Here is a 54951-nt window from a genome sequence, read left to right on the forward strand (position 1 = left end):
GCTGCCCGGAAGGAAATGGATGACGGCGAGGATGCCATCCCATGGGACCAGGTCAAATCTGATCTTGGCCTTTCATGACCTACCGGATTGAACTAGCACCGGCAGCGTTGCGCCAGATCAGGAAACTCGACAAGCCCGCACGGTTACGAATTCAGGCCGCAATTGAACTTTTGGCCGATAATCCCCGACCTCACGGCGCTAAAAAGCTCGTGGGCGGCAAAGGAGAGTGGCGGGTACGCACGGGCAATTACCGCGTTATCTACGAGATCGATGACGGAGTCTTGATGGTCCTGGTCTTGGCCGCGGGACACAGGCGAGAGATCTATCGCTAGCCTCCTACAAGATGCGCGCCCAAAAAGCCGGTCCCGCCAAGTACCAAAACGTTGGTCATGACGGGACCGTAGCAGGGCCTGCCGTTGTCAGTTCTCCGTGGCCGGGTCTTCGTCCTTGTTGTCGGTCATGGCACCAACACCCTCATCGGCGGGTTCGGCGTCGGCTTCGGTGCGGCTGCTCAGTTCTTCGCGCTCTTCTTCGGCGCTCATCTTGATCGAGTCTTCGCCGGGTTTACCGTTGTTCTGCGACTGCATGGGGTACTCCTTCGCGTGTCCTCAAACCTCTGCGGCAACGACCGACAGATGGGGTGCCGGCCCGCAAAAGCCCTTGTCCCCCGAGCTTCCCCCGGCACTAAGTGGCCTGTCAATCACCCGCATGGTTGATTTGAGCTAGGAGCAGCACCCCCATTGAGACAGCCGTTCAGCAGCCGTTTGCCGCCTCATTCTCAGCAACTCGCTTGATCGCGGCCAGTGTTTCCGGGATGTCCCGACGAGCGGCTTCGCGACGCTTATCGGGCGCATCCTCGCCCCTGTTCTTTCGCAACCATTCACGCCCCGTAGGGAGTACGTGCCAGGTCTCGCTCAGACGGGAGCCGTTATCGGTGGGTTCAATGATGTAGCTCCACCGAGCCACACCACCGAGGTCAGGCGCCACAAGCCAAGCGAATTCACGCGGGTGATCGGCCACGAGAACTTCGGAGATCGTGGTCCATTCGACGTCACCGACCACGTTGCGACCGGTGAACACATCTCCCACTTTGCCGGTACCGCTGTTTTTCCACTCCCCGCCGCGACAAATGGGTGACCACTCCCCAATTCGCTTGGGGTTGGTCACCATGTCATAGAGCACCTCTGGTTCCACGACAATGTCGATGGAATCGCTGTGTTGCCACTGCTTCTCTGGATCCTCGGCCATGAGCCGATGCTATCCGAGCCCGTCGATCTGCTCACCTCAGACTTAGCCGCTTGTCGGAGACTCCCTGGGCACGGGCCGCAGTGATCACGCTCCACAACGTGACGGCCCAGATCACGACCACCAACGCGGGGTCCGCCCACGAGGAACGTGACCAGGCGGCGTCGTCGAGAATGACTGGATCCACAATGTCCATGGTGAGGACAGCGGCGGTGAGGAACGCGGCGAAGGCGAAGGTTGCTACTAGTGTCACGACTCGCAGGGCCGTGGTGGATTTCCGCGCTCGAAGTTTCCACACCTCAGCCGCGGCGAAGACCACGAGGAAGCCGTAGTACACCGGTAGCCAGACGTTCCAGAGATCAGGGTTGAGGAAGCTCCCGCCGTCATTGAGCTGACCCGCGTAAACGAATGATGTGGGGATCACCGGGATGAGCGCGAGAAACACGATGAAAACCAATGACCCGACAATCTCGGTGAGTCCGGGATGCGTGGTGTGTAGAAATACACCATGACCGTGGTCGCCTCGAACCTTGGACGACTCAGCTGGCACGATCCGGGCCAGCTGCTCCGGTAATAGCACTCGCTCAAGAATCGCGAACAGTGCTGCCAAGATCGCCACGGTGAGTAGGGCCGCCATGATGGCCTTCGCCGCCGCGACCGCGATCAATTCGCCGATCACGGGTGTGGGCTCAACGGCCAGGTACACCGCGGCGTTCACCACCGCCGCAACAACCAGCACCATGGGAAGCATCCACAGCAGGAGTCTGATGAAGGCTGGGTACAGCTGCGGGCCAATGAGGTATTGCGGTGAATCGGAGAGTGAACTCATCACGGATCATCCCTAACGGATGCGCGAGGTCGGCCCCTTCTGAACGGAACTGACCGCTTGGTCAAATTTTAGACCTGTCGGTCTAATTCGACAATGGGTGGCTCTACTGAGCGACCGAAACAGCGCCGCGAGCACCTTCATCACCCAGTGTCGAAGTAACTCGCTAAATCCCGTAAACCAGTGCAACGGTTCCAAGATCGGTTTGGGCCACGGACTTCAGTTCAAGGTTTGTGGGTATTGGGGGCTCGCCGAACAGGCGCTTGCCGGTTCCCAGCAGGAGGGGATGGATGAAGAGTCGCAGCTCGTCGACCAGGTTCTCGGCCAACAACTGACGAGACAGATTCCCGCTCCCCAATACTGCGATGTCTCCGGTTTCCGTCCCCTTGAGGCCTTGCACGGCAGCGCTGAGATCGGCGGACAGAATGGTCGTCCCAGCCCACGAAACGTCACGAAGGGTGCGGGAGGCCACGTACTTGGGCGTAGCGTTCAGGTGAGCGGCCATCGGATGGTCATCGGGTTGGAACGGCCAGAAGGCCGCCATTTTCTCGTAGGTCTTGCGACCGAACAGGTAGCTGGACGTGTTGCTCAAACCCGTAGGCGCCACCACCTGGTGGATACTCCCGGCAAACGGGGCACCCCATCCCCCGTGGGTGAAGCCACCTTCCGTGTCGTCCTGTGGAGAACCAAGGCCTTGCATGACCCCGTCGACGGTCAGAAATTCGATCAGCACCAGCTTGCTCATCGAGGTGTCCTTTCACGGTTACTGTTGGGCGTCTTTACGAGTGAATGTGACATGGATAGTTCCACTCTCGGCCACTTGCGACGTCACGTTGTGGGTGAGTTCCAGTCCTTGCAGTCCGTCATACAGTCGGGTTCCCCTGCCCAGGAGAATCGGCGCGACCATGAGATGCAGCTGGTCGACCAGGCCCGCGCGCAGAAACTCCCGTCCAGTACGGATTCCCCCGCCGATGCGTACATCCTGGCCGTTAGCGGCCTCTGTCGCTTCAGCGAGTACTTCCTCGATGGAGGCATTCCGGAAGTGGAACGTTGTGCCTCCTGCCATGGTGATGGGAGGACGAGGCACGGAATGGGTGAGTACATACACTGGCGTGCCGAAGGGTGGCTCATCTCCCCACCACCCAGTCCAGTCGGGGTCGTCGGGAAATGAATGCAGGCCGAACATCGCGGCACCCATGATCTCGGAACCGATGCCCTTGAAGCTTTCAGCTGCGTAATAGTCATCAAGGCCGCTTGTCCCCGCGCCGCTGGTATCGCCAAAAACTAACTTTCGGAACGTGCGGGTTTCGGAATAAGCGGCTGTCAGGCCGCCCCAGTCCTCACCCATTGGGTTCTCCGGTGAGCCACCGGTGGTCGAGGCGTATCCATCCAGTGAAATGAACAAACTCAAACGAACGCTAGTCATAACGGCTCTCCATCGATATCTCACGGATCGACCGACTGGTCCGTTGACTGCTCTCTCTTGAAATTGTTGGGCTTGTCGAGACATGAGTTGACGAGTTCATTCCGGCATCCTTCATTCACGCGACCCGAACTCATAGGTGAGCAGGACGATCTCCGAATCCGGCAAACGTCGAGCATCCGTCAGGTGCGCGTTGGTTTCGGGAACCCCTGCAAACACCCGGTGCTCTCCGGCCACGATCTTGGGACCAACCATCAAATACAGGATGTCCACGAACCCTGGGCCATGAGTTCCGTCCAGACCGTTCGACTGCCGAAGACGAGCGCCTCGCCCTCCTGCTGCTTCAGCTCAGCAACCCGCTGAGCGAGACCCGACCGAGAAACAATGGTCGTCTGCTCGCGAAAAGGCTCGGTCTCTTCCGGAGTCAGCGAATCGGAAACAACCGTGATCGGAATGCCCTCCGCATAGCGCCGAGCAATGAACCGGTCATCTTCACCGGCGTCGGGATTGTCGACCTGATGGGGCCAATAGCTGACCATGCCGCGGAAAGTGGTGGCCCCGAACAGGAGCGAGCTGGCCGCCGCCATACGCTGGGCATTCTGCTTGCCGAACGCCATGTCCATGGGCATGACCATTACGTCTCCCCCGGGTCCTTCGGTATACCCGTCCAAGCTGACGAGGCTGCTGACGACGATTTTTCCCATGACGATTCCTTGTGATTGATGCGGGCAGCCCGGGCAATCCGGACTTGGCGAATACGTTCCGCAGTGGCCAGCCGCTCACGGTGATCCATGATCGCTAGGTCAGTGGTAACGGGTGACATCATGATGATTTCCTCAGAACATTGGATGCCCGCTCACACGAGCATCAGAAGGATTCCGGCCCCGAGGGTCAGATCCAGAGCGGCGCACCATTCGGCGAGCGATCGCGAGACGACCGCGTGGTGCCGCCAGTGCACGGCATCCCACATGGCGTGGCCGGTCAGTCCTACGGCGATCAAGACACGACCCCCGAGGGGATCGAGCAACAGCGCGATCAAACACACGGCCACAAATCCGACGGCGGCAAACGGCTGCCAGCGATAGGCTCCCGGCCGTTTCCACAGGCCTCGGATCAATCCGACCGTGATGGAGCCGATCACCACGGCGGCGAATACCCCCAGTTCGATGGCCACGTTGTCGGACAGCAATCGAAGAGCGACGATGACGACCACGAGAACTCCCAGGACCGACCAGGACCAGCTGGGCTTGTCGAGGGCCGCGATGACCACGTAGGCCGTGGTCGCGACCAGCAGCACCATGAGTGCGCCGAGCGCGTTGGGGTTGTCATCGGTCACCAAGTTGAAGACCGCGAAAGCCACGCCTAACAGCAAAGGCCAGCGCCGAACAACGGTGCGTGCGAGCTGAACTGGCCAGGGCGCGTCGGCGTACCCGAACGCCGAGCGGTACGAGCGGTAACGGTATGCGTGTTCATGCTTGGAGGTTAGGAGCGTGCGCACGGTGACCGACCGGTAGCTCTTATATCCCGTCCGGAATCCTGGGATACTCGTCCTACGGCTTCGGACGGGGGAATCTGATGGCCGATCGTAAGACCGCAGTGATCGCGTACGACCACACCGAACTTCTGGACGTCGCCTGCATCACCACACCCTTGTACCTGGCCAATCTCATCGGTCGGCTCAGCGATCCGTACCAGGTGCAGGTCGTCAGCCTTTACGGGGCACCCATCAGGTGCGATACCGGCCTGACTTTGCAAGCGCACGGCGCCGTCGAGCACCTGCTGGGCCCGCTCGATACCTTGATCGTGGCCGGCGGTGTGGGGCACCTTCGCGCTGCCGACAGTGAACCGCTGCTGCGACACGTTCGGAGGCTCGCGGATTCGAGTCGCCGAGTCGCCTCCGCGTGCACAGGCGCCACCATTCTGGCCGCGGCCGGCCTCTTGGACGGTAAGCGAGCCACTACTCATTGGCGCTTCGCCGCCGACCTGGTGCGCAAGTTCCCGGAGGTCACCGTGGATCCGGACCCCATTTTCATCCGCGACGGCTCTGTGGCCACGGCGGCCGGGGTCACCAGCGCACTGGATCTGACGCTGGCCTTTATCGAGGAGGACCACGGCGTAGGGCTCTCGAGTCAGGTCGCCCGCGACCTGGTGACGTACTTGCAGCGGCCGGGCAATCAAGCGCAGATGAGCATGTTCACGGCGACTTCCGGCGAGGGCAGCGAGATCGTCCACGCGGCGGTCGCCTTCATCACCAGCACCTGGACGACGATCTCACCATCACGGCGGTCGCCGATCACGTGGGCGTGAGCCCACGGCACCTGGCACGGCTTTTCAATGCGCACCTGGGCGATTCGCCGGCGCGTTTCGTGCGCCGGATACGCAACGACGCCGCCGCGAGACTTCTCGACGCCAGCGCCCTACCCATCTCCGAGATCGCACGCCGCTGTGGTTTCGGATCAGTGGAAGCACTGCGCCAGAGCTTCGTGAGTCAATACGACACCTCGCCCAGTGCTTATCGGGACCGGCTCGGCCGCCCTCTAGCGGACCATTGAGGGAGCGTTCGGACACGTGCCCCAGGATTCTGGACGGTCCGACCTACTACCGCCCCGTCACCAGATTCCCGGATCTACTCTTCAACCATGAGCACCCACAACAACTCCGCACCCCGCATTCTGATGATCCCCGGAGCCTGGATGGGCGCGTGGATCTGGGAACCCACCGTCGATCAGCTCCGGAACCAAGGGCTGGAAGCCGCAACCCTCACCCTGGAGGGTCTGGAACCCGAGGCCACTGACTACGACATCAGCCAGGTTCCCCTGGAACGACACGTCACTCAAGTCGCCAACATGATTCTTGAGTGGCCCGACCGTCCCGTGGTCCTGGTCGGCCATTCCTACTCCGGGATGGTCGTCGGCCAAGTCGCGGATCGGTTACCCGATCGCGTGAGCTCATCCATTCACTTCGACAGCTTTCTACCGATCGACGGACGCAGTCTGATCGATGACTGGGGTCCGGACGAACCCACTCGTTCTCAAGAACGAGCCGACATCGAGAACGGTAACGGCCACCCTTTCCATTGGGCCGCACCTCCGCCACAAGCCCTGGAACTCGAGCCCGGACTGACCCCGCAGGACAGGACATACCTGTCCGAAAGGTTCACCCCACACCCCGGTCACACCGTGCTCGATCCAGCACATCTCGACCATCCCGTCACTCAGCAACAGGGGTTGTTCGTGGCTTCTGCGGCAACCAACATTCCGCACATGCTGCGCACCCCTGACGCCCCCACCTGGGACATCCGCGTGATGGAGAGCGGCCATTGGCCCATGCTCGAACGTCCGCAGGATGTCGTGGACCTCATCACCGAACACGTGGAGTCACTGGGCTGACCGGTAGTCAAGCCTCACGTGAGGTAAGCGCAACAGCCGAATCTCAGGTGAGGAACCCGCAGAAAAATCGCGCGGAATCGACACTTGCCTCACACCAGACTGGTCTCTGCATTTTCCTCACTTCACACCCGCCGCATTCACTAGCCACCCGTACGCTGAGCCCATGTCCCGCACCCGGCACACCCATCACCGCTTCCACGGCCACATCGCAGGAGCCGGAACCTCCGGCGGCACCCGGCTGGTGCTGGGATGTTGGTCCCGCACCCCGCACGGCCCGTTCGCGGACGTGATGCTCGCCCACCGGACGGCCGCCGTGAACTGCTCGCCCCGGATCAGTGGGTCGCGGACTTCGTGGCGAGCACCTACACGTTCGACGACGTTCGCATCATCCCCGTGGACGTCCAGCGCACCGGCACCACCACGAGTTCAACGTGGACCGTGACCGCCGGCCCCCTCACCTGGACCTTCACCGTGGGCCCGCGGCATCCCCTGGGATACGCCCTACGGGCCGTACCCACCCCGCTAGGCCGAACGTTGGCGTTCACGCGAACGTGCGACGTCGTCGCCAGCCGCATCATGCCCGGCGTACGCACGGTGGGCACCGCGGGCAACGACCGACTCGAGTGGTACTCGGCGAGCGACCTGCACGGGATCACGGCATCTGAAGCCACCTGGAACGGCCCTTCATTGGGAATCATGACCGATATGACCCCGCCGCCGGACTTTGGCTTCAGCTCGACCCCGAAGCAGCCGAGCCTCACCGCGCTCACGAGCACCGTGCGCACAGACTTGCGCCCTGGGAGTAAACCCGGAATTTCATAAGGCGTCTGACAAATTTCATCCCAGGACTGATAGACAAAGGGTACTGATGATTTTCAGTCCTAGGAGGTCTGTTTTGTCCAAGAACGAGAACAACATCCCGCAGGTTCCGGGCGTCCCCGGCGTGGAGCCTGCACCGCTTGAAGAACCCACTTCCCCCCGCCCCCCGCTTCCTCCCAAGGCCGATCAGTCCGGCCCGGAAACGGTGACTCCCACCGGCGCGAAAACTGGTGCCCCGAAGACTTCCAACGCACAGCAGGGTGAGTATCTCACCACCGCTCACGGTGTGCGTCTGGGCAACTCGGAGGAGACTCTCAAGGCAGGTTCGCGCGGACCTCTCCTGTTGCAGGATCACCACTTCCGCGAGAAGATCTCCCACTTCGACCACGAACGAATCCCCGAGCGCGTGGTGCACGCCCGCGGCTCCGGCGCGCACGGTACGTTCCGCTCCTACGGCACCGCGTCCAAGATCAGCCAGGCTGGTCTCTTCGCCAAGGACAAGGAGACCCCGGTATTCGTGCGGTTCTCCACCGTGCTCGGCTTCCGCGGTTCAGGCGACCTGGCCCGTGACACCCGAGGTTTCGCCACCAAGTTCTACACGGACGAGGGCAACTGGGACCTGGTGGGCAACAACATGCCCGTGTTCTTCATCCAGGACCCCATCAAGTTCCCGGACGTGGTGCATGCGGCAAAGCCCCAGCCAGATCGCGAGATCCCCCAGGCTCAGTCCGCCCACGACACGTTCTGGGATTTCGTGTCCCTGCACACCGAGGCACAACATCACACGCTGTGGAACATGTCCGACCGTGGCATCCCGCGCTCCTTCCGCATGATGGAGGGCTTCGGCGTACACACCTTCCGCCTCATTGCAGAGGGCGGCAAGACGGTACTGGTGAAGTTCCACTGGAAGCCTCGCCTGGGTGTGCATTCGGTGACCTGGGAAGAAGCTCAGCTGGTCAACGGCACTGATCCGGACTTCCACCGGCGTGATCTTGCTGACGCCATCGAGGCCGGGGCCTTCCCTCAGTGGGAGCTGGGCGTTCAGGTGTTCGAGGACACCGAAGACCAGATGTTCCAGGGCATCGACCTGCTCGATCCCACCAAGTTCGTGCCCGAGGAGCTCGCTCCGGTGGAGCCCGTGGGCATCATGACGCTGGACAAGAACCCCACGAACTTCTTTGCCGAAACCGAGCAGGTCGCCTTCAACCCCGGCAACCTGGTCCCGGGTATCGATGTCACTAATGACCCGCTGCTACAGGGCCGCCTATTCTCCTACCTGGACACCCAGATCACGCGCCTGGGCGGGCCCAACTGGAATCAGCTGCCCATCAACCGGGCACACGCTCCGATCAACGACATGCTGCGCGACGGTATGCATCAGTCCGCCGTTCACGGGGGTGTGGCACCGTACCGGCCCAATTCGCTGGACGGCGGCAATCCGTTCGAGACTCCGGCGGACGCTCACCCGTTCATCGATTACCCGGAGTCCGTGTCTGCGTCCGTCAAGGAACGCAAGCGCCCGCAGACCTTCGACGATCACTTCAGCCAGCTCCGTATGTTCTGGCTGTCGCTGAGCGAGGTGGAACGCGAACACACCGCGCAGGCCTACGCGTTCGAGCTCGGCAAGTGCTGGGACGAGAACATCCGCGCGCGTCAGCTCCGCCACCTGGCCTCGATCGACCCGGACCTGGGTCGCAACGTGGCCACCATGCTCGGCCTGCCCGAGCCGGAGCCTTCCGTGAAGCCTGCGGACGACATCAAGCCCTCCGCAGCGATCACCCAGGTCGGCAAGACGTGGCCCACCGAGGGTCGTCAGATCGGCATTGTGGTGGGTCCGGACGTTGACGTTGCGGCACTCAAGAACCTCATCATTGCCGTGGACGAGTCGGACATGGTTCCGCTGGTGATCGCCCCCACCGGTGGCGAGGTGGGCGATGGCATCGTTGCGCAGCGCACCTACCTCACCGCGCGTTCCATCGAGTTCGACGCCGTTCTGGTCGCCTCGAACGCGGCCCCCAGCGACGACGCCCACCACGGTTTCGATGGTAAGGCCGCCGCGGCGGGCCCCGAGGGTCTCGACCCCCGCGTTGCCCTGCTTCTGCAGGAAGTGTGGCGCCAGGCCAAGGCCCTGGTTCCTGGGGATCGGGCAACGATGTGCTGAGCACGCTCAAGCTCGACGACAGCGCCGGTGTTGAGACGGGCAGCGATCCCGTGGAGGTCTTCAAGACCATCATGGAACTGCTCAGCCAGCACCGCGCGTGGGACCGCTTCCCGACCACGGGTCGTTTGGCCTGACCAGCCGCCTGACCTGAGCGAGTAAAGACAGTTGCCGCCTCCCTGCACATGCAGTGGGGCGGCAACTTTCTGCCCACGAAAGGTGACACGTGCGCGGCATCCCGCGAGCGCCATCGTCACGTTAAGGTCCTAGTCACCCGGCTGTCAGGCTGTGGAGGCACAGTGTCTGCATGTCGAATTCACAGCCCGCCGGAGAGCGGAAACTCGGAAACCTTTCGGCCAAGGACACAAGGACTCTGCGCGAGTTCATTCGGGTGCGCGGCCAGGCGTATTTGAAGGACCCCAATGTCAGTTCGATCGGGGTCGGGTACAAGGTGGTGGACGGTAAAACCACGGATCAGATCGCGGTGCAGTTCACCGTGCATCGCAAACTCCCCGTCGATGAGCTCGCCCTGCTCGGCACGCACGCCCTCCCGGACAGCATCGAGGTGGAGCAGCTGACCGTGCCCACCGATGTGCTCGAGGTCAGTTACGTACCCAGCTACGTGCTGGTCCCCGAGGTCGCACCCAACATCAGGACCCGCCGCCACGATCCGGTGGTGCCGGGCGTGAGCATCAGCAACGAGACCACGTCCGCGGGCACCCTGGGTGCCATTGTTTACGGTCGCGAGGACGGCACGCCCTACGGACTGAGCAATTGGCACGTCCTGCACGGCCCGGGCAGTCAGATCGGTGCCCGCACGGTGCAGCCCGGCACGTTCGACGACAATCGCGTGGGCCAAAACTCCTTGGGCGAACTCGTGCGCTCCCATCTGGGTCCGGCCGGTGATTGCGCGATCACGTCGCTGACGGATCGGCGTTTCGACCCCACGATTCTTGAGCTGGACGTGATCCCCGAGGAGATCGGCGATCCGGAGCTGGGCGACAAGGTGGTCAAGTCCGGGCGCACCAGCGGCGTCACGTACGGCGTGGTCCGACGCGTGGACGTGCTCACCAAACTCGATTACGGCGAGGGCTTCGGCGAGCGGAACATCGGCGGTTTCGAGATCGGCCCCGACCCGTCCCGCGGCGAGGAATTGGAACTGAGCGAGGGCGGCGATTCCGGTTCCGTGTGGATGTTCCGCAGCGGCAACGGTCGCACCTCCCGCGTGATGGCCGGGCTGCACTTCGCGGGTGATGCCGGCGGCGGTGCGGAATCCGCGATCGCGTGCCTCCCCGCGTCGGTCTTAGAGAAGCTCGACATCAGCCTGAGCCCCACCACGTACGAAACGGTCCGCGCGGAGGCAGCCGCTGCCCCCGGTCACGGTTACGATGCCGGCTTCCTGGGTGACGACGTCGCTCTGCCCACCCTGAGCGCCGAGCTCGCCAAAGACGTCGCACCGGTTAAGGACGGCGGCGAGGTAGTTCACCACACGCACCTCTCACTGACCATGAGCGCATCGCGGAGGTTGGCCCGTTGGGTTGCATGGAACATCGATGGGGAATCACTCAAGAAGCTCTCCCGCAACTCCATCAAATTCCAGTTGGATCCGCAGATCGAGGCCCAGCACCAGATGGGCGACGAGGTCTACAAGGCCAACGACCTGGACCGCGGGCACCTCGCCCGCCGTGCGGACCTCACGTGGGGACCGCGAACGGAAGCCCAGCAAGCCAACGAGGACTCGTTCTACTTCACCAACATCTCCCCGCAGATCAACAGCTTCAACCAGTCCTCGCGCGGTGGTCTGTGGGGTCGCCTCGAGGACGCCGTCTACGACGAGGTCGAGGTGGACCGACTGCGGCTGAGCGTGTTCGGCGGACCAGTGTTCCACGACGACGACCGCGAATACCGCGGCGTGCGTATCCCCCGGGAGTTCTGGAAAGTCCTGGCCTATACGACCGACGGGCAACTCACCGCCAAGGCATTCCTGCTGACACAGAACTTGGATCAGTTGGAGACCCTGGACCTGCAGGAGTTCAAGACCTACCAGGTGACCTTGAATGAGCTGACCGAGCGCACGGGTGTGCAGTTCCCTTCCGCTCTGGCGGAGCAGCCGGCCCCCGAGGCCTCACGGAGCCGCGGATCGTGGAGTCCCCGAGCGACGTCGCGTGGTGACCGGCGGCGTGTGGTGACCGAGCGGCGTCGTCGGCCTGAATCGCACAAGGAAGGCGCGCGAACCAGACTGTGGCGCACACCACCCACGCAAGGGTGGTGCAAGTCAAGTAGTTGTCACGGTTCTACATGCGAGGACGCACTTCTCAACAAATATTGAGTGCGCTGACGAGGGGGTTTTGGATGGAGCCAACTCATCTTCTTTCCGGCAGGAGCTTCCGTGCGGACACTCATCTTGCTCGCCCTCGTGGGATTCGGGGCGCAGCTCGTGGACGGGTCGCTGGGCATGGCCTACGGCGTCACGTCATCCACGCTGCTCCTGGCCGTGGGTTTGGCCCCCGCCTCGGTCTCCGCCACCGTGCACCTGGCTGAGGTGGGCACCACGCTCGCCTCGGGTTTTTCGCACTGGAAGTTCGGCAACATCGACTGGCGCGTGGTCGGCTTCATGGCGGTGCCCGGCGGCATCGCTGCGTTCTTCGGGGCGCACGTGTTGACGCTGTCCGGCGCGGCCGCGGCACCGGTGATGTCCATGGTGCTGCTGGGACTAGGCATTTTCGTGGTGTGGCGGTTCCTGACCATCCCGGACCGACGCCCGGACTTCAAAGGCAAGGTTCCCGGCTTCCTGCTGATCCCGCTCGCCACAGTGGCAGGATTCATGGACGCGATCGGCGGCGGCGGTTGGGGTCCGGTGGGTACCCCCACGCTGCTGGCCTCGGGGAAGATCGCGCCGCGCAAGGTCATCGGCTCGATTGATACGTCCGAGTTCGTGGTGAGCCTGGGCGCCTCCGCGGGCTTCCTGCTGGCACTGGGTAGCCAGGGCATCGACTTCGGTTTCGTGATCGCGCTGCTCATCGGCGGCGTGCTGGCCGCACCAATCGCCGCATATCTCGTCCGCCTGCTCGCCCCGCGCGTGCTCGCGATCGCCGCGGGCGGCCTGATCATCTTCACCAACGTCCGCACGCTTTTGGGCCTCGACGCCGTGCAGTCCGTCCTCCCCGGGGCCGGCGCCTACTACGCGATCCTGGGGGTGCTGGCTGCCCTGTGGATCGCCGGCATGGTGTGGGTGGTCCGCCGCGAACTGGCCGACCGCAAGGCCGAGCGCTCCCCCGACGAGCCGGAGAAGGTGCTGGTCAACCAGTAGTACCGACGACGACACTCGGACAGGTTTTCGCCAAGTAGCACCGCAGCGGCGCGGTCCGTTTTCAGACGCGCCGCCACATTCTTTCGCGGTGGCTCAGCTACAGCGTGAGCCCGAATCCGTAGCTGTACAGGTTGCCGTCACGGTCGCGGTAGGCGTACTCGTCACCCAGGAACTTGCCGGGCACATCGCGGGGTGAATCCGCAATGGCTTGCGCGGACACCGGCAGGGTCATGGGCAGGCGACCGGCAGGGCCGCCATCTTCTCCGGACAGCGAGCGCAGCAGGTGCTCGGGCTTGATCTCAAAGGTAACCGCCACCGCCTGGGCTTCGGGTTCGAGTTCGGCCAACAGCCACGGGTTGGTCGCGTTGACCACCAACAGTGTGGGGACGGTCTTCTCGATCTCCTGCACACGGTCCACGTCCACGCCGTTGTCACGGGGGTCGAGAGACAGCGACACACCTTCGCGATCGTCCTCGAACAGCGCGATCTCGGGGCGGGCCCAGATGAGCGCGAAGTCCGCGTCCTCGGGAGCACTGACGATGTCTGCGGTTGGCCATACCGCCGCAATGGCCCCTTCCAGCTGGCCCTGCACCTGGTCGATCTTGGTACGGCCCGTCACGAAGGGATAGACCTTGGTGGGCTTGTCGAGCTGGAGAGGCAATAGAGCGGCGTCGGCGTCGTTACGAAGGAGCGTGACCGACTGCCGCTGCGCCCGCTCGCCCAGGGCCGAGATCTCAGGGGCGCGATGACGGAGGCGGCACGAGCGGTGTCGACGTAGGGGTTCTCGAACAGGCCGAGCGCAAAGATTTCGGTGAGCAGCCGCGCGGCGGGCTGGTCGAGCTCGGAGGCTTCCAGGTGACCCTGCTCGACGGCGGCGATCAGCTGGGCGGGGTTGGCCATGTCCGAGAAAATGTCGGTGCCGGCGCGGACGGCGGCGGCGAACCGCTCGGCCTCGCTGAGGTCCTCGACGCCCCACATCATGGCGTCGATGACGCCGGAGTCGGAGTTCACGTAGCCTCGTGGCCCATCTTGTCGCGCAGCAGCCTTTGGATGAAGGTGCGGTTGTAGGCGAACGCAACCTCCTCGAACTGAGTGGTGGGGCCCTGCCAGAACTCCTGGTCCAGCTGCGGGGCGGAGTTGTTCATGGGGCGGGCGTAATACGGCATGATCGAGGCGGCACCGGCGTCCAGAGCGGCTTGGAACGGGGGCAGGTGGTACTTCTCGAGCGCGTTCTCGGTGGGGTACTCGTTGGTCTGGCCCACTCGAAGTGCGGATCGTGGCCGTCCAGACGCACGCCGCCCGGAAAGTGCTTGATGGTGGTAGCCACGGATTCTTCGCTCAGGGTCTCGCCCTGCATGCCGCGCACCACGGCGCCGATGTACTCGGAGACCAGCTCGGGATCCTCACCGAAGGTGCCATTGAAGCGGGACCAGCGAGGCTCGGAGGCGAGGTCAGCCATGTACCGTAGAGCTTGTGGATGCCGCCGGCGCGCCATTCCTTGGCGATCTCCTGGCCGAACTTTTCGATGAGTTCGGGGTCATTCAAAGCGGCCAGTCCCAGCTCACCGGGCCATTCGGAGAAGATGCCGGTGGACTCGTTCACGCCGAACTGGGAGACGAGCGCGACATGGTTGCGGGGGTTGGACGCGAAGACCGCAGGGATGCCCAGTCGCGAGTTCTCGGCGAGTTCCTGGACCGCGTTGGTCCACTCGGTGAGTTCCTGGGGAGTGAGGTTGTCGCGGACCACGAAGTAGCGCTGACCGCGCTCGTTGATGGCCTTGTTGGTTGCCGAGGTCACGAGAACAGGCTCTGCGAAAGGCACGCCGGTGATGGGGTTGGCGTCACGCCAGACGTCTTCCTGGTTGAGGATCTGGCCCTCGACCGGATTGGGCAGAAATGCGGAGTAGCCCGGGTAGTGCGAGCCGATGACCATCAGCCGGCCTTCTCCTCGGTGGTCATGCGGGAGACGAGGTCGCGAGCTCGTTCGGCGGCGGGGAGGCGCCAGTCCTCAAAGGGTGACAGGGCGCCGTCGCCGTCGAGATCGCGAAACGTCTGGCCGTCCTGCTCGATGAAGCGGCCGGTCTTGCTGCCGAGTTCGGGTTGAGTAGTCATGTGTGCGGCCCCTTCGTCGCGTCCAACTCCGTGCCATCGCGGCGGCGCTGACCACTCCAAAAACCCAGCCAGCTCCGACCATGGCGATCTGATGGTCACTGTATCCGCGGGCCCAGCCGGGTTCCCGTGGTTGGCAGCAGTTGCCAGGAGTTGCGGCTTTCGGAGCGGGGACGACGGCGCTCGGGCGGGTTTCGCGGGCTACCTGTCGTTCGCGAAATATCGGGCGGGTGAGATCTGATTAATGCCTTCCATCATGCGTTCACCCAGTTCTTGATGACCAGAGTGAACTGCACTACGTTCCAATGCCGCCGGAATACCGGCGAGGATCTGTTCCACGAGCTGGGTCGATCGTTCTCCTGACAAGCCCAATCGGCGGCCTTCTTTGACAAGATCGGCAGGACCGATCCGGGTGAACTTGTACTCGCCGTTGATTGCCATGGGGAAGGTGAGGGAGTCAGTATCCACCATGTGAGCCCCTGCCGAGATCAGGTCATAAAGGGGCGCCAAATGGACGGATTGGTCTTTCAATAGCAGGGAATAATTCTTCGCGTGGGCGTCCGTTCCCAGAATTCCAACATTGAAAACAAGCCCTTTGAAAAACGCCTCAGCGACGGCTCCTCTTTGCGATGGTGCCACCTTGTTCCTGAAGAGTTGAGCCGCCATTCCGACCCCAGGTCCACCATCGAGATGCTGATATTTTTTTTCAGGAGGCACTCCCAGGGCTTGAAGTAGGTCCTCCTGATGATCACGCTTGACGATACCTTCATCATTGATCCATCGATCAAAGCGGTCAACGACCAATGCGGTTAGATCCCCAGATGGCGCGGTCCACACCTCGGATCGAGCGGCATCAAGGCCTAACTCGCGGGCTGCGCCCAAGGTCAGTTGTTCCACGAGGTCAATCTCGCTGACAAAGCTGCGATCGCCCACTCTTACCGGCTTGAGGATATGCGTAGTCGCAATGCGCGGATTGGGCGTGGCCCATTGCCCGTCAGGCTTCCGGCTCAGCGCGATCTTTGCCTGGGCTCCCGCCAAACTGAATCGGAAGCTCTGCCCCCCTCCGGGTTGTCTCCCTGTGTATTTGTCCACCGCCGCGCGCATGAGTTCCTCCACCCCCTGATCGGTCAGGATGGTTCCTGAACCAACGAGAGTGGGTGTGCGTCGTCGCTGTCCACGCCCGGAGGAAGTATTTGAAGGGCACCCGCGACATCTGCGCCAACATGGCGCAAAAGCCCAGAGAGGGAATTGGCAGATGTGCCCGCTTCGGCCGCCATGTTCGATAAAGCGTCCGGGTTATCCGGGAGGAGGCCCCATAGGAATGCGGACGCGTTCTTGTTCGAGTGCTTCGAACTCGAGCGGGGCATAGACAAGGAAATGGGTGTGATCATCTCCCCCGAATCTATATATTCAAAGCGCACTTGCCCACTGGAAAATGTAAACGTTCCGATCGTGTTGCCGTCCAGATGGACGATTAATTTATCCACCGGAACCACCGATCTCAGGAGTTATCTCGATATTCAACCCCACTGCCCACAGCACATCCAGAACACGGCCGACTTCGGCGCTGTATTTTCCCGCCTCAACCTCGACCAGCCACTTGCGAGAGACACCAGCCTTGCCTGCTAGCGCAGCTTGGGTCAGCCCAGAGTCCAGCCGTCGATTGCGAATCGCTGCGCCGAGTTCAGCAGCAGTTTGAATCCTCATGGCACCCCTGACCGACGTGTAACCGCTTGGTGACAGTCTAGAGTGTAACCGTGCGGTGACTTATTGAAAAGACACCGCACGGTTACATCACCGAAACGCGGGGAACCATCAATTGGATGACCGCGCCCAATCGAGACCTGATTAGCCGGCGACGGGATTCCCGAGGTGTCATCGGTGTCGATCTGCCTGAAGAGCACTCAGGCTACTCAGCGGGTTGAACCTCGCTCTCGACAACCCACTTGTGATTCGTCATTTTCATCCCGTCCACCTCCACGTCCACCATGTAAACGGTCTCATCGGTGGAGCTCTCGATGGTGGCCTCGGCCCCCTTCATCCCCGCCATGTGATCGGCGGTCAGCACGACTTCCGTACCATCCGCCAGGGGCGGTTCACCCGGGTCCTGTAGTTCTTCCTGGACAACCCACTTGTGATCGACCACGGGTTCGCTACCGTCGGCCGGCGTGTACGTCACCGAGTAAGCGGTCGTGTCGAAGGCACCGGTGATGGTGGCCTCGCTCCCGTTCATACCCGGCATGTGATCGGCGGTCAGGGTCACGGTGGAGCCGACGGGGTATGTCGGATCGCCTGCTTCCACGATTCCCTCAGGAGGAGGGCCACCATTCGGGTTGTGCTGGTGCTCGCCACCACCCATTCCTTCGTGTCCCTCATGAGCACTGGAAGCAGACGGCGACGCGGTGGCCCCTCCCGAACCGGTCGCAGTTGCCGATGCGGTCGGAGTGGTGGGGGCCTCTTCGGTCCCGGTGTCCGTGCCCCCACAAGCTGTCAATGCCAAGGCAGCGGCAAGCGTCAGGCCAGCCACAGTGGAAGTGCGTTTCATGGTGAGTCCTTCCGTTGTTGGTCCGAGTTCCGACAAGCAGTACGCCAACGGTGGGCCATGGTCCAGAGCGACTGAACGATCCGCCGAAACTCGGTCGGTTTCTCTCACTCCGTTATATACCCCTATGGGGTATACGGCAAGGGGATATCGGTTCGCCCCGGTGAGACTCTGTCGACGTAACACCCGCGCTTCGAAGCCCTCAAGCCATCTCGAAGAAAGTCAGTAGGTGAAGAGGTAGCCTCGAAGGCGTGACCGATAGGCAACGAGTTTCTGCGGATTACGACCGCAACGCTTCTGAGTACATCGATGCGCTGGGAAGCGTTGAACAAATGGCCCTGTCGGACCGAGAACTGATCGGCCAGTGGCGGGATGCGTGCTCAGGGCCGTTACTGGATGCAGGCTGCGGACCAGGTCACTGGACCCACTTTCTATGTCGAGATGACCGAGATGCCACTGGCGTTGACCTGTCTCAAGAGTTCATCGGCCATGCCAGGGCCACCTATCCTGAGGCAAAATTCGAGTGTGGAGACTTCAGTCAGCTGCCGTTGCCGCCTGACTACTGCGGAGGCATTCTCGCGTGGTACTCACTGATACACACTGACCCATCTGAAGTTCCCCGAGTTCTTGAGGAATTCGCTCGGGTACTGCGGCCCGGTGCAAGTCTGCTCCTTGGATTCTTCGACGGGAAGGATGGCGAGGCGTTCGATCATGCGGTGAGCCCAGCGTTCTTCCGGAGTCATAAGGGCATGAGCAACGATCTGAAAGCTGCCGGATTCAGAATCGTCAAGTCTCACCGGAGAACAGATCCGGGCTCCCGACCACATGCCGCACTGATCGCCCGCAAGCCAAACTTATTCACCGCTTAGTGGGAGGAGTACTCCTACGCGCCGAGCCACTCGTCGACCGTCGTGGAGGTGACGTGCGCATCCGCCGGGATGAGGCCTCCGTTGGCAATTCCGCGCCCCAAGTACGAAGCCTCGCGAATGGTCTTGGGCTGCACGCCGTCGATCGATCCCTTCGCGGCAAGAATCCTCCGCGCGAAGTTCGCCGCGGAATCCACCTGGGTCCCCGGACAGCAACAATCTCGTTCCGAGCCGGGCGAGGTTCAGACACGACATCCGCCATGAATGTCACCACATCACTCATCGCGGCAGGCGCCATCAACATGCTTGGCATGATCGACAGCGGCCCCTTGGTCACCCGATGGACGAGCACAGGGATTAGCTCGAACCACTGCGAAGAGCGCACCGTCGTGGAAGGGATATCCGCCTCTTGGTAGAAACTCTCCTGCGCGGCCTTGCCTGGTAGTAGCCATATCGATGGTTCACTTCGGGATTGGCTGCACCCGCGATGGACAGACACACGATCCTGCCGACGCCGTTCGCTTGCGCCGCCTGGACCACGTTCCGTGCCGCGCGGGTGAAGAACTCGATCGACTTCTGCGCGCCGAGCGCATCGATGTGGAGCGCGTCGACCGCGATGTCCACGTCCTCCAGAGCTCGCTCCATGCCCTCCGGCGACATCACGTCCACGCCGTGGCTCCGGCTGATGCGCACCACATCATGGCCGTGCCGTTCCAACTCGTCGGAGACGGCCGAGCCGAAATTTCCACTGGCGCCCAACACCGCAATTTTGCTCATGCGTCCACCCTAGTCACGCCCAACTGCGGGAGATAGGGTGCGGCAAAGTCACCGTGGAGCGGACCAAGCAGCTACAACCGCGCGATCCGTTTGATGTCCTCCTGGAACTCGTGGACGACCTCCGCGGAAACCGTGGCGCGGGTTTGGGCGATAGCTTCCAGGTAGTCCTCGGTCGTGGGCCCGGTAGCGCGTGGTGTGCGAGCGGCGGCATTGTCGGTCTTGGCGGCGTCGTCGGCATCGGCCGCAGAACCATCCGAAGCGGCCCCGTAGACCGATTTCTCCAGCGCGTGTTGGGAGGCCTTGCGCGCCGAGAACTCGATATCCGCCGGGGAGAACCCGTTCGATTTGGACACCAGCAGGTCCAGGTCAACGTTTTCGGCGACCGACTCGGGGATGTAGCGGAGCCAAATGGCTTGGCGAGCGACGTCGTCGGGCAGGCCAATGGGAATGACGTAATCGAAGCGGCCGTGGCGCAGGAAGGCCGAATCCAACGTGCGAATGAAGTTGGTGGCGCAAACGAGCAATCGGCCGGGGCGGTCGCGGAAGGCGGGGATGATTTTCAGCAGTTCGTTGGTCACACCCTGCAGAGGCGATGGCGGATCGCCTTTGCGTTGGGCGGCGATTTCCTCGACCTCGTCGATGAAGACGACCGCGTGTTCCAGCTGCGAGATCTCGAGGAAGATTTCGCGCAGTGCGCCGGCCAAGCCCTTGGGATCCGCGGCGAGACGGGACGGGAAGACTTCCACGAATGGCCATTCCAGTCGGGAGGCAATGGCCTTGGCGAAGGTTGTCTTGCCCGTACCTGGAGGGCCGAACAGCATGACCGCGCGCGGCGGGACCACGCCGTACTGCTGGGCGAGATCGGGGTCAGCGAGCGGCAGGACCAGGCGTCGCTCGAGCATTTCCTTCTCCCGCTGCATGCCTCCCACGTTGTTCCAGAGGTTCCGCGGCAGCAGCCGGCCACCCAGCTCATCGAGCAGGCCGATTTCCTGTCGTTGGATAGGGATTTCACGTTCGAAGTAGCGCAGGTGTTTCTTGTCCTGGAAGCCTGCCTCGTTCAGCGCCTCCACGCGGCGCTCGGAGTCGGGCACCAGGAAGGAGAGCCTGGTGAGTCCCAGTGGTGCGAGTTTGCTTTCAACAGCCGCCAAGAGCGCACTGCCGATGCCCTGGTCGAGCCACTGACTGTCCACACCGAAGAACACGATCCAGCCCTGGTCATGTGCCGCGCGTGCGACGGCCGCGCCGACCACCACGTCATCATCCACGGCCACCACGGCCTGGTCCTCCTGGCATGACGCCAGGACTTCCGAGAGAGCGTAGACGGGTTCCACTCCGGACAAGCGCGAACTCTCCCACAACCGCAGAATCGAGTCCATGTCAGCGGGGTGGAAATCTCTGATATGCCACGTAGTCACCCAAGAACTCCTTTGTTCCGGTCGGTGAGTTGGAGGGCTTCATCATGACACGGGACCTCGGAAGGCGTCACCGAGGTGGGGCGCGGCGTCGTCGAATCGTCCGCGGCATCCGGCCGACGCGATGCGGAGACGTTGCGCACAAGGCGCCGATATCCGAGCGCGCACGCGGACAGCACCAGCGAGCCCACGAGCACGGGCATCAGCAGGTAGTCCCAGCCCTGATGCGACAACAGGATGGCGATGGGCGTGCCACCGGCCGGCGGGTGAATCACGCGCAGCGACGCCATCCCAATCATCGCGAGCCCCACGGCAATGCCCAGGCTCCACCATGCAGTGGGCAGGACCGAATGAATCAGCAGGCCGCACGCGGCGGCAACCACGTGACCTCCGACCACGCTGACCGGCCGCGAGAACGGCGAATCCGGCACCAGGAACAGCAGCACACACGACGAGCCGAATGCGGCAATGAGCAGCGGAACCCCGAATAAATCACCGGTGAAGCCCAGCAGGGCAATCGTGAGTGCGCCGCCGAGCCCGCCCGCAACGATCGTGGTCAGGGGTAAAGATTCGCGCGGCCAGCCACGCAGCCGAACCGGCGAAAACTTCTTCCCACCCGAAGGGGCACTTGGCTGACGCGGCGAATTCATGGGATTCCTTCAATGGTTGGTACGTATGCGGGTACGAAAACGAGGGGGATGCCATCGAGAGACAGCGATCCCCCTCGTGTTGTTCGGGTGGTGGTCAGGGGTGGATTACGACGTCGCCTGGCTGAGTTCGGCTTGCCCCTCGTCTGCTTTGGTGGGCACCTTGGCGTAGGACGTCGCGCCCACTCCCTTGTAGGAGCCGCCTTCGACGATCAGGTATTCGGGACGGATGTCGTTACCGGCGAACCAATCTTCGAGGATTTCGCGGGTGCCGGCGGCGTAGCGAGCCTGTCCCGAGAGCGAGGTTCCGGAGGTGTGCGGAGTCATCGCGTTGTGGGGCATGGTGCGCCACGGGTGATCCACCGGTGCCGGCTGAGGGTCCCAGACATCGCCGGCGTAGCCCGCGAGCTGGCCGCTTTCGAGGGCCTGAACGATCGCGTCCCGGTCCGCAATGGCTGCGCGGGCGGGGTTCACGATGTATGCCCCGCGAGGCATGGTGTTGAGCAGCTCAGTGTTCAACAGGCCACGCGTCTCGGCCGTGAGAGGTGCGTGCACGGTCAAGACATCGATGTTCTGGACCAGCGACTCGATGCTGTCGTGGTAGGTCAGGTTGTACTTGCGCTCGTAGTCCTCGCTCAGGCGGAAACGATCCGTATAGCTGAGGTGCACGCCGAACGGGGCGAGGCGCTCGATCACCGCGCGACCAATACGACCGGCGGCAAACACACCCACGCGCATGCCTTCCAGGTCGTAAGACCGCTCAACGGCGTCCGCGATGTTCCAGCCGCCCGCCGCGGAGATCTCGTGCTGCTTGACGAAGTCCCGGACGAGTACCAGAACCTGCATCACGGTGTGCTCGGCAACGCTGATGCTGTTGCTGTAGGTGACTTCCGCGACCGTGATGCCGCGTGCGTTGGCGGCGTCCAAGTCGGTGTGATCGGAACCGATGCCCGCGGTGACCACGAGCTTCAGGTTCCGAGCCTTCTCAATGCGTTCGGGGGTGAGGTAGGCAGGCCAGAACGGCTGGGAGATCACGATGTCCGCGTCGGGGAGTTCGCGTTCGAAGACAGAATCCGGGCCTTCCTTGTCGCTGGTAACGACCACGGTGTGGCCTTCGGATTCGAGCCAGTCGCGCAGACCCAGACCGCCAGACACACAGCCGAGCAGCTCACCCGGGGTGAAGTCCAACGCCTGGGGCGAGGGCAAGGTGGCCCCACCCGGATAGTCGTTGATGGAGGGGATCGTGTCACGCGCATACTCGGGCGGGTAACCGGTCACGGGGTCCGGGTAGAGCACAATCAGGATTTTTGACACAACAACTCCATGAGTTTTCGAGGGGTCTTTGGGATCTTGTCGTCTGGCCGTCGTGGATCGTGTTTCTTGTCGATGCGGCGACCGTGGTTTCCAAAGCTTGATTTCCAAATTAGGAGCAATTGACAGCCCCCACCACGGGCGTAACGTTGGGCCAGCACAACGCATGGTTGTGGGTCGCTGCGGGTGGAAGGAACAGTCGGTGGAGAACAGCCAGCTTCCGGATGTGCGGACGCTTCAGGTTCTGGAGGCGATCGGGCGACTGCAGTCGATCACGCTCGCGGCAGGTTCCTTGGGTATCACGCAGCAGGCGGCCTCGACCCGGCTCAAGCGGCTAGAGACTCGGCTCGGGCGAAGTCTGGTGGTGCGCGCGGCGCGGGAATCGCGACTGACGGACGACGGCCAAGCCCTGGTGAGCATGGCCCGCCCGTTGTTGAGCGCAGCCACTGATTTCGAGAGTGAATTGAGCGCTTATCTTTCCCAGAAGCACGCGGTCAATGTGGCCGCCAGCCTGACCATTGCGGAGCACTTTCTGCCGCGCTGGATCGTGGCCTACCGGGAGGCCGGCAACACGGCGAGCCGCGTGAACGTCACCTCGACGAACACGCGCGAGGTGATTCGTCTGGTGTCGACCGAGGCTGTGGAGCTCGGGTTCATCGAGGGTTTCGCTCCCCCGCCGGGGTTGCAGTATGCGCCGCTCGCCTTGGATGAGCTGATCGTTCTTGTGGCTCCGTCACACCCGTGGGCCGCTCGCGGTCGGGTCAGCGCGCGCACTCTTGCTGCCACCCCGCTGATCACCAGGGAGGACGGCTCGGGCTGTCGGTCGGTCGTGGTCGCCACCTTGGGTCAGCACGGGATCCCGCCCGAGCAAGTCGCGGATCCGGCCATGCAGCTGCCCAGCAACACCGCCGTGCTTGAGGCCGCTGCCGCCAACGCTGGTCCAGCGGTGCTCAGCACGCACCCCGCGGCGTCTTTTCTGGGCGCTCACCGGCTCGTGCGGATTGAGGTGGATGGGGTTCGGTTCCGTCGCAGCCTTGGCGCGATCTGGCGGCAGGGTGCGGAACCGCCCACCCCGGCTTCACAGGAATTTCTCCGAGCGGTATCGCGCATGACGCCGCTGTCCGGGCGTCAGACGGAGGACGGTTCCTGAGCTTGGTCACCTTTTGGCTGAGCATGCTTTTCGGGCACGACGACGCCGCCGCTCACTCGCCTTTCTGACGTTTTGCCTGGCCGCGAGCGAACTGCTTCTACTCCCCCGTGAGCCCGTCGATGGACTCCCTGATGAGGTCCACGTGCCCGTTATGACGGGCGTACTCCTCGATCATGTGGGTCATGACCCAGCGGAGGTTGTGCGTTTCGCCGTGTCGTGTGGCTTTGCTGAGGGCGTCCAGGCCGCCTTCCGCGTAGGCGCGTTCCGCGCTGTCACGTGCCGCCGAGACGCTCTTCTCCCAGTTCCCGACGAGCGTGGCCGGGTCATCGTAAATGGCGGTGTGGAAGTCCCAATCCGGGGAGGTCTTCCAATCGACAGAGGCCCAAGGCTCGATGCCATCTTCAGCCCAGAGGACTTCCCTGAACCACTGATCCTCAACGAGCGTGAGGTGCTTGATGAGACCGGCGAGCGTCAGGCTGCTTGGGCCCAGCGTCTGCGTCAACTGAGCCTGGCTCAACCCCGAGGTCTTCCACGCAAACGTCGCCCGAAGGAACTCCAGGAATCCCGTGAGGGTCTCCCACTCATCACCGGCGATGGGCGGTTCAGGGCGGCCGTGCTCATCCGTTTCGGTAGTCATGCCATCGAATGCTATCCGGGTGACCTGCGGAGTTACGCCTCACCCACATCGATTAGCCGCAGTTCGATCCGCCATCACTCACGCCTGTGAAGGTCAGCTCTTGCCCGTTCGACAATGTTGCGGTGACCTTGACAAAGTTCGGCATCCTGCCCTCGGGGCTGGGGCAAGTTCGCGGTGCTCTGACGTCCGTGTAAGTGATGGCGAAGCGACCCGACGGTCCTGTGGTGAAGTCCCTGCACCCCGTGGCGTCATTCGTGTACGTCCCGTTGGACCCGTTGGTACCTGCGGTCCACAGGAAGTTCAGATCCCACGCATCGCGAGTAACACCACCGGGAAACTCCGTTCCGGCGAGGTTCTGCGTGTTACTCACGGTATTTCTCCACGCGGTGCCACTGCCGGGGGTGTAGCGCATGGCATTGTAGTTCTCACCGTTTCGGCTCGACGTTCCATTGCCGACCCAGAATGCGCCCGGACCAGCAGACGTCTGTCCAATCCGGTTGGCGATCCACCACTGATAGCTAACGCGGGTGACGGTGACCCCGGCGGGGAGGTTGTCCACATAGGTCTGAGCGCCCGCATCCAAGGATTGTGTGGTGGAGGAACTACCGATCGTTCCCCATCTGTAGATGAGTCCGCCGCTGATCCTGAGGGTGGGGGTGCACGCCGAAGCCTCATACGCCGGGACCGCCGATGCCGCGACGATGACCGGAGCCGCCCAGGCCACACCTCGCGCGAGGGAACGTCGGGAAACTGGATGTGTATCAATGGTGGGGGATGCCATGAGGGCAGTTTACAGAAGCAACCAATCATTCGTGCTCGTCACAGGCACGTTAGCGAAGTAGCGTCACTCACCTTCGTAGCTGAAGGGTCAACTTCATGTTCAGCCCTTCTCTGATGTCGTGGCCGGTGGTTGACTGGGCTTCCAACTACATAAGCTCGGGAGCTTCCCATGAGCGTCACGCATCAGACCCTTGATATCAGTCAGGTCATCCCCGCGCCCCTGGACACGGTGTGGGCCGCGTTCCAGGACACCACATCGCGGTCGGTCTGGAGCGTCCCCAAGGGCGACGACTTGGTCTATTCCAAGGACGACTTCTACCCAGGAGGCCGCGCCTCGTACCGCTGCGGACCGTCCGGTGATCTCAACGTCGCGGGCGAGATCGGATACATCCAGATCACTCCTCACGAGCTGGTCGTCCACACCGACACGGTCTCAACCGGGGGCGCTCTCCTCGCGACCGCACTGGTCACCTGGACTTTCGAACCTCACGACGACAGCGCCCTGGTCACCATCGTCGACCAAGTCGCCTCATTCGTGGGTCAAGACATGATCGATGGTCACCGGAACGGTCACACCATCGCACTCGCACAGTTGGCGGAGTTTCTGAAGTCCTAGCTGAAGCGGCCTGACACTGGCCTGACACTCAAGGTCCTTCACCGCGAGCGCTACACATCTGCGGCAGTGGTTCGCACGTCAACGGCGGGTTTTCCTACGTCCCTCTGCCAAAAATGTCATCACCCGTCACCAGAGCGCGAAGCCCTGCCCCAAATGTTCAGACCGGCCCTCACCATGCCTCACCCCTTGAAGGAGCCATGGCTCGATCCGGCTCAGAAGGCGAACCAGTTCTAATCAGCGCCTCGGTTGATGAGCACGTAGAAGAGCAAACCGGCAGCTATCAAGACTGCAAAGACGATCGACAAAGCCATGTCATTGATGGCTCCGGCGACCCTCAGCACCAGGGTGCCGATTCCCAGGATGACCAACAACAGGCTGGGATGAAAGGTCTAAAAGCCACAGGAATGCCGTACTCGCCACCTGCACTCACCGCTCGTTGATCGGGTTCCATACCCCATGCCATCAGCCGCTGGCCCACAGCGCAAGACTCATCGGCAAGTTCCCACACGAACGTGCCCCAATTCGTTAATGCCACCATGGAAAAACATGCGATTCATTGAATGGGCCCTACTGGCCGGCACAGCTCTCACCATCGGCCTACTCCGCACCACCGTTCAACTCATGGTTGATGGTGCGGACAATGCCTCCACCCCGCTGCTCGTGCTTCTGATCGCGGGCCCACTCACAGTCATTACCTATTTCGCAGTGCGCTGGAGTGGCAAGAAGCTCGTCTTCGGAACCTTCCTCGCCAGCACGGCACGCGTGTTCCTGAGCTGTCTGATCGCCGCGCTTCTCTACGCGCTGCCCGGTCTCATCTTCGACGAAAGCGGCCTGCTCGACCTCTCACTCACGCTGCTTTTCGCCTTCGTGATGGCCCTGATCTTGGCCACCATCATGGCCCGATTCCTTCGACACCAAGTGCCTGACACCCCCGAAGATCTTGCCTGAACAACAGGTGTCCCTGCCCTCCATCACCCCTGATGGTCCCCGTGTTCACCAACCTTCCAGCACATGGTGGAAACATTTCACTCCGTTCGACCACCCTGCATCATTGCCAACTAATCCTTGGGGGAATTTTCATGGCAACAACCGAAACGCCCACCGAAGTCCGGCAGATCGTCTTGGCCTCGCGCCCGCACGGAATGCCCACGGACAAGAACTTCCGCCTCGAGACGGCACCCATTCCTGCCCTGAAGCCCGGACAGATTCTCGTGAAGAACCAGGTCATGTCCGTGGATCCTTACATGCGCGGCCGCATGAACGACGCCGAGTCCTACATCCCCCCCTTCCAAATCGATCAGCCACTCGAAGGCACCGCGGTCGGCACCGTAATCGCCTCCGAATCCGACCGCATCAAGGTGGGCGATCACGTATCGCACATGCTCGGGTGGCGCGATTACTCCGTGATTGACGACGACGCCGCCACCGTTGTCGACCTCGACGTCGCCACTCCGTCCCAGTACCTGGCATCCTCGGCATGCCCGGGTTGACCGCGTACGTCGGGTTGACCGAGATGGCGAAGTTCAAGAAGGGCGACGTCGTGTTCGTCTCGGGCGCTGCCGGCGCCGTCGGCTCCGCCGTGGGCCAGATCGCCAAGGCGCTGGGGGCGTCCAAGGTGATCGGGTCTGCAGGCTCTGCCGAGAAGATCGCGCGCATCAAGGAACTGGGGTTCGACGAGGCCTTCAACTACAAGGAGGGTGACGTCAGCGAGTCCCTGGCCAAAGCCGCACCCGACGGGATCGACGTCTACTACGACAATGTGGGCGGCGACCACCTCGAGGCCGCAATCGGGGCGCTGCACAAGTACGGGCGCGTGGCGATGTGCGGGGCCATCTCCCAGTACAACGCGACTGAGCCGGCGCCCGGTCCGCGGAACATGTTCCTAGCGGTCGGCAAGGAGCTAAATCTGCGCGGGTTCATCGTGGGCAACCACTACGACCTGGAGCCTGAATTCCACAAGAACGCCATTAAGTGGCTGCAGGACGGCACCCTGCAGGCGGATGAAACCTTCCGCGACGGTCTGGAAAACGCTCCGCAGGCATTCATCGACCTGCTCGGGGGAGCAAACACCGGAAAGATGATCGTGCGGTTGTAACGCGCGGATGCCTTGTTCGAACCCGGTGCAAGGCAACCGCACTTGACTCCGGCAGGTCGTGTGACCCGCCGGAGTCATTTGCGGGCTAGAGGAACTTGACGCCCTGCGCCAAGGGCAATTCACCGGAGTAATTGACTGTATTGGTTGCCTGGCGCATGTAGGCCTTCCACGAATCCGAACCGGATTCGCGGCCGCCACCCGTGTCCTTCTCACCGCCGAAGGCCCCTCCGATTTCCGCCCCCGAGGTTCCGATGTTCACGTTAGCGATCCCGCAGTCGGACCCGGACGAGGAAAGGAAGCGTTCGGCTTCGAGCTGGTCGTTGGTGAAGATTGCTGAGGAAAGTCCCTGCGGCACCCCATTGTGCAATTCGATGGCTTCAGAAAATTCCGAGTACGACATCACGTACAGAATGGGAGCGAAGGTCTCCTTCTTGACCACGTCGCTCTGGCCCGGCATTCTCACGATGGCCGGTTGCACGTAGTAGGCCTCCGGTAGTTCTTCGGCCAGTACGCGCTCACCTCCCGTGAGCACGGTTCCACCTTGATCCTGGGCCTCCCGCAGAGCTTCCTGCATGGCACCAAAACTCTTTTCGTTCATGAGTGGGCCCACAAGATTTGATTCATTGCGTGGGTCCCCGATGCTGAGAGTGCCGTATGCCTCGACAAGTTTTTCGGTGAGTTCATCGACCACGGATTCGTGCACGATCAGGCGCCGCATACTGGTGCAGCGCTGCCCTGCCGTGCCGACCGCCGCAAACACAACTCCGCGCAATGTGAGATCCAGGTCCGCGCTGGGACCGACGATCGCGCCGTTGTTCCCGCCCAGCTCTAGCAGCACGCGGCCGAACCGTTCGGCAACACGCGGTCCAACTTCACGTCCCATCGGGACCGAACCGGTGGCCGAGATCAGCGCAACCCGAGGGTCATCCACCAGTTGTTGTCCGCCGTTCCGGTCCGCGATCACCACTTGGTTGATGTGGTTCGGGGCCTCGCATTCACGCGCCGCACGTTCTAGCAATGCATTGGTGCCAAGCGCGGAGAGCACGGTGGCTTCCGATGGTTTCCACACAACGGTGTCTCCGCAGACCAGCGCGAGGGCTGTGTTCCAGGCATAGGGTGCGACGGGGAAATTGAATGCGGTGATGATGCCGACAACTCCCAGCGGGTGCCAGGTTTCCATGAGGCGGTGACCGGCCCGTTCGGAGGGCATGGTCTTGCCATAGAGCATGCGGGACTGGCCCACGGCGAAGTCGCAGATGTCGATCATCTCCTGGACCTCCCCAAGGGCCTCGGAGGTGATCTTGCCCGCTTCTGCCTGCACCAGCACAGCGAGGTCTTCCTTGTGTTCCGTCAGGAGCTCCCCCCACCGTTTGACCACGTTTCCCCGTTCGGGTGCGGGCACCTCTCGCCAAGCCTCGAAAGCTTTCTGAGACCTGCCAATGGTCTCGGAGACCTCATTCTGTGATGTCAGGGCAGAGTGGTGAGCACCTCACCGGTCAAGGGGCTGCGAGCCGCCAAGTCGCCCGAAAGCGTAGCGGTATCAACACCACACGCTTGCAGAGCGCTGAAGACTGCATCGGACAGAGTGGTTTTCTGGCTGGTCTGAGACACGAGATTTCTCCTTCGTTCGTCGTTCAGTAGCGCATGTGAGCGGCCGAGTCCGTGAGGGTCACGGGGTTATGGGGGCCACGGCGATACCCAATTGGTTTTGAATGCTCGCGATCGAGGCATCCTGTTGTCGTTGATACAGGTCATACGGATCGGCAACTTCCCGACCCACAATTTGCGACATCACCGTGATGTCGTAGTCGGTGCCAAGCTGTGCGTCATCACGGGAGCCTTCATCTGTGAGATTGGACTGGAAGATCCCGGCCGCGGAGCGGGGCAGGAAGTCTTCGTAGACGATTGGTTCGGCGATCACCACGTCCGCTTCGATCAACTTCTTCAGGCACACGGGTTCAGGACCGAACGATGCCGCAGTTTGAGTTGAGGCTTCACGGTTGACCGTGAACGTGAAGTAGGCCAAGCCACGCAGGGCCATCTCTTTCTCTGTCCGCGGCAGGCTTTCCTCCCATACGGTTCGAGCCACCTCCACGCGCACTCCGCTCGCCTGGTCCTCGGCCAGTCGCCTGTCGGTCTCGGACACCATGCGGTCATAGAGTTCTCGACCCGCCGGTGTCAGGGCAATGCCGCGTTGTTCGACTTCCCCGAAACGGACCCGCAGCTCACCACGGTCCACGGAGCCGTCCTCGTATCTGAAGACCCTCTCCTCCGCCAACGCTCTGAATGAAGTCTGGCGCAGGAGGATGTCCGGTCCGTCCCAGCCGGGTGGGCCTTGGATCTCATCGATCATGGTGATCCCCAGATCCTCCATGCGGTCGTAGAGATCATCGATATCGAGTACTCGCGGGGTGAGGTGATTGATATGGGTCGTACTCACGCCACCGATGTCGGCGGCCACCGCGGAGATGGCCTCGAGCTTCTTGTACCAGGCATGATCGACCGGCTCGTCCGAGAGTTCGAAAACTCCCGTGGCCTGAGTCAACAGTTGCTCCGCCTGAGCCTCATCCAGCCCGCCCTGGTCTGCAGCCAGATCCGCCAGGGACAGTAGCTCCTCCGTGAAAAGAACTCGGTTGCCAATGAACTCCTGCAGCTCTTTCTGCAATTGAGCATCAAAGAACCGGGGATCGTCAGCGGCGAGCATCGATGTGAAAACCCTGAAGGGATTCTTGGCAAGCTCCTCGGGATCAACCGGACGGAACGCCGTCGACACCACGGGGACTGAAGATTTGGAGGCGTCCCGCAGATCGTAAAAACCCACCGGGTACATCCCGAAAGCTGCGAAAACCCGGGCGACCTGCGCCAGCTCCGTGGCGGATCCCACACGAATCGCACCGTGGCGTTCTGCTGTCACTCGACCGATACTGCCCAGCCGCTCCGCTTCAGCACCATGACGAGCCAGGAAGTCTTCATTCACGGCCGTGGAGACGTCGACCAAGGTGTTGTAGGCCGGGACTTCTTCGCCGTACATCTGGGACAGTCTGCGAGCGAACTGCGCCCTCAGCTGCCACGAACTCTGAAAAGTCATTACGGTACCCCTCCTGAGATACAAACGGATCAAATGATGTTGAGCTCTCTGAGTCCCACCGAGTTGTCGCTGAATCGCTCAACTGAAAAATGCTTGGCGTCAATGAACGACTCACGCCCCAGATACAGGTCGGCCATCAGCTCCCCCACCGCGGGCCCCTGCAGGAAACCGTGTCCGGAAAACCCTGTGGCGTAGAAGAAGCCAGGCAGCTCGTCAGCCTCGCCGATCAGCGCATTGCGATCAGGAGTGTTCTCGTACAGACCCGCCCAGCCGCCGACAAGATCAGGATGCTCAAGTTCCGGAGCGCAGGTTGCCGCTGCGGCGCTGAACTCCGGTAGCCAGGCGTAATCGAACTCCCGACAGAACCCGGATTCCTCCTGATGGGAGATGCCCAGCAGCAATCCGTTGCCGTAGTTATGGAAGTAGCAGGTTGTCGACAGATCCAACGTGAATGGCAGACGTGGATATGGTTCAGAGCATTGTCGGGTGAGACCGATAAGGCGGCGGACCGGTGTCACCGGCAAGTCCACCCCGGCCATTGCCCCAATGCGAGCACTCCATGCCCCGGCGCAACACACCACGGCGCTCGTGCGAATGACACCCCGGTTGGTAGTTACAGAGGTGATGCTGTCGCCCTGCCGATCAATGTTCAGCACATGGGTGCGGTCCAGGATGGTGACGCCCAGTTCCATGGCACGGGCCGCATAGCCCTCCACCACCAGGGATGGATTCGCGTACCCATCCTCCGGAGAGAACGACGCCCCGACCAGCGCATCCGAGTCCAGCAGGGGATTAATCTGCGCGGCTTCACGCGGTGACACCATCCGAGTTTTCACTCCCATGGAGTTCTGGAGCTCGGTAGAACCCTCCAGACCGGCAGCCTCTTCATCGGACCGGCACAAGAACAAGTACCCGACCTGTTGGAGGCCGATACTGGCGCCCATACGGTGAGGGAAATCGCGAAAAGCGGCCAAGGATCGTTGCCCGAGAAGAATATTTCCGGGGTCGGAGAAATTCGCCCGAACCCCACCCAGCGGTTTGGCAGACGACCCGCTCCCCAACGCCGCTCGTTCAACCACCACGATGTGGCGCACGCCCCGATCAGCAAGATGCCAGGCAGTACTGAGGCCCATGATGCCCCCGCCAATGATGACCACGTCGGCGGTAGTAGGCTGCTGCGCGGCGTAGGTCAGGTCCAGTTCCACAATCTGATTCACCATGTGCGGCACACCCTCTTTCTGGAGCCTGGCAACTCATTTCACGTTCGAGCGAGGCTGGTTACCCGTTATCGATAACTACATCGTGCTGTGATGCGCGTCACGGGTCAAGGGGTCTAGGCATAAGAACTCAATACGAGCCCCGGAGGGGTCAGTCGGGTTCAGGTCGGGCGTAACTCAAGTGGCGCACCATGACATCGGCAGCCTTCCGGGCCTCACCAGCGATGACGGCTTCCACTATCTCCAGATGATCCGTCGCGCTCGCTTCCAACTCAGTTCTCTTTCGAAGACCGTAGGATCCGTTGATCCGCGACTGGTCGCGCAGATTTTCAACGATTTCTGTCCATCGTCGATTCTCCAACGTATCGACCAGCGCGCAGTGGAAGGCCTGATCCGCATCGAGGTAATCGACGACCCCTTGGGCCTCGGCTGACGCGATGGTCTGCTCCGCCAACTCACGCAAGAGAGAAGCTCTCTCCGCACTCACACCGCGTTCGGCCACACGCCGAACAGCTTCGACCTCGACCAAGCACCGAAGATCGTAGACCTCCTGCTTGTCCTTCGCCGACAGTTCCACCACACGGAACCCTCGGTTTCGAACCAATTCCAGCAGCCCCTTGTTCACCAGGGACATCATGGCTTCCCGCGCCGGACTGTTGGAGACCCCTAAGCGATTCGCCAGGCTGTTCGCCGAGTAGATCTCACCCGGCTTCATGGCCCCGCTGAGCAACGCTCGACGGATCAAGGATTCGGTCGAGTCCTTGAGCGTGAGACGAGGAAGTTTCTCGAACCCCATACCCTCTACCCATACTGGCGTTCGCGTCACTGTGATCACCAAATCCTTCTTCTACTACGCCCAGCACCACCTGCGCCACGCCCACACCTCACTCCACCGGCGGAGTGGCCCGGTCGATCAAGAAAGGAAACTCGACGGTCTTCCGTTAGTTATCGACAACCGATAACGTGATGCATCACACATAGTACAGACTCCCGTTGACTCGGTGAGCCGTACACCTTCAGATCCGCCAATCGTTCCTTCAGGGGATCATCACATGAACATCTTGTCGACCCTTCCCGCCTTGCCTCAGCAGTCCGTGGACGAACGCTTGGAGAGTACATTCGGTCCACTCGTGGACACTCTGGAATCCATAGTGTTCTTCGCGGTCCCCGTGGCTGGTGCCGAGCTTCCGATTTTGGTGGTTTGGCTCCTGCTGGGCGGAATTTTCCTCACGATTCTCGTTGCCTTCAAACCCTTCCGCGATCTCCCCCATAGCCTGAAGGTGGTCCGAGGGCACTACAACCGTCACGATGATCCTGGTCAAGTCACAAGCTTCCAGGCACTCGCCACGGAGCTTTCAGGAACGGTCGGGCTGGGCAATATCGCTGGCGTGGCTGTCGCGATCTCCATGGGTGGGCCAGGGGCTTCCTTCTGGATCATTCTGGCCGGGCTCCTCGGCATGTCCATCAAAATGGCGGAAGCTACTCTCGGCCAGAAATACCGTCGCGTTCATGCGGACGGTACCGTCTCGGGTGGCCCCATGTACTACTTGCGCGATGGCTTGGCGGAACGCGGACTGCCCCGGTTGGGCAAGGTTCTCGCCTTTGCATTCGCCCTGTTCATGATGATCGGCGCACTGGGTGCCGGCAACGTCTTCCAGTCCAATCAATTGACGGCCCAAATCGTTCTGGCAACCGGGGGAGAAGACAGTTTCTTCGCAAACTCAGGGTGGTTGATCGGCCTGCTAGTAGCAGCCATAGCCGGTGCCGTCATTCTCGGTGGCATCACGTCTATTGCGCGATGGACCAGCAAGCTCACGCCGCTTATGGCAATTATTTATATAGTCAGCGTCCTAATTATCATAGGCGCCAATATCACACACTTACCCCAGGCGGTTTCCCTCATTTTCACGAGCGCCTTTACCGGTGAAGGTGTCACCGGAGGCATCATTGGCGTGGCAATCATCGGGATTCAACGCGCACTGTTCTCGAATGCCGCGGGCGTAGGCAGCGCCGGTCTCGCGCACTCCGTGACGAAGAACCGCAGACCTGCACAAGAAGGGTTTGTGGCCGCCTGGGAGCCATTCATTGATTCCGTAGTGATCTGCACGATGACCGCTCTGGCTGTCATCATCACCGGTCAGTACCAGAACTCAAGCGCCGACGGCGTAGCCCTCACGTCCGCCGCGTTCGAATCCGTACACTCATTCTTCTCTCATGTCCTCACTCTCTGCGTCGTGCTTTTCGCGTTCTCCACCATCTTGAGCTACTCGTACTACGGCAAGAAAGCCACCGGATACCTCTTTGGCGACAACAAGATAGCGGAACGTGTTTACGACATATTGTGGCTGGTCATGATTGTCGTGGGTGCAGCTGTTTCACTGAACACCGTGGTTCGCTTTTCGGACGCCATGTTCTTCTTGCTCACATTCCCCAATCTTCTTGGTATCTATCTCCTGTCCGGAGTCCTCCGAAGGGAAATTTTCGGCCACCGCGAAGACCTCCGCACTGGAGAGGTAAACGTAGTGCCACCCGCTCAACGGAGCACCATCATGGGTGGCCGGACCGCTTCATTCAAGGCGACCCAACAACCGGAGGGCGATGACCTCTAACTGAAGGGCAAACACGCCACTCCCTCCCCATAACCATCTCTGTATGATGTACATCACATCCCGAGGGAGCGTTACATGCCCATCTACGAATTCCGGTGCACGCAGTGCGGTGACTTCGAAGCGACTCATCCGATGTCGACCACCCCGAAAAATCAGCTGTGCCCTGTCTGCGGCGGGGACGCCAGGAAATTGTTCTCGGCCGCCAACTTGTCCACCCTCAATTCGTCTCGGGCGCGTGCGATCGACCGCACGGCCCGAACTGCTGAAACACCCGACGTCGTGAACGCCCCGTAGGACGGGGCAGACCGACACCCACGACAAAAGACCCGCGACATCTCAAACTGCCGCGGCCCTGAATTGCATTGATTCCACGGCCGCGCCCCTACTGGTCACGGCCGGTCACCGGAAGGACGCAGGTCATGCCAGAGGTCATTTTTCCACTCGATTCATCCCAACCTTTCACCGCGCAGGAAAAGATCGGCCACAACCGGTGGCATCCGGACATCCCGCCAGTCGCCACCCTCAAGCGTGGTGAAAGCTACCGAATCGACTGCCGCGAATGGTTCGACGGCGCCATCAGGAACGATGATTCCGCGGACGACATCCGTGATGCACCCCTGAAAAAGGTCCATGCACTGTCCGGACCTTTTGCCATCGAAGGTGCCGAACCCGGGGATCTGCTGATCGTCGACATCTTGGACGTGGGCCCGATCCCACAAGAGCACGGCGAATTGGCCGGTCAGGGCTGGGGATACACCGGCATCTTCGCCCAGAAGAACGGCGGCAGCTTTTTGGTGGACCAGTTCCCCGATGCCTATAAGGCCGTCTGGGATTTCCAGGGTGGCGACTGCACATCCCGCCACATCCCCGGGGTGCGGTTCACCGGCATCACCCACCCTGGTTTGATGGGCACAGCGCCATCGGCGGATCTGCTGAAGAAGTGGAACAAGCGCGAGGGCGATCTGATCGCGACGGAGCCAAACCGAGTACCTCCGCTCGCCCTGCCGCCGGAACCCGACTCGGCAATCCTGGGTACACTCAGCGGCTCGGACTTCGACCGTGTGGCTTCGGAGGCGGCCCGCACTGCGCCCCCTCGTGAGAATGGCGGCAATCAGGACATCAAGAACTTCACCAAGGGCTCTCGTGTGTTTTATCCGGTCTTCGTCTCGGGCGGCCACCTTTCCGTGGGCGACCTGCATTTCTCCCAAGGGGACGGCGAGATCACGTTCTGCGGCGGCATTGAAATGGGCGGTTTCATCGACATCCATGTAGATGTGATCAAGGGCGGGATGGACACCTACGGCGTCAGTGAGAACGCGATCTTCATGCCGGGCCGCAACGGTCCGGTCTACTCGGAATGGCTTGCCTTCTCGGGCACCTCGGTCACGCTTGACGGCGAACAGCGCTATCTTGATTCGCAGCTCGCGTACCAACGCGCGGTCCTTCACGCCATCGACTACTTGTCCAAGTTCGGCTATTCGAAGGAACAGGCCTATCTGCTACTCGGTGCCGCGCCCATCGAGGGTCGTTTCTCGGGTGTGGTCGACATTCCGAACTCGTGCGCCACGGTCTACATCCCCACCGAGATCTTCGACTTCGACGTCCGTCCATCGAGCTCCGGACCGTTCCAGGTAGACCCCGGCATGGGTGCACCCAAGTCGCTGAACCCGGGGTAACGGATATCTGAGCACGTAGCTGCGGGTGGCGGTGGCGTGATCGATTACGCCGTCGCCGCCCGCGCGCTAATTTTGCCCCGCCAAGTACACGAGCACGCCCCATCCATTGGATATGAGGTGGGCAAGGATCACCATGGTCAGGTTGCGGTAGCGCCACCACAGCACACCCATGAACCACCCGAAGCTTCCTTGGATGGCAATGACACGCACAATGTCCAGCCACAAGTCCCCGGTGCCGTGACTGCCCAGATGCATGAGCCCGAACAGCACCGACGTCACGCCGATTCCGGCCCAGGCCCCCAGGACCGCTTCCATGCGAGTTTGCAGCCATCGGCGGAAGAACAATTCCTCGCCGATACTCGCGGTGATCGCTGTGGCGGTTGCGGCAACGATGAGCACATCCGTGTCGATATCCCCCGGGTTATACGACGGATTCCACGGGGCCACCTCAGACAAGTAGAACCAAACAGCAAGGACCACCAGCGGCGCCCACCATCGCCACGCACCGCGTCGAGTTTCGATTCTCACGGACCCACGTACCACCCATAGCAGCACGGCGGGAAGAAGAATCAGCAGCACGAACTTGCCCAGAATGTAGTCCTCCCCCTGCAACGGCACCAGGATCGTGGCGAGGACAAAGACGGCCAGCAGCACTGGAAGCACGGTCGTTGTCACCAGCAGTCGCCGCCGCTTCACAGCGCCGCAGGCATGGGGTCTGCACGCCACGGAAGCACGAGCGTCAACGCAATGCCCACTAGTGACGGCCCGATGATCGCCCAGTTCGACAGGGCGGGCGCGTCAGCGTCCGCGGAGACGGTGTTCCCTTCCGGCATGGCCACCATCATCGTGACGATGCTCCCTACCGTCACCAGCACGCTGGCTACGAACAGTCCGCGGCCAAGCCAGCTCGAGCTCCATAGCGGAGACGCCCCGGAGGGTTCGACGAAGGACTTCTGACGTGGTTCGCGCTCAAGGTTCGAGGTCACGAATCTGAAATTAGCACAGTCGTGCTACTTCAGCCACAGATGTCAGCGCACCACAGAAAAAGGCGACGCCGCCCGCGAAAGTCGCGAGCGGCGTCGTCGTCAATCTCTATGAGGGTGAGATCAGCCCTTCTTGACCGTGATCTGCCAGCTGGCGTCGCCGGTTTCGACGAAGTCGGTGACCTCGTGGCCGTCGGTGGCGACCCAGTGCGGGATGGCCTCGGTGGCCTGGGTGCAGTCGAAGTCGATGACCAGGTGGTCGCCGGACTGCAGGGTCTTCATGACGTCCTTGGCCTCGATCAGCGGGAACGGGCAGACCGCGCCCAGCGAATCAAGGGCGTAGTAACCGTCGCCCAGGTCCTTGAGCTTCTTGGACGGCGCCAACGACGGATCCTTGACCATCAGCGCGGACGGCGCCGCGGCGAAACCGGAGAACGCGTTGGTGTTCTGCGAGGTCTTGGAGGGGGTCGCGTCGATGGAGTTGCCGGACGGGTTCTCGTTGAGAACGTTGTGGTCCAGGCTCTCGTCGGTGGAGTAGGTCTCGGTCTCGTGAGCCTCGGCGGCGGGCTGCGCAGCGGAAGGCTTGAGCCAGAGCTTGGTGCCCGCGCCAACACCCAGGGCGATGAACAGCAGCGCGATCCAGCCCTGGAAGCTGAACAGGCTGGTCTCGACCATGCCGTTGCCCACGGTGCAACCGCCGGCGAGCGCAGCGCCGACACCCATCAGGATGCCGCCGAAGACGGCGCGCACGGTGGTCTTGGCGTCAGCCACGCGAATACGGAATTCGCCGGTGGCCTTGGCGGCGATGAAGGAACCGACCAGCAGACCCAGCACGAGCAGGGTGCCCCAGTTCATGAACTTGGCGTCACCGGTGGTGATGAAGTCCACGGTGTGAGCGGACGGAGTGGTGATGCCCAGGCCGCCGTTACGACCGGAAGCGGCAGACAGCGGCCAGGCGATGACGCCCAGCAGGCCGATCATCCACGCGGCGTTGTACACGTGCAGCGGGCGCTTCCAGGCCGGACGGTTGTTGAGGCGGGCCGGCTTGGGGCTGTTGGCTTCCTTGATCATGAAGCGGCGCACCATGATGCCGGTGAAGACTGCCAGGGCGATCGCGAAGATCCACGGGGAAACGCCCAGCGCGGCGGGGACGGTGGTCAGGCCGGTGTCCCAGCTGGTCATCCAGGAGTTGAAGCCGTCCAGCATGCCGCCCTTCATGGCGGATGCGGACAGTGCGTACATGGCGAGGGCCACCCACGAGCCGACCAGGCCTTCGCCCGAGCGGTACCAGGTACCGGAGCGCAACCGCCGGCCAGGATGATGCCGATGCCGAACAAGAAGCCACCGATGATCACTGCCGCCGGGGCGAACGTGCTGTACTCGGGGGCGATCACGCCGAGGCTCGTAAGTGCCGCGAGACCAATGGCGTGCACGGAAATCACGATGAGCAGCGCCGCGAACGTGCGCCACGACTTCTGCAGGAAGATGTCCCGCAGCATGCCGGTGACACAGAAACGACCGCGCTGCATCACGATGCCCAGCACGGCGCCGACAATCAGACCGGTAAGAATCATGTGGTGAACCTGATTTTCAGTAGATGAGGAAGTTGGGAACGCGGAGTCGCGTCCGAAGGATCGCCATCAAGTAAACAGGGGTGTTTCCGCCGGGTCGAGGGGGTTGTAACAAACCGTCACATTCAGGATTCCCCCACGGTCTGGGGGTAGCGGGAGTCACGTGGGATTCTGGTCGCGGTGAGAGGCGGGGCTATGTAAGGGTGCGGCCCGTTGGGTTGGTGGGGCGGGCGGCGTCGTCGGTCTCGTTGGTTTCGGGATGGGGCGCCTCGCTGAGGCCCGGGACGTCGCTCGTGTCGACGTCGAAGTAGCGGGACAGGACGCGGGCGATGCCTTCGTCGTCGTGGGAGGTGGTCACCAGGTCGGCCGCTGCCTTGGCCTCGGGGATGCCGTTGCCCATGGCGACGCCGAGCCCCGCGGTGCGCAGCATTCCGATGTCGTTGCCGTTGTCGCCGAACGCCATGACGCGGGACAGCGGGATGCCTTCGGCCTCGCAGTAGTCGGTGATGGCGGAACCCTTGTGGATGCCGGCGGCGGTGGCTTCCAAGTACAAGGGCGAGGAGTAGGCCAGTTCTACCTGGTCACCGTATGTCCGGTTGAGCTCGTCCAGCAGCGGATCGGTGATGTCCCGCTCGCCCACGAGGAGCACCTTGGTCGGTTTGACGTCCAGCTCGGTCAGATCGTCGACGTGGCGGATGCTCAGTTTGTTGCTGGTGGCTTCATGCTGCGCGTGGGTGTCGGATGGGTCCTCGACCAGCAGCTCGTCCTCGTGCGGGATCATGACCAAGACGTCATGCCTCTTGGCCACGGCAATCAGCGCCCGAGCAATGTTCAGCGGCATGGGATGGCGGGCGATTTCGCGGTTCGTGGCCTGATCCACCACGATCGAGCCGTTCATTCCCGCGAGCACCAGATCCTGCCCGAGGTTCAGCTTGCTCGCGAGCCCCTTCAGCCCGGGAATCGGCGGCCCGAGGCCAACATGATGCGCGTCCCGGCCGCGCGCATGGCCTCGAAAGCACGCCGCGTCCCCGGCTGCAGGTCCTTGGTACTGTCCAGCAGGGTGCCGTCCATGTCGAAGGCGACCAGTTGATACTCGGGGGGCATTCTTGGTTCTCCTGTTGCGGTCTACCGCAGTTGCTCACGCGGGACGGGTTGCGGAGCCAGCCCTTGCTGACTCCGCTCAACCCTAATGGCCCCGACTTTGCGCTCAGAACGTCAGGACCAACCGCCCGCGCACGCCGCCCTCCTGGAAGCGCCGGTGAGCTTCCGTCGCCTGCTCGGCGGGCAACGTGTCGGCCACTTCCAGGGTGACGACGCCGCTCTCCACCAGTTCGCGCAGCGCGTCCAGTTTGTCGCCGTGATGGTATTCATCGCCCACCCAGACGATGTGGAACGTGAGGTCGCTGTCCTCCGGCCCCTTCCAGAAGCGAACCGTGGCGAAGCCTCCCCCGGAGCGAACGGCGGGCACTGCGAGCTCGTTCATCACCGCGGCATCGACCAAGCCGTCCACACCGTCCGGGTAGATCTCGCGGACCTTGTCGGGGAAATCATCGCCCCGCTCCACCACATGATCAGCGCCCAAGGCGACCACGCGCTCACGGTCCTTTGGGGCGGCGTCGGCGATCACCGTGAGGCCCTGGAGCTTGGCCAGCTGAACGACGTACCCACCCAGGTGCCCGCCGCGCCGGTCACGCCCAAGACCTGGCCGGGGTCGAGGTCCAGTTTCTCCAACGCTTGGAGGGCAGTAAGCCCGTTCATGGGCAACGTGCTGGCTTCTTCCAGCGATCGGCCTTCGGGGATCCTAGCCAGAGAGTCCGCATCCGCGACCAGGTATTCGACGTATGCGCCTCCGTGGCCCCGCAACGGGATCGCGATGGCCATGACGTGATCACCCACGGACCACGGGGAAGTATCCAGCTCCGCCGTGGGCTCGCCGACCTCGTCAATCACACCCGCCGCATCCATCCCCGGGACGTGCGGAGCGGGCAGCTGGGCGGGAGCGCCGTTACCCTGCCGCGTCTCAGTGTCCGTGGGATTGACCGCTGCAGCCTTCACGGCGATCCGAACTTCCCCGGGCCCGGCATGAGGCTCCGGAACGTCGTGGATGTCGAGGACCTCGGGCCCTCCGAATTCTGTAAATCCAATGATTCGCATACTTACGTTAACGACTCAGGTCGACAGGAATTCCTGCGGGACATTGTGTGCGCGGGAGGTCTAGGCTTGCCTCATGGGTATCCAACGGATGGACAACGTGGCCATCGTCGTCAAGGACCTGGATGGCGCCGTGGACTTCTTCACCGAGCTGGGCATGGAGCTGGAGGGGCGCACACCCATCGAGGGGCTCTTTGCGGATCAGACCGTTGGTATTGACGGGATTCGTAGCGAGATCGCCATGATGCGCACCCCGGACGGGCATGGCCGAGTGGAGCTGACGACGTACCACTCCCCCGCGCTCATCACGCCGGAGCCGCTCGCGCCGCGCCGAACACCGTGGGCTGCACCGCATCATGTTCGCGGTCGATGACATCGACGACACCATCGCCCGCCTGCGACCCACGGCGCCGAGCTTCTGGGCGAGGTCGCCAACTACGAGAACGTCTACCGCCTCTGTTACCTCCGCGGGCCCGAGGGCATCATCGTGGCGCTGGCGGAGCAGGTCGGCTAGCTCCCATTGCGGGGCTTGGGCGGACGACGCCGCTCAGGTGGGACGACGCCGCTAGCTCGCCTTAGGTCTTGGTCACGAAGGTTCCAGTCACCCTGGAGCCACCTTCCGTGCCCCATGATGGCTTGGGAGTGACATAAATCTGACCGGTCATGATCTTCTGCGACCGACGTCGACTGGTACTTCAATAGTTACGTTTTCAAGATTGATTCTACGGATTAGTACTGCATTAGTTACAGTATTATGTTACTTTTGCAGTATGAAGGCCATCGAGGTTGTGCGGCGCGTGCAGGAGGTCTCCGCAGATCAGTGGGGACTCTTCACCACGGCCCAGGCCAAGCAGCAAGGCATCATCGGCACTGAGCTTTCACGTGCTGCACAGGCTGGTCAGATTGAACCGATCACCCACGGGGTTTACCGACTGGCTGGAGTTCCATCCGACGAGTTTGATGGCATTCGCGCAGCGTGGCTCAGCACCGATCCGAAACGACCCGCCTATGAACGGCTGAACGATGAAGATCCGGTGGTCGTCTCGGGTTCGAGTGCCGCCTGGCTCCATGGCATAGGAGACCTTCAACCGAGCCTTACCAGTTCAGTTCGCCAGCTCGTCGACAAACCCGCAGACCAGACGTCCGTTTCAGACGGCGCAATGTGCCACCTGAATTCAGGACCGTGTCGCAGGGCCTACCGGTCACTACGGTTGAACAGACCATTGCCGATCTAGTTCACGCCAGAACGGATCTGTCGCTGATCTCCAATTGCCTCGTGGATGCCACGCAGCGCCCTGGATTTGATATCGACACACTTGCGAATGCACTTGACCCCCAGCATCACGATCGAGGCGTTGAAGAACGGGACCAACTACTTCGACATGCTGGTCTAGATTCAGAATCAGTCATCCGTAAACTCCAGGATTCACCCATCGGAGTTGAGATTGCGGCCCGTGCGATCCGACCTCTCATGGACGACCTGAAGCGACGAGATCTTCTGACAAAGATCGACCACTCATGGGTCAATCAGAATCTTCTGAGAAACGTTGAACTGCCCAAGGGCCTTATGCCCGAGTTCGATGTTCCCCTGCCACCGATCGCTCCGCTAGACAGACATGAACGCCAGAAGTAGTTACTCGACTCCGACCGCCACCAAGCGCGCAATCAACGATGCGGCCCGTCAAGCACGGCGGGAGAACCCCAAACTGTCAGTAGATGCCTTGATCCGGCAGGAGTACTTCAATCGTTTCTTGTCGAGGGTCTTTTCCGAAGGCCAATCATCGGAATGGTTGTTGAAGGGTGGCACCGCCATGCTGGCACGTGTGCCCGCAACAAGGACCACACTAGATATTGACCTGCTTGGAAAAATGAAGGATCTGGATGCGGCTCTCGCTGAGCTGCTGAGGATCGCCAAGATCGACCTCAATGATCACTTTCGGTTTGTATTCACGCGCTCCCAGTCGATTACCGCGGGCGAAGCACAGGAATACACCGACGGTCTCCGAGTCACTTTTGACATCTACATTGGTCCCCAACGACAGGGCAAGCTGAATGTGGATCTCGTTGTTGGAACCATGCCCATCGGTCCCGCCGAAGTACAGAGTCCCGCGAGTGGACTGCACATGACAAAGCTGCAGAACTACCCTTACCGGCTGTGCCCAATCTCCCACCAGCTTGCCGACAAAATATGCGCGACGATGAGCACCTACAGCGGCCTGCCCTCCACCCGAGAAAAGGACCTCGTGGACCTAGTCGTTGCTGCCACCAGCCAGGAGCTCCGCATTGATGCGCACCTCCTCGGGCAAGCGATACTTCTTGAATCTTCACGACGCCGTTTGGCAACATTTGATCGCTTCGAAGTCCCTGCCAACTGGGGGCCTCGTTACAACAGCATGATTCGCTCGCTGCCCAGTTCAATTAGACGCCCAGATATCCACGAAGCCTTGGAACTCATGCAGCTGTTTGTGGACCCAGTACTGGCAGGGAATGCAACCGGATTTTGGTCGCCCACTGACCTGTCCTGGGGGTAGCGACTCTTAGCATGGTTCGTGCGGACTCAAACGCGACGAGTCCAGTCACTCCGGAGCCACTTCCGCCGCCCCAAGGCGGCTCGGGAGTGCCTCAAATCTTGCCGGTGGCCTGGGGATGTCTCAGATCTCACGGCTGCATTGTGGCCGCAAACAACCCAGTCCCTAAAGGTGCATTTCAGAGGCCTCATGTGGCATTTTTCGGGACTGGAATGTTCAGCAAGGAAGGCTCACGCCAAATCCGTGCCGGTTTCCCGCACGCCCAGCGCCCATACCTCTTCAGCACTCGTGGCAGAGGTCCCGCGCGGTGACACCGACTGCACCTCCGGCCTCCCCTTCCACTTCATGAATCCGTCCGGTCCCACGTAACTCAGCGGAGCGAGGTCACCCAGAGCGGCCTCAGCGAGGGGGCGAGCGCCGTCGGCGGCGGACTGCGAGAACGGCGAGGTGACCACGACGATTGCCCGATCCAGCAGTTTGCTCCCCGTGACGTTCTGAATTCCTGTCGCCGCCCAACCGGGATGAGCGAGCGTCACCAGCGCGCGCGATCCGAGGCGTTCCTGTAGCGCCCGGGCCCACAGCATGTCGCACAGTTTGGACTGGGCGTAGGCGGACATGGGGTTCCACCGGCGTGCGCGGAAATGCGGATCATCCAGGTCCACGCGCCCCACCTTGTACGAGTCGGACCCCGTGATCACGATTCGCTCACGCACCCGGTGAGCCACCAAGTTGGTCAGCGCGAAAGGTCCCAGGAAGTTGGTGCCGAGCAGCATCTCGAATCCATCGGCTGTCTCGCGCCGTCTCGGAGATACAACACCGGCGTTGTTGATGAGAACGTCGATGTCAGTGGTGAGTGAGTCGGCGAATCGCCGCACAGAAGCAAGGTCCGCAAGATCCATGTGCGGCGTCTCGAGACGCCCCGCGCCTTTCCCAGCGGCCGCTACTAACGACGCCGCTCTCTCCCGATTCCGTGCTGGTGCCACTACCGTGCCGCCAGCAGCAGCTACCGCGAGCGCTAGCTCCTCACCGATCCCGCTGGTCGCGCCAGTGATGAGCCAGGTGCGACCCAATTGGTCGGGGAGGTCGAGGGTGGTCAACGGAGGTGGATTCATACCCCAACGGTAGGCGCCGAGATCCACGTTCTGGCCATTGGGCCACGGTCCGGCCGGAGGCGCTGCGCGCCGGCGTTGCTGAGCCGCGCTTACAGCTGCGGATTGAGAATCCCGTAACCCCGACGGATGCTCTGCTCGTATTCCTCGGACAAATTGGCCGGCAGGTCAGCTACGTGAAACCACTGCAAGGAGACGTGTTCCTCGCTCAGAATCAGTTGATATGCGGAAGACAACTCCGCCGCGTAAATCACCAGGACAACCTTCTTTGTCGGAACGGGTTCGAAGAGCGTCGCATGAGCCAGGCGTAATTCACCGAGTTCTAGACCCGTCTCCTCGGAGGCCTCCCTGCGAGCTGTCTCTTCCAGGGACTCATCATCGGCGGTTGGCCACCCGCCGACGAGTTCCCACTCATCGCGTGGGTTCAAGGCGAGTAGGGTCTTGGCGCCGTTGAAAATCGCGACCTTCACACTGGTGTGGATGAAGTACCAGCCCGTCTCGCCATCGATCATGCGTGCTTCTCCAACCGTTGGCGCAAACGTTCGAGTCCCTGTCCGATGAACTGCAGGTATCCATCCCGTTCGAATTCCTGCAGCGCAGATTCTCCTGCTTCGAGATGTTTCCGAGCATCCTCCGCTCTTCCCATCCGGAGGTAGCCGTCCCCCACGTTCAGGTGCAGGCTCGGCGCGAATCCCTTGGCGCTGGGAACACCGATCGGGGCGAGACCGGCATCAGAAACATCAGCGAATTCAGCAAGTGCGCGCTCATCCCACTCGACTTCGGCTGCGACATCGGATTGCAGGTCAGCGAGGTAATGGGCAATGACGCACCGTTGCGCGTGATCGGACGGCATCGTGTCGGCCCAGCACTTCCGCAATGCTTGTTCGCCCGGTCCTTTGTCACCGCTCAACGTCAACTGCACGGCGTCTAGAACTGCAGTCCACTCGATCATTTGCCCAGTATCCCTGTCACCCGTGCCAAGGACCCGCAATTTGATCGACGTTGCGACCCTCGGAGCTGGGCCGCTGCCAACTGATCGACGGTAGAGCCTCAGAATTCGGTTTTCGGGGTCGATACGTCGATCAGGGTGCAGGCCCCTCGGCGAGGTGGGTCTTTACGTCGATCACGGTGCACGCGTGGCAGCGATGAAGGTTCTAACGTCGACCGGCGTGCAGCATTCAGATCAACTGTGGTCCTCACGTCGATTCGCCTGCAGGCACCGCAGGGGCGAGGGTCCGAACGTGGATCACCGTGCAGACGCGCTAGCAGCGTGGGCTCTACCGTGCATCAGATTGCGGCGACTCAGCCGCACGGGCTTCGTATCGACGATCGAACTCCTCCGAAACCACATAAAGCGCTGCGGTTCCAAGGCCCATGACCACCCGAGGATACGGAACGTACAGTTTGCGCAGTCCACGCTCGGCGGCGTCATCGAACCAGAACGAGAACCGGAACACGCCATAGGTACAAGCCGCAACAGCCGTGGCAAGACCAATCCGCATCACCGGGTTGCTGTCCAACTTCTCGGACTCCGGCTTCGAGGCATCGAACTTCCCGGTGCTGGTTCGTTCGGTGCCGGCGTGCTCGACGCTGTCACCGTGGACATTCACAGTCTCGGCACCAACATCCTCGGGTGCAGCCTTTTCCGACCCGGCCCAGCCCGAAGTCGCCTTTTCAAGCTTCGACGCCACCCCCGGAACCGCCATCAATGTGAAGATCCCAGCCGCCGATCCCCAGGTCAGCGTGTGACGCACCCACGCCGGGTACTTCCGCGCGGGGATGAGGGTCAATGCCCCGCCGGCGATCGCCTGAAACCATAGGTTCTTGGTACTGGTCGTCTTCGTCTCTGCCATACATCCACCCTAGAACTTGCCCGCCGCGCAGTCAGCCCTCCATTGGCACCGAGCGCACCACCTTGGCCGGAGAACCAACACCACCGAATTGGCGGGGACATCCTTGGTGACCACGGAGGCGGCGGCGACCACAGCGCCGTCGCCAATCGTGACGCCGGGCAGGACCGTGACGTTCGACCCCAGCCACACGCGCTTGCCAATCACAATGGGCGCGGGGTGCATGTCCGCGCGGCGGGCGGGATCCATGTCGTGGTTGAGGGTCGCCAGCAGGCGTTGTGGCCGATCAGCGAATCGTCGCCGATGGTCACCCCGCCCTGATCCTGGAACTTGCAGCCGGAGTTGATGAATATCCGCTCCCCCAGCGTGATGTTCTTGCCGAAATCGCTGTAGAACGGCGGGAACAGCGCCACCGATTCGTGCACGGGTTTGCCGATCAATTGCGCCAGCAGCTCGAGTACGCGCGTGGGTTCGTGGTAGCTGCCATTGAGTTCCGCGGTCACACGCAGCGCGTCCTGGCTGGCCCGATGCATCACAGCGTGCAGTGGCGAACCGCCGGTGATGGTCTCGCCGGAGTTGAGTGCGGCGAGCAGATCGTCGAGTTCCATGGTTTATCTCCTGAACGTCAGGGCTTGAGCAGCACCTTGATGGCCTTACGTTCGTCCATGGCCTGGTACCCCTCGGCGGCACGGTCGAGCGGAAGTTCGAGGTCAAAGACCTTGCCCGGTTCGATCTTGCGATCCCAGATCAGCTGGATCAACTCGGGCAGGAACCGCCGCACCGGCGCGGGCCCGCCGTGCAGGTGCACCAGCCCGAAGAACAGTTCCAGGCCGTTGAGCAAGACGTCGTGCGAGACGCCCACGTAGCCCACATGCCCGCCGGGCCGGGTCGACTGGACAGCCTGCATCATGGATTCCTGGGTGCCCACAGCCTCGATCACGCTGTCCGCGCCCAGCCCGTCGGTGAGCTCCTTGATTTTCTCGACGCCGGCCTCGCCACGCTCCTCCACGATGTCCGTGGCCCCGAATTCCTTGGCGAGCTTCTGGCGGGATTCGTGACGGCTCATCGCGATGATTTTCTCCGCTCCCAGTTGCTTGGCGGCCAGCACTGCCATGAGGCCGACGGCGCCGTCCCCGACTACCGCAACAGACTTGCCCGGTCCCACCTCGGCTGCCACAGCTCCGAACCATCCGGTTCCCAGCACGTCAGAGGCGGCGAGCAACGAGGGGATCAGATCGTCGTCGGGCTGGCCCGGGGTGGCGACCAGAGTGCCGTCGGCGTAGGGAATGCGCGCGTACTCGGCCTGGGTCCCAATCTGGCCATCGACGAAAATGCCGTTGACACAGCGGGACTGGTACCCGTTGGTGCAGATGGGGCACGTGTTGTCCGAGATGACGAACGAGCCGACCACGAAATCTCCGGGCTTCACGGTCTTGACGTCGTCACCGATCTGCTCGACCACTCCCACGTATTCGTGACCCATGAGCTGGTTCTCGGCGGGGTCTGCGCCGCGGTAGGGCCACAAGTCGGAACCGCATACGCACGCGGCGACGATCTTGATGACCGCGTCCGTGGGTTCCTGGATGGTGGGATCTTCGCGTTCTTCCACCCGGACGTCGCCCGGTCCGTGCAGTACTACTCCGCGCATGGTGCTCTCCTCAAAATCTTGGTCAGTGGTTTGATAGTCACAGTTGAAGTTCACTTCAAGTCAAGGACCCGGCAAAAGTTTTTGGAGACGCCATGACCTACACCATCGGAGAGACCGCAGAACTACTGGGTGTTCCGGCCTCGACCATGCGCTACTACGACAAGGAGGGGTTGCTCCCGGAGCTGTCCCGCGGCGCCGGCGGACGACGAGCGTTCGAAGACAAGGACCTCGAGGCCCTCAAAGTCATCGACTGCCTGAAGCAATCCGGCTTCACATCAGCGAGATTCGCCAATTCATGCAGTGGTACCAGCAAGGTGATGAGACGCTCAAGCAGCGCCAGGAGCTGTTCCAGAACTGCCGGACCTCGGTACTCGAACAAATGGAACAGCTCCAACGCACCCTGGAGATCGTCGAGTACAAGTGCTGGTACTACGAAGCGGCCACAAGCCTCGGCTCCGAGCAAGCCGTCATTGACCTCCCGGAGGACCAGATTCCCGCGCGCATCCGGGGTTATAGGGACCGGCTCGAGGTCTGAGTGAAGAGCCTGCCCAGCCCCGGTCGCGGCCCCGCCCAGTCCCAGTCCCGGTCTCAGTCGCGGCGCCGGACCAACAGGTCCAAGGAGAAACGCGGCAAGACGCAGAAACCCGGAAACGCGGAGCTATTGCGCCTGGTCACATTTCCCGACCTGGGTTTATCGAACGGCATCCGTGTGTTTTCATGGAATGTCATCGATTTGTGAAGGTCCCCCATGACGATTTCCCGCCGAACCCTCGCGAAAGGCACGGTCTGGGCCGCACCGGTAGTCATGGTCTCCGCTGCCGCCCCGGCCATTGCCGCCTCGCCTCAATGCCAGCGCTTCGTGAGTGGACAGCCCCTGCCCGCAGCTGCGTTCGAGGTCACCTACATCAACATCACCAACGAAACCCTGGGTGATCTGGTCTCCAACAAGCGGGTGTATCTGGACTTCGGTTTCAAGATCAGCGCGGATGCCGCAGCATGCGGAGTCACCTCGGGGTCGATCAACTCTGGCAACGGAGGTGGTACGTCACGGTTCAGGCTGTCCAACGGCAACACATACGACGTCACCAACGGAACGGCCGTTGCGGCCAACGGAACCGTGGGGCGCACTGACGGAACCTGCCAAGGCGGACTGAACGGGACTCAAGCGTGCGGCACCACGTTCGCCTCGCCCTATAACGTTCTGGACTCCAAAAGCACCAGTTCCTCCCGGGTCACGGCCGTTTCCCTGTACCGGACAGTAACCGTGCAGGGCTACGGCACCAGCGTCATCTACCTCAACGCCACCGCGTTCCCGACCGGCAGCGGCTCACGTCGCGGCTCGGGTTTCAGCGTCACCTCCACGCCGCTTTTCTGACGACGACGCCGCTCTCCCCCTTCACCTCGCGCCTCACCTCAGCGAGCGCGGAACCACCCAACGGCCGCCTGCTGTCTGAGTCACGGACCGCCTCACGAACCAGACGTCCGCGCTCCCTCGAACACCCGCAGCAGATCCGCCGCAACGCTCACCGCGATGGCCGCTGGCTCCTTACCGGGGATCCCCGGCACGCCGATGGGACACGAGATCTGGTTGATCGCGGCGTCGTCGTGACCTTCGTCGCGCAACCGCTTGCGGAAACGCGACCATTTGGCGGAGGACCCGATCAGTCCCACCGTGCCCAGATCGCCCCGGCGCAGAGCGGCGTCGCACAGGATGAAATCCTCCGAATGGTCGTGACTCATGATGAGCACGTGCGCACCGGCAGGCAGCTCGGCCAGCGTGGATTCCGGCACGGGGCTGTGACGGAGGTGGACCTGAGCGGTGCCGTTGGTGACGTCGGCGAACCGGGCCGGATCCAGCTGATCGGCCCGGCTGTCCACCAGGTGCAGTTGAAGCGGGAAGCGGGACAGCACCCGCGCCAACTCGTAACCCACGTGCCCCACACCGAAGATCGCGACCGACGGCCGCGCCTGCTGCGGTTCGAGCAGCACGCTGACCACGCCGCCGCAGCACTGTCTGCCGTGCTCCACGGTGGCGTGCTCGTTGAGTGAAAACGTCATGGTTTCGGGCTCGGTGGCACCCGAACTCAACAGCTCACGGGCGCGCTCAATCGCGGTCGCCTCCAGATTGCCGCCGCCCACGGTGTCCCAGGTCTGCGACTCACCCACGACCATCTTGGCCCCGGGTGCCCTGGGGGCGTGCCCGCGCACCTCGGTCACGGTGACGAGCACACCCCCGGCCCCCTCCCCGCGCAGGCGCTGCAGGGCATCCAACCAGTCCATGTCAGTCATCCACGTCAGATGGGCAGCCGTCAGCGCGTGGCTGCGGCGGTGGCGTCCGGTGAGTCCTCGGCGGCACTCGTCGAGCGAGCTTCCGCTGAAGTCGCCTCGGTCGACGCCGCTTCGCCAGCAGACACGCCCGTCGCCGACGACGCCGCTCGGTCCCGTCGAGAAGCCGGCGGCTGGGAAGCGCCGTCGTCTGACCGACCCCGGCCCGAAGCGAGCGGCCGCTTCGCGCCGTCGTCCGCGAGCGCCCGCCGTGCGTCCTGAACTGCCCAGAACACGGCCTCGGGAGTGGCCGGGCTGGCGAGCTCGACACTGTGCCCCTCCGGCCCGAACGCCGCCGCGGCCTGCCGCAACGCCTCGCGCACGCTGAACGCCAACATCAGCGGGGGCTCCCCCACGGCCTTGGAGCCATAGACAACGCCGCTCTCGGTCGCCTTCTCGAACAGGTGCACGTTGAACTCTTCGGGCATCTCCGAGAAACTCGGCAGCTTGTACGTGCTCGCGGCCTGGGTGGTGAGGCGACCTCGGGAGGGGCCGTCGGAATCGTCCCAGCGCAGTTCCTCGAGCGTGAGCCAGCCGGCGCCCTGCACGAATCCACCCTCGATCTGCCCGATGTCGATCAGCGGGGACAGGCTGTCGCCCACGTCGTGCACGATGTCCGTCCGCAGCATCCGATACGCACCGGTGAACCCGTCCACCTCCACCTCAGACACGGACGCCCCGTACGAGAAGTACTTGAACGGCTCGCCCTGCATCCGGTCCGCGTCCCAGTGCAGCCCCTCGGTGCGGTAGTAGCCGGCGGCCCACAGGGAGATCCGCTGGAAATAGGCATCGTGGGCCAGCTCGGCAAAGGGCATCTCCTGGTCGTGGAAGCCGATGCCGGTGACCTTGCCGTCGACGAACCGCACGTCGTCGGGATGGATGTTGAACTTGCGCGCGGCGACCTCGGCCAGCCGGTCGCGGATCTGCTCGCACGCGTTTTTGACCGCCCCGCCGTTGAGGTCCGCGCCGGAACTAGCCGCCGTGGCGGAGGTGTTGGGCACCTTGTCCGTGCGCGTGGGCGCCAACCGGACGGTCTCCAGCGGCACGCCCAGTGCGGTGGCGGCCACCTGCCGCATCTTGGTGTGCAGCCCCTGGCCCATCTCCGTGCCACCGTGATTAAAGAGCACGGAGCCGTCTCGGTACACGTGCACGAGCGCACCGGCTTGGTTGAACGCGGTGAGGTTGAACGAGATGCCGAACTTCACCGGGGTCACCGCGAGCGCGCGGCGAGTATCGGTGTGGGTTGCGTTGAATTCCTCGATCTCAGCGCGCCGCTCCCGCACGTCCGCGCGCTGGTGCAGCTGCCCCCAGATCTCGGCCAATCGCTCCGCATGGCGCACCGGCTGACCATAAGGGGTGCTCTGCCCCGACACGTACAGATTGCGAGCGCGCAATTCCGTGGGGTCCAGACCGAGCAGCGGTGCACAGCGACCCAGGATGTCCTCGATGACCAACATGCCCTGCGGCCCACCGAATCCGCGGAAGGCGGTCTGCGAGGTCTTGTTCGTCTTCGCGATTCGACCGCTGACCTCCACATTGGGGATCCAATAGGCGTTGTCGATATGGCACAGTGTCCGCTGCATCACCGGCTCCGAGAGGTCAAGGCTCCAGCCGCCGTCGCTGGTGACGGTGGCGCGCAGTGCTTGGAGGCGGCCGTCGTCGTCGAAGGCCACGTCCCATTCCGCGAGGTACGGGTGGCGCTTGCCGGAAAGGGTGATGTCCTGATTGCGGGTCAGCCGCAGCCGAACGGGCCGTCCGGTCAGCGTCGCCCCCAGCGCGGCAATCGCGGCGAAACCGTGCGGCTGCATTTCCTTACCGCCGAAGCCCCCGCCCATGCGCAGGCACTGCACCGTAACCTCGTGGTTGTCCAGTCCCAACACGTGGGCGACGATTTCCTGGGTCTCGGTGGGGTGCTGCGTGCTGCACTGAACGAACACCTGCCCACCCTCGTCCACGTACGCCAACGACGCGTGGGTCTCCAGGTAGAAGTGTTCCTGCCCACCGAACTCGAACTCCCCACTGAAACGGTGGGTTCCGTTGGCCAGGCCGATTTCGACGTCGCCGCGGCTCACCGTGGGTTGGCGGCCCTGGAAACTGTCTGCGGCAATGGCTTCCCTGACGGTGATCAAGGACGGCAAGGGTTCGTACTGGACCTCAATGGCTTCCGCGCCGAGGCGCGCTGCTTCCAGACTTTCGCCAAGCACCCAGCACACCGCGTGGCCGTAGAACATGACCTCGCTGGGGAAGAGGGGTTCGTCGTGCTTGATGCCGGCGTCGTTGACGCCCGGCACGTCCTCAGCCGTCAACACCCGGACCACCCCGGGCACCTCGAGGGCGGGGGCGACATCCAGCGAGGTCACGCGGGCGTGGGCGTGCGGGGCCTGCAACGGCCAGGCATGGAGCACGTTCTGGTGGCGGACGATGAGGTCGTCGGTGTAGAGCGCGGTGCCCGTGGCGTGATCGGCTGCGTGTTCGTGAGCGACCGAAACGCCGACCACCGGGTTCTCGGGGCGTTCTGCGAGGGATTTCATCGGGAGACCTCCTGAGCCTGGGCGGGCTGTTCCTGCGCCCAGAACTTGAGCAGGGATTGTTCGAGCATGGCCGAGCGGTAGCGGGAGCTGGCCCGCATGTCATCGATCGGGGTGCCTGCTGGGCCATCACGGCCGCGGCATTGACCGCAGTTTCGCGGGTCCACGGCTGTCCGATCAGGGTTTCTTCGACCTCACGTGCACGGATCGGGGTGGCGGCCACGCCACCCAGGCCGATGCGCGCGGAGGTGATGCTGGCGGCGTCGTCGATCTGGATCGCGATGGCCACGGCGACGCTCGAGATGTCGTCGAAGCGGCGCTTGGCGATTTTGTAGAACGCGGCGTGGTTGGCGAGCGGCAGCGGGATGCGCAGGGCGCGGATGATTTCGTCCGGACGGCGCACACTTTCGCGGTAGCCGGTGTAGTACTCGGCGAGCGGGACCTCACGTTCCTTGCCCTTGGAGGCGAGCACCACGGAGGTGTCGAGCGCGAGGAGCACCGGGGCGGAGTCGCCGATGGGCGAGCCCGTGCCCAGGTTCCCGCCGAACGTGGCCGCGTTGCGGATCAGGCGGGACGCGAATTGCGGGAAGAGTTGATCGAGCAGGGGCACCCGGCCAGCCAGGCCTCGTTCGACCTCCGACAGGCTCAGCGCGGCGCCGATTTCGATGTGGTCGTCGCTGACGTTGAGGGTGCGCAGCTCGTCGAGGCGGTCCACGGCCAGCACGAGCGGCGGGCGGACGTGGCGGATGTTGACCTCCACGCCGAGGTCGGTGGCGCCTGCGACCAATCGGACGTCAGAGGCCTCGTCCAGGTGGTTGAAGAGTTCGTCGAGCGTGGCGGGGCGCACGAAGCGCGTGGTCGCCGTATCGATCCGGGTGTAGCTCGGTTTCGGGGCGGGCTGCTCTTGACGACGCCGCAGCAGGTCCGTTTCCTCGGGCTCACCCAGGGCGTAGGCGGCGTCGCGGATGGGGCGGTAGCCGGTGCAGCGGCAGAGGTTGCCGCTCAGGGAGTGCAGGTCAAAGCCGTTGGGTCCGCATTCGTGAGCGGCGGAGTGTTCTTCGCCCTGGACCTCCGTGCCGGATTTCTCGCCGTGGGTGTCATCGGACGGCGTGCGTTCGGGGCGGTAGTACTCCGCGGCCATCGCGCACACGAAGCCGGGGGTGCAGTAGCCGCACTGGGAGCCGCCGCGGGTGGCCATTTCGCGCTGCACCGGATGGAGTTGGCCGGGGCCGCGAGGTCCGGGTGCAGTGCCGAGGCCTTCGGCGGTGACCACTTCCTGCCCGTCGAAGGCGACGGCGGGTGGCAGACACGCGTTGACGGAGGTCCAGCGGGTGCGATCATCGCCGTCCGGCCGTGCGACCAGCACTGCACAGCGCCGCACTCGCCTTCCGCGCAGCCTTCCTTGGCACCGGTCAGACCCTGGTCGCGCAGGAAATCGAGCAAGCGGGTGTGGGGATTGACGCCGGCGAAGCCGCGTTCGTGGCCGTTGATGGTTAAACGGATCTCGCTCATGGCGCTGAACTCCTCGTGACAAGCCACTGACTGCGACGTGGAGTG

Annotated in this window: 62 protein-coding genes and 7 pseudogenes; 23 read left to right on the forward strand and 46 right to left on the reverse strand. The window is 62.5% G+C overall.

Annotated elements, in window-relative coordinates; all coding sequences use genetic code 11:
- The first annotated feature begins 74 nt into the window (after positions 1 to 74).
- Complete coding sequence (locus YO9_RS16030) at positions 75 to 332, forward strand: type II toxin-antitoxin system RelE family toxin (protein WP_016995664.1); 258 nt, start codon at positions 75 to 77, stop codon at positions 330 to 332.
- 87 nt (positions 333 to 419) lie between these two features.
- Here YO9_RS16030 and YO9_RS16035 read toward each other — a convergent pair whose 3' ends face one another.
- The 8 genes from YO9_RS16035 to YO9_RS0100265 form a co-directional block, all read right to left on the reverse strand.
- A complete protein-coding gene (locus YO9_RS16035; RefSeq protein WP_016995665.1) occupies positions 420 to 587 on the reverse strand; it encodes a hypothetical protein in 168 nt (55 codons plus the stop codon).
- A gap of 166 nt (positions 588 to 753) precedes the next feature.
- On the reverse strand, positions 754 to 1248 hold the full coding sequence (locus tag YO9_RS0100235; protein WP_016995666.1) for an SRPBCC family protein: 495 nt from the start codon (positions 1246 to 1248) through the stop codon (positions 754 to 756).
- Positions 1249 to 1279: 31 nt separating this feature from the next.
- The gene (locus tag YO9_RS0100240) at positions 1280 to 2074 is read right to left on the reverse strand and encodes a hypothetical protein (protein ID WP_016995667.1); all 795 of its coding nucleotides are present in this window, start codon (positions 2072 to 2074) and stop codon (positions 1280 to 1282) included.
- A 163-nt stretch (positions 2075 to 2237) separates the two neighbouring features.
- Positions 2238 to 2816 carry a dihydrofolate reductase family protein gene (locus YO9_RS0100245; RefSeq protein ID WP_016995668.1) on the reverse strand — a complete coding sequence of 193 codons (579 nt, stop codon included), beginning with the start codon at positions 2814 to 2816 and terminating at the stop codon, positions 2238 to 2240.
- Between the two features lie 18 nt (positions 2817 to 2834).
- Positions 2835 to 3497, reverse strand: coding sequence for a dihydrofolate reductase family protein (locus tag YO9_RS0100250; protein WP_031272389.1), 663 nt, complete (start codon positions 3495 to 3497; stop codon positions 2835 to 2837).
- 111 nt (positions 3498 to 3608) lie between these two features.
- On the reverse strand, positions 3609 to 3749 hold the full coding sequence (locus YO9_RS16040) for a hypothetical protein (protein WP_016995670.1): 141 nt from the start codon (positions 3747 to 3749) through the stop codon (positions 3609 to 3611).
- A complete protein-coding gene (locus YO9_RS0100260) occupies positions 3749 to 4198 on the reverse strand; it encodes a dihydrofolate reductase family protein (protein WP_016995671.1) in 450 nt (149 codons plus the stop codon). Before YO9_RS0100260 ends, YO9_RS16040 begins: the two co-directional genes overlap by 1 nt.
- A 152-nt stretch (positions 4199 to 4350) precedes the next feature.
- Entirely contained in the window at positions 4351 to 4992 is a 642-nt protein-coding gene (locus YO9_RS0100265; protein ID WP_016995672.1) for a hypothetical protein, read from the reverse strand.
- A 77-nt stretch (positions 4993 to 5069) separates the two neighbouring features.
- Between YO9_RS0100265 and YO9_RS0100270 the strand changes: the two genes are divergently transcribed.
- From YO9_RS0100270 to YO9_RS0100295, 7 genes and pseudogenes are all read left to right on the forward strand, one after another.
- On the forward strand, positions 5070 to 5801 hold the full coding sequence (locus YO9_RS0100270) for a GlxA family transcriptional regulator (protein ID WP_223285876.1): 732 nt from the start codon (positions 5070 to 5072) through the stop codon (positions 5799 to 5801).
- Positions 5798 to 6046 carry a helix-turn-helix domain-containing protein gene (locus YO9_RS20295; protein WP_317259688.1) on the forward strand — a complete coding sequence of 83 codons (249 nt, stop codon included), beginning with the start codon at positions 5798 to 5800 and terminating at the stop codon, positions 6044 to 6046. Before YO9_RS0100270 ends, YO9_RS20295 begins: the two co-directional genes overlap by 4 nt.
- Positions 6047 to 6133: 87 nt before the next feature.
- A complete protein-coding gene (locus YO9_RS0100275; RefSeq protein WP_016995673.1) occupies positions 6134 to 6883 on the forward strand; it encodes an alpha/beta fold hydrolase in 750 nt (249 codons plus the stop codon).
- A gap of 249 nt (positions 6884 to 7132) precedes the next feature.
- On the forward strand, positions 7133 to 7705 hold the full coding sequence (locus YO9_RS0100280; protein ID WP_223285877.1) for a hypothetical protein: 573 nt from the start codon (positions 7133 to 7135) through the stop codon (positions 7703 to 7705).
- 46 nt (positions 7706 to 7751) lie between these two features.
- Positions 7752 to 9997 (forward strand): annotated as a pseudogene (locus YO9_RS0100285) (catalase).
- A 170-nt stretch (positions 9998 to 10167) separates the two neighbouring features.
- Positions 10168 to 12189 (forward strand): DNA/RNA non-specific endonuclease, encoded by a 2022-nt coding sequence (locus YO9_RS0100290; RefSeq protein ID WP_016995675.1) that lies wholly within the window; start codon positions 10168 to 10170, stop codon positions 12187 to 12189.
- Between the two features lie 60 nt (positions 12190 to 12249).
- On the forward strand, positions 12250 to 13170 hold the full coding sequence (locus tag YO9_RS0100295) for a sulfite exporter TauE/SafE family protein (RefSeq protein ID WP_016995676.1): 921 nt from the start codon (positions 12250 to 12252) through the stop codon (positions 13168 to 13170).
- 97 nt (positions 13171 to 13267) lie between these two features.
- On the opposite strand, the gene YO9_RS0100300 is transcribed toward YO9_RS0100295, so the two are convergent.
- The 9 genes and pseudogenes from YO9_RS0100300 to YO9_RS0100315 all read right to left on the reverse strand — a co-directional run bounded on the left by YO9_RS0100300 (position 13268) and on the right by YO9_RS0100315 (position 17823).
- Positions 13268 to 13789: a glycoside hydrolase family 3 protein gene (locus tag YO9_RS0100300; RefSeq protein ID WP_016995677.1), complete on the reverse strand. Its 522-nt coding sequence runs from the start codon at positions 13787 to 13789 to the stop codon at positions 13268 to 13270.
- Positions 13786 to 14181, reverse strand: coding sequence for a hypothetical protein (locus tag YO9_RS16050; RefSeq protein WP_016995678.1), 396 nt, complete (start codon positions 14179 to 14181; stop codon positions 13786 to 13788). The genes YO9_RS0100300 and YO9_RS16050 overlap by 4 nt, the downstream gene beginning before the upstream one ends.
- Positions 14178 to 14432: a hypothetical protein gene (locus tag YO9_RS16055; protein ID WP_016995679.1), complete on the reverse strand. Its 255-nt coding sequence runs from the start codon at positions 14430 to 14432 to the stop codon at positions 14178 to 14180. The genes YO9_RS16050 and YO9_RS16055 overlap by 4 nt, the downstream gene beginning before the upstream one ends.
- Positions 14433 to 14503: 71 nt before the next feature.
- Positions 14504 to 14665, reverse strand: a pseudogene (locus tag YO9_RS21170) (glycoside hydrolase family 3 N-terminal domain-containing protein); the annotation flags it as partial.
- Between the two features lie 436 nt (positions 14666 to 15101).
- A complete protein-coding gene (locus YO9_RS16065) occupies positions 15102 to 15281 on the reverse strand; it encodes a hypothetical protein (protein WP_016995681.1) in 180 nt (59 codons plus the stop codon).
- Positions 15282 to 15479: 198 nt separating this feature from the next.
- Positions 15480 to 16382 (reverse strand): HipA domain-containing protein, encoded by a 903-nt coding sequence (locus YO9_RS0100310; RefSeq protein WP_223285878.1) that lies wholly within the window; start codon positions 16380 to 16382, stop codon positions 15480 to 15482.
- 23 nt (positions 16383 to 16405) lie between these two features.
- Complete coding sequence (locus YO9_RS21175; protein ID WP_396350706.1) at positions 16406 to 16774, reverse strand: HipA N-terminal domain-containing protein; 369 nt, start codon at positions 16772 to 16774, stop codon at positions 16406 to 16408.
- Positions 16758 to 16985, reverse strand: a complete 228-nt coding sequence (locus YO9_RS16075; protein ID WP_016995682.1) for a helix-turn-helix domain-containing protein — start codon at positions 16983 to 16985, stop codon at positions 16758 to 16760. Before YO9_RS16075 ends, YO9_RS21175 begins: the two co-directional genes overlap by 17 nt.
- A 202-nt stretch (positions 16986 to 17187) precedes the next feature.
- Positions 17188 to 17823: a YdhK family protein gene (locus tag YO9_RS0100315; RefSeq protein ID WP_016995683.1), complete on the reverse strand. Its 636-nt coding sequence runs from the start codon at positions 17821 to 17823 to the stop codon at positions 17188 to 17190.
- A gap of 248 nt (positions 17824 to 18071) precedes the next feature.
- On the opposite strand from YO9_RS0100315, the gene YO9_RS16080 reads away from it, so the two are divergent.
- A complete protein-coding gene (locus tag YO9_RS16080; RefSeq protein ID WP_223285880.1) occupies positions 18072 to 18689 on the forward strand; it encodes a class I SAM-dependent methyltransferase in 618 nt (205 codons plus the stop codon).
- A gap of 14 nt (positions 18690 to 18703) precedes the next feature.
- Here the strand turns inward: YO9_RS16080 and YO9_RS0100325 are convergent, their stop codons facing one another.
- The 5 genes from YO9_RS0100325 to YO9_RS0100345 form a co-directional block, all read right to left on the reverse strand.
- Positions 18704 to 18883 carry a hypothetical protein gene (locus YO9_RS0100325; RefSeq protein ID WP_016995685.1) on the reverse strand — a complete coding sequence of 60 codons (180 nt, stop codon included), beginning with the start codon at positions 18881 to 18883 and terminating at the stop codon, positions 18704 to 18706.
- Between the two features lie 160 nt (positions 18884 to 19043).
- A complete protein-coding gene (locus YO9_RS0100330) occupies positions 19044 to 19463 on the reverse strand; it encodes an SDR family oxidoreductase (protein ID WP_223285881.1) in 420 nt (139 codons plus the stop codon).
- A gap of 71 nt (positions 19464 to 19534) precedes the next feature.
- The gene (locus YO9_RS0100335) at positions 19535 to 20878 is read right to left on the reverse strand and encodes an ATP-binding protein (protein WP_016995686.1); all 1344 of its coding nucleotides are present in this window, start codon (positions 20876 to 20878) and stop codon (positions 19535 to 19537) included.
- A complete protein-coding gene (locus tag YO9_RS0100340) occupies positions 20875 to 21525 on the reverse strand; it encodes an HPP family protein (protein ID WP_016995687.1) in 651 nt (216 codons plus the stop codon). The genes YO9_RS0100335 and YO9_RS0100340 overlap by 4 nt, the downstream gene beginning before the upstream one ends.
- A 105-nt stretch (positions 21526 to 21630) precedes the next feature.
- Positions 21631 to 22836: an NAD-dependent formate dehydrogenase gene (locus YO9_RS0100345; RefSeq protein WP_016995688.1), complete on the reverse strand. Its 1206-nt coding sequence runs from the start codon at positions 22834 to 22836 to the stop codon at positions 21631 to 21633.
- Positions 22837 to 23035: 199 nt separating this feature from the next.
- On the opposite strand from YO9_RS0100345, the gene YO9_RS0100350 reads away from it, so the two are divergent.
- Positions 23036 to 23983 carry a LysR family transcriptional regulator gene (locus YO9_RS0100350; RefSeq protein WP_016995689.1) on the forward strand — a complete coding sequence of 316 codons (948 nt, stop codon included), beginning with the start codon at positions 23036 to 23038 and terminating at the stop codon, positions 23981 to 23983.
- Positions 23984 to 24080: 97 nt separating this feature from the next.
- Here the strand turns inward: YO9_RS0100350 and YO9_RS0100355 are convergent, their stop codons facing one another.
- Positions 24081 to 24620 carry a DinB family protein gene (locus YO9_RS0100355; RefSeq protein WP_016995690.1) on the reverse strand — a complete coding sequence of 180 codons (540 nt, stop codon included), beginning with the start codon at positions 24618 to 24620 and terminating at the stop codon, positions 24081 to 24083.
- Positions 24621 to 24672: 52 nt separating this feature from the next.
- A complete protein-coding gene (locus tag YO9_RS0100360) occupies positions 24673 to 25344 on the reverse strand; it encodes a hypothetical protein (protein ID WP_016995691.1) in 672 nt (223 codons plus the stop codon).
- Between the two features lie 225 nt (positions 25345 to 25569).
- Between YO9_RS0100360 and YO9_RS0100365 the strand changes: the two genes are divergently transcribed.
- From YO9_RS0100365 to YO9_RS0100380, 4 genes and pseudogenes are all read left to right on the forward strand, one after another.
- Positions 25570 to 26016, forward strand: coding sequence for an SRPBCC domain-containing protein (locus YO9_RS0100365; protein ID WP_016995692.1), 447 nt, complete (start codon positions 25570 to 25572; stop codon positions 26014 to 26016).
- A 197-nt stretch (positions 26017 to 26213) separates the two neighbouring features.
- Positions 26214 to 26456, forward strand: coding sequence for a hypothetical protein (locus YO9_RS16085; protein WP_223285882.1), 243 nt, complete (start codon positions 26214 to 26216; stop codon positions 26454 to 26456).
- Positions 26457 to 26562: 106 nt separating this feature from the next.
- Complete coding sequence (locus tag YO9_RS0100375) at positions 26563 to 26964, forward strand: hypothetical protein (protein ID WP_016995694.1); 402 nt, start codon at positions 26563 to 26565, stop codon at positions 26962 to 26964.
- 131 nt (positions 26965 to 27095) lie between these two features.
- Positions 27096 to 28111, forward strand: a pseudogene (locus tag YO9_RS0100380) (NADP-dependent oxidoreductase).
- An 85-nt stretch (positions 28112 to 28196) separates the two neighbouring features.
- Here the strand turns inward: YO9_RS0100380 and amaB are convergent.
- From amaB to YO9_RS0100400, 5 genes are all read right to left on the reverse strand, one after another.
- Positions 28197 to 29582: an L-piperidine-6-carboxylate dehydrogenase gene (gene amaB, locus YO9_RS0100385; RefSeq protein WP_317259689.1), complete on the reverse strand. Its 1386-nt coding sequence runs from the start codon at positions 29580 to 29582 to the stop codon at positions 28197 to 28199.
- Positions 29579 to 29722 (reverse strand): hypothetical protein, encoded by a 144-nt coding sequence (locus YO9_RS20300; protein WP_016995698.1) that lies wholly within the window; start codon positions 29720 to 29722, stop codon positions 29579 to 29581. Before YO9_RS20300 ends, amaB begins: the two co-directional genes overlap by 4 nt.
- Positions 29723 to 29780: 58 nt before the next feature.
- On the reverse strand, positions 29781 to 31199 hold the full coding sequence (gene hglS, locus YO9_RS0100390) for a 2-oxoadipate dioxygenase/decarboxylase (protein ID WP_016995700.1): 1419 nt from the start codon (positions 31197 to 31199) through the stop codon (positions 29781 to 29783).
- A gap of 29 nt (positions 31200 to 31228) precedes the next feature.
- On the reverse strand, positions 31229 to 32419 hold the full coding sequence (locus YO9_RS0100395; protein ID WP_016995701.1) for an NAD(P)/FAD-dependent oxidoreductase: 1191 nt from the start codon (positions 32417 to 32419) through the stop codon (positions 31229 to 31231).
- Positions 32420 to 32567: 148 nt separating this feature from the next.
- Entirely contained in the window at positions 32568 to 33161 is a 594-nt protein-coding gene (locus YO9_RS0100400; protein ID WP_262925513.1) for a GntR family transcriptional regulator, read from the reverse strand.
- A 307-nt stretch (positions 33162 to 33468) separates the two neighbouring features.
- Between YO9_RS0100400 and YO9_RS0100405 the strand changes: the two genes are divergently transcribed.
- The 3 genes from YO9_RS0100405 (at position 33469) to fmdA (ending at position 36701) form a co-directional block, all read left to right on the forward strand.
- Positions 33469 to 35025 (forward strand): alanine/glycine:cation symporter family protein, encoded by a 1557-nt coding sequence (locus YO9_RS0100405; RefSeq protein ID WP_016995703.1) that lies wholly within the window; start codon positions 33469 to 33471, stop codon positions 35023 to 35025.
- Positions 35026 to 35157: 132 nt separating this feature from the next.
- Positions 35158 to 35319, forward strand: coding sequence for an FmdB family zinc ribbon protein (locus YO9_RS0100410; protein WP_262925518.1), 162 nt, complete (start codon positions 35158 to 35160; stop codon positions 35317 to 35319).
- A gap of 125 nt (positions 35320 to 35444) precedes the next feature.
- The gene (fmdA, locus tag YO9_RS0100415) at positions 35445 to 36701 is read left to right on the forward strand and encodes a formamidase (RefSeq protein ID WP_016995705.1); all 1257 of its coding nucleotides are present in this window, start codon (positions 35445 to 35447) and stop codon (positions 36699 to 36701) included.
- Positions 36702 to 36767: 66 nt separating this feature from the next.
- Here the strand turns inward: fmdA and YO9_RS0100420 are convergent, their stop codons facing one another.
- From YO9_RS0100420 to YO9_RS16110, 8 genes and pseudogenes are all read right to left on the reverse strand, one after another.
- Positions 36768 to 37376, reverse strand: coding sequence for a CPBP family intramembrane glutamic endopeptidase (locus YO9_RS0100420; RefSeq protein ID WP_223285883.1), 609 nt, complete (start codon positions 37374 to 37376; stop codon positions 36768 to 36770).
- Positions 37377 to 37393: 17 nt separating this feature from the next.
- The gene (locus YO9_RS16090) at positions 37394 to 37687 is read right to left on the reverse strand and encodes a hypothetical protein (RefSeq protein ID WP_223285884.1); all 294 of its coding nucleotides are present in this window, start codon (positions 37685 to 37687) and stop codon (positions 37394 to 37396) included.
- 120 nt (positions 37688 to 37807) lie between these two features.
- Positions 37808 to 38041 carry a sulfurtransferase TusA family protein gene (locus YO9_RS16095; protein ID WP_223285898.1) on the reverse strand — a complete coding sequence of 78 codons (234 nt, stop codon included), beginning with the start codon at positions 38039 to 38041 and terminating at the stop codon, positions 37808 to 37810.
- Positions 38042 to 38353: 312 nt separating this feature from the next.
- Positions 38354 to 39258, reverse strand: a pseudogene (locus tag YO9_RS16100) (YeeE/YedE thiosulfate transporter family protein); the annotation flags it as partial.
- Between the two features lie 190 nt (positions 39259 to 39448).
- Entirely contained in the window at positions 39449 to 40165 is a 717-nt protein-coding gene (locus YO9_RS0100435; RefSeq protein ID WP_262925514.1) for an HAD family hydrolase, read from the reverse strand.
- Between the two features lie 38 nt (positions 40166 to 40203).
- Positions 40204 to 40359 (reverse strand): HAD family hydrolase, encoded by a 156-nt coding sequence (locus tag YO9_RS19395; RefSeq protein WP_016995709.1) that lies wholly within the window; start codon positions 40357 to 40359, stop codon positions 40204 to 40206.
- A 103-nt stretch (positions 40360 to 40462) separates the two neighbouring features.
- Positions 40463 to 40882: a zinc-binding dehydrogenase gene (locus YO9_RS16105; protein WP_262925515.1), complete on the reverse strand. Its 420-nt coding sequence runs from the start codon at positions 40880 to 40882 to the stop codon at positions 40463 to 40465.
- A complete protein-coding gene (locus tag YO9_RS16110; RefSeq protein ID WP_223285885.1) occupies positions 40879 to 41409 on the reverse strand; it encodes a quinone oxidoreductase family protein in 531 nt (176 codons plus the stop codon). Before YO9_RS16110 ends, YO9_RS16105 begins: the two co-directional genes overlap by 4 nt.
- A 73-nt stretch (positions 41410 to 41482) precedes the next feature.
- Between YO9_RS16110 and YO9_RS0100445 the strand changes: the two genes are divergently transcribed.
- From YO9_RS0100445 to YO9_RS0100455, 3 genes are all read left to right on the forward strand, one after another.
- Entirely contained in the window at positions 41483 to 41779 is a 297-nt protein-coding gene (locus YO9_RS0100445) for a VOC family protein (protein WP_223285886.1), read from the forward strand.
- Positions 41780 to 42203: 424 nt separating this feature from the next.
- Positions 42204 to 42641, forward strand: a complete 438-nt coding sequence (locus YO9_RS0100450) for a type IV toxin-antitoxin system AbiEi family antitoxin domain-containing protein (RefSeq protein ID WP_262925516.1) — start codon at positions 42204 to 42206, stop codon at positions 42639 to 42641.
- Between the two features lie 381 nt (positions 42642 to 43022).
- Positions 43023 to 43937: a nucleotidyl transferase AbiEii/AbiGii toxin family protein gene (locus YO9_RS0100455; protein ID WP_223285888.1), complete on the forward strand. Its 915-nt coding sequence runs from the start codon at positions 43023 to 43025 to the stop codon at positions 43935 to 43937.
- Between the two features lie 227 nt (positions 43938 to 44164).
- Here the strand turns inward: YO9_RS0100455 and YO9_RS0100460 are convergent, their stop codons facing one another.
- From YO9_RS0100460 to YO9_RS0100485, 6 genes and pseudogenes are all read right to left on the reverse strand, one after another.
- Positions 44165 to 45073 carry an SDR family NAD(P)-dependent oxidoreductase gene (locus YO9_RS0100460; protein ID WP_223285889.1) on the reverse strand — a complete coding sequence of 303 codons (909 nt, stop codon included), beginning with the start codon at positions 45071 to 45073 and terminating at the stop codon, positions 44165 to 44167.
- Between the two features lie 62 nt (positions 45074 to 45135).
- Positions 45136 to 45555, reverse strand: coding sequence for an NUDIX domain-containing protein (locus YO9_RS0100465; protein ID WP_016995713.1), 420 nt, complete (start codon positions 45553 to 45555; stop codon positions 45136 to 45138).
- Entirely contained in the window at positions 45552 to 45995 is a 444-nt protein-coding gene (locus YO9_RS0100470) for a hypothetical protein (protein ID WP_016995714.1), read from the reverse strand. The genes YO9_RS0100465 and YO9_RS0100470 overlap by 4 nt, the downstream gene beginning before the upstream one ends.
- A 325-nt stretch (positions 45996 to 46320) precedes the next feature.
- Entirely contained in the window at positions 46321 to 46896 is a 576-nt protein-coding gene (locus YO9_RS0100475) for a hypothetical protein (protein WP_016995715.1), read from the reverse strand.
- 31 nt (positions 46897 to 46927) lie between these two features.
- A pseudogene (locus YO9_RS0100480) lies at positions 46928 to 47501 on the reverse strand (DapH/DapD/GlmU-related protein).
- Between the two features lie 17 nt (positions 47502 to 47518).
- Positions 47519 to 48541 carry a zinc-dependent alcohol dehydrogenase family protein gene (locus YO9_RS0100485; RefSeq protein WP_031272401.1) on the reverse strand — a complete coding sequence of 341 codons (1023 nt, stop codon included), beginning with the start codon at positions 48539 to 48541 and terminating at the stop codon, positions 47519 to 47521.
- 92 nt (positions 48542 to 48633) lie between these two features.
- Here YO9_RS0100485 and YO9_RS21180 point away from each other — a divergent pair.
- The 3 genes and pseudogenes from YO9_RS21180 to YO9_RS0100495 all read left to right on the forward strand — a co-directional run.
- Positions 48634 to 48810: pseudogene (locus tag YO9_RS21180) on the forward strand (MerR family transcriptional regulator); the annotation flags it as partial.
- A 26-nt stretch (positions 48811 to 48836) separates the two neighbouring features.
- The gene (locus tag YO9_RS16125) at positions 48837 to 49076 is read left to right on the forward strand and encodes a MerR family transcriptional regulator (RefSeq protein WP_016995718.1); all 240 of its coding nucleotides are present in this window, start codon (positions 48837 to 48839) and stop codon (positions 49074 to 49076) included.
- Between the two features lie 213 nt (positions 49077 to 49289).
- On the forward strand, positions 49290 to 49916 hold the full coding sequence (locus YO9_RS0100495; RefSeq protein ID WP_016995720.1) for a hypothetical protein: 627 nt from the start codon (positions 49290 to 49292) through the stop codon (positions 49914 to 49916).
- Positions 49917 to 50008: 92 nt separating this feature from the next.
- Here YO9_RS0100495 and xdhC read toward each other — a convergent pair whose 3' ends face one another.
- The 3 genes and pseudogenes from xdhC to YO9_RS0100510 form a co-directional block, all read right to left on the reverse strand.
- Complete coding sequence (gene xdhC / locus YO9_RS0100500; RefSeq protein ID WP_016995721.1) at positions 50009 to 50821, reverse strand: xanthine dehydrogenase accessory protein XdhC; 813 nt, start codon at positions 50819 to 50821, stop codon at positions 50009 to 50011.
- 29 nt (positions 50822 to 50850) lie between these two features.
- Positions 50851 to 53397, reverse strand: a complete 2547-nt coding sequence (gene xdhB / locus YO9_RS0100505) for a xanthine dehydrogenase molybdopterin binding subunit (RefSeq protein ID WP_223285891.1) — start codon at positions 53395 to 53397, stop codon at positions 50851 to 50853.
- Positions 53394 to 54906, reverse strand: a pseudogene (locus YO9_RS0100510) (xanthine dehydrogenase small subunit). Before YO9_RS0100510 ends, xdhB begins: the two are co-directional and overlap by 4 nt.
- Positions 54907 to 54951: the final 45 nt, after the last annotated feature.

The organism is Kocuria atrinae C3-8 (assembly GCF_000286355.1).
Classification (GTDB): Bacteria; Actinomycetota; Actinomycetes; order Actinomycetales; family Micrococcaceae; genus Kocuria; species Kocuria atrinae_A.

What these genes read in the sequence shown, in the direction of transcription:
- YO9_RS16030 (WP_016995664.1), top strand. Translation starts at nt 75, where the DNA reads ATGACCTACCGGATTGAACTAGCACCGGCAGCGTTGCGCCAGATCAGG.
- YO9_RS16035 (WP_016995665.1), bottom strand. Translation starts at nt 587, where the DNA reads ATGCAGTCGCAGAACAACGGTAAACCCGGCGAAGACTCGATCAAGATG.
- YO9_RS0100235 (WP_016995666.1), bottom strand. Translation starts at nt 1,248, where the DNA reads ATGGCCGAGGATCCAGAGAAGCAGTGGCAACACAGCGATTCCATCGAC.
- YO9_RS0100240 (WP_016995667.1), bottom strand. Translation starts at nt 2,074, where the DNA reads ATGAGTTCACTCTCCGATTCACCGCAATACCTCATTGGCCCGCAGCTG.
- YO9_RS0100245 (WP_016995668.1), bottom strand. Translation starts at nt 2,816, where the DNA reads ATGAGCAAGCTGGTGCTGATCGAATTTCTGACCGTCGACGGGGTCATG.
- YO9_RS0100250 (WP_031272389.1), bottom strand. Translation starts at nt 3,497, where the DNA reads ATGACTAGCGTTCGTTTGAGTTTGTTCATTTCACTGGATGGATACGCC.
- YO9_RS16040 (WP_016995670.1), bottom strand. Translation starts at nt 3,749, where the DNA reads ATGGTTGGTCCCAAGATCGTGGCCGGAGAGCACCGGGTGTTTGCAGGG.
- YO9_RS0100260 (WP_016995671.1), bottom strand. Translation starts at nt 4,198, where the DNA reads ATGGGAAAAATCGTCGTCAGCAGCCTCGTCAGCTTGGACGGGTATACC.
- YO9_RS0100270 (WP_223285876.1), top strand. Translation starts at nt 5,070, where the DNA reads ATGGCCGATCGTAAGACCGCAGTGATCGCGTACGACCACACCGAACTT.
- YO9_RS0100275 (WP_016995673.1), top strand. Translation starts at nt 6,134, where the DNA reads ATGAGCACCCACAACAACTCCGCACCCCGCATTCTGATGATCCCCGGA.
- YO9_RS0100280 (WP_223285877.1), top strand. Translation starts at nt 7,133, where the DNA reads ATGTTGGTCCCGCACCCCGCACGGCCCGTTCGCGGACGTGATGCTCGC.
- YO9_RS0100290 (WP_016995675.1), top strand. Translation starts at nt 10,168, where the DNA reads ATGTCGAATTCACAGCCCGCCGGAGAGCGGAAACTCGGAAACCTTTCG.
- YO9_RS16065 (WP_016995681.1), bottom strand. Translation starts at nt 15,281, where the DNA reads ATGACTACTCAACCCGAACTCGGCAGCAAGACCGGCCGCTTCATCGAG.
- YO9_RS0100310 (WP_223285878.1), bottom strand. Translation starts at nt 16,382, where the DNA reads ATGCGCGCGGCGGTGGACAAATACACAGGGAGACAACCCGGAGGGGGG.
- YO9_RS16075 (WP_016995682.1), bottom strand. Translation starts at nt 16,985, where the DNA reads ATGAGGATTCAAACTGCTGCTGAACTCGGCGCAGCGATTCGCAATCGA.
- YO9_RS0100315 (WP_016995683.1), bottom strand. Translation starts at nt 17,823, where the DNA reads ATGAAACGCACTTCCACTGTGGCTGGCCTGACGCTTGCCGCTGCCTTG.
- YO9_RS0100330 (WP_223285881.1), bottom strand. Translation starts at nt 19,463, where the DNA reads ATGAGCAAAATTGCGGTGTTGGGCGCCAGTGGAAATTTCGGCTCGGCC.
- YO9_RS0100340 (WP_016995687.1), bottom strand. Translation starts at nt 21,525, where the DNA reads ATGAATTCGCCGCGTCAGCCAAGTGCCCCTTCGGGTGGGAAGAAGTTT.
- YO9_RS0100355 (WP_016995690.1), bottom strand. Translation starts at nt 24,620, where the DNA reads ATGACTACCGAAACGGATGAGCACGGCCGCCCTGAACCGCCCATCGCC.
- YO9_RS0100365 (WP_016995692.1), top strand. Translation starts at nt 25,570, where the DNA reads ATGAGCGTCACGCATCAGACCCTTGATATCAGTCAGGTCATCCCCGCG.
- YO9_RS16085 (WP_223285882.1), top strand. Translation starts at nt 26,214, where the DNA reads ATGGCTCGATCCGGCTCAGAAGGCGAACCAGTTCTAATCAGCGCCTCG.
- YO9_RS0100375 (WP_016995694.1), top strand. Translation starts at nt 26,563, where the DNA reads ATGCGATTCATTGAATGGGCCCTACTGGCCGGCACAGCTCTCACCATC.
- hglS (WP_016995700.1), bottom strand. Translation starts at nt 31,199, where the DNA reads ATGACTTTTCAGAGTTCGTGGCAGCTGAGGGCGCAGTTCGCTCGCAGA.
- YO9_RS0100395 (WP_016995701.1), bottom strand. Translation starts at nt 32,419, where the DNA reads ATGGTGAATCAGATTGTGGAACTGGACCTGACCTACGCCGCGCAGCAG.
- YO9_RS0100405 (WP_016995703.1), top strand. Translation starts at nt 33,469, where the DNA reads ATGAACATCTTGTCGACCCTTCCCGCCTTGCCTCAGCAGTCCGTGGAC.
- YO9_RS0100410 (WP_262925518.1), top strand. Translation starts at nt 35,158, where the DNA reads ATGTCGACCACCCCGAAAAATCAGCTGTGCCCTGTCTGCGGCGGGGAC.
- fmdA (WP_016995705.1), top strand. Translation starts at nt 35,445, where the DNA reads ATGCCAGAGGTCATTTTTCCACTCGATTCATCCCAACCTTTCACCGCG.
- YO9_RS19395 (WP_016995709.1), bottom strand. Translation starts at nt 40,359, where the DNA reads ATGCCCCCCGAGTATCAACTGGTCGCCTTCGACATGGACGGCACCCTG.
- YO9_RS16110 (WP_223285885.1), bottom strand. Translation starts at nt 41,409, where the DNA reads ATGCGAATCATTGGATTTACAGAATTCGGAGGGCCCGAGGTCCTCGAC.
- YO9_RS0100445 (WP_223285886.1), top strand. Translation starts at nt 41,483, where the DNA reads ATGGGTATCCAACGGATGGACAACGTGGCCATCGTCGTCAAGGACCTG.
- YO9_RS0100455 (WP_223285888.1), top strand. Translation starts at nt 43,023, where the DNA reads ATGAACGCCAGAAGTAGTTACTCGACTCCGACCGCCACCAAGCGCGCA.
- YO9_RS0100465 (WP_016995713.1), bottom strand. Translation starts at nt 45,555, where the DNA reads ATGATCGATGGCGAGACGGGCTGGTACTTCATCCACACCAGTGTGAAG.
- YO9_RS0100470 (WP_016995714.1), bottom strand. Translation starts at nt 45,995, where the DNA reads ATGATCGAGTGGACTGCAGTTCTAGACGCCGTGCAGTTGACGTTGAGC.
- YO9_RS0100475 (WP_016995715.1), bottom strand. Translation starts at nt 46,896, where the DNA reads ATGGCAGAGACGAAGACGACCAGTACCAAGAACCTATGGTTTCAGGCG.
- YO9_RS0100485 (WP_031272401.1), bottom strand. Translation starts at nt 48,541, where the DNA reads ATGCGCGGAGTAGTACTGCACGGACCGGGCGACGTCCGGGTGGAAGAA.
- YO9_RS16125 (WP_016995718.1), top strand. Translation starts at nt 48,837, where the DNA reads ATGCAGTGGTACCAGCAAGGTGATGAGACGCTCAAGCAGCGCCAGGAG.
- YO9_RS0100495 (WP_016995720.1), top strand. Translation starts at nt 49,290, where the DNA reads ATGACGATTTCCCGCCGAACCCTCGCGAAAGGCACGGTCTGGGCCGCA.
- xdhC (WP_016995721.1), bottom strand. Translation starts at nt 50,821, where the DNA reads ATGGACTGGTTGGATGCCCTGCAGCGCCTGCGCGGGGAGGGGGCCGGG.
- xdhB (WP_223285891.1), bottom strand. Translation starts at nt 53,397, where the DNA reads ATGAAATCCCTCGCAGAACGCCCCGAGAACCCGGTGGTCGGCGTTTCG.